The following is a 57,671-nucleotide window of genomic DNA, read 5'->3' as shown; positions in this document are numbered from 1 at the left end:
TATTATCAATAACCTCCTTTAACTTAACAGAATAAGTACCGAGGTAATTAGTAGCCTTTAAATACTTGAAGTAATGCACAGCCTGGATCATGTAAGCATTAAAATTGTTTCCATTCTCGGAGATCTTGTATGATGTTTCCTGCAATTTTTTATAAATGCGGCTGTAAAGTAGATTGGTCAGTCCGGCGCTTACTGCCAATAATAGAGCAAACTGAAAATTAGCGAGTAATGAAAATGAAACATAGGTAATAAGCATTACCATAGCCTGGCAGTATAACAAATAGCTTCTGACTGCCTGGGACATCTTTTGAACTTCAGCAATGAAGTTGTTTTGAATGATCCCTGCTTCTAATTTTGTAAATCCTCTATAACTAATATTTTGTAGCTTGTTAACAAGTTTGTGACGTAACTTTTTCATGAAAAAGTAAACTACACCAGCAGTATAATTTACTTCCACATATCTCATAAAACCTTTAAATGAAAACAGGATAACCATAGTCGCTAATATAGATCCCAGCGTCAATGGAAATCCTATTCCTTTAATTGCATCAATTACATAATGTAAATTCCCCATCGAATCATTGGCCGCTTTCCCTTCATTGGCAACCGACTGTAAAAAGGGCATAAACATGGCGAGTCCTAAACCATCCAGAGCACTAACAATGATACTTAAGCAAATTGAAAAGAGCAGTTTATTACCAACTATACTATAGTAATATCTAAAATATTGTAAAAGATTATTTCCGTATTTTGAAATCATATCACCACCTTAAATCAACAAATAATTGATGGTTTTTCATTAGACTTGAAAAAGTCGTAGATATAGATTGAAATTTTATTTTTGAATTATAAGAAATACAAAACTTAATTACAAGCCATAATCCACAGTGTCCTCCTTTGGTGTAGAATTATAGCGCAATAAATCAGCTTGTACAATTAATTCCACATTTGTATTACTCACTTCAGCTACCAATGAGTAACCCAACGAAGGCAATACCAACTTTACCCTTTTTGAACTAATGCTGATGTCACCCTCCTCTTCACACAAATCACCATTTGTGATCTTTACCATTCCATTTATATTGACAATATTCTTTTCAAGTTGCACATTTATATGCTCATTTAAAAAACGCCTCATCATTTCAATTTCAATATCTCTAATCACAGCAGGCTTATCTAGCCAGAATACAAGGCTGACAATCCCATCAATCTTTTTCAATTCCGTAAGAAGTAAGGCATTTACCCGAACAAAAACAAATGATGTAAACAGGGGCTTATAAGTTACCTTTCTTCTATTGCCGGCCTCATTCAAATCTCTATTATAAGGACAATAATTCTCAATCCCCTTTCTTTGCAGATGATCAACAACCTTATTTTCCCAATTAGGCCGTGTATAAATTAAATACCAATTCATTTTACCCATACATTTATTATTTTATACATTTCCATATTGGCACTCATCCTATTTTACAATGCAATTTCTACCATCACTGATGATCAGTAGAATGCAAGTTTTTCTTTCTTACAATACCAAAAAAGTCCTTTAACTGATTGAAACCTTTCTGTTTTTAACACCATTTCGGTTCTTATATACATATTCATATCCAAATCCGTAACCGAATCCATAGCTACCTTTGATGAAACCTCTTTTCTTAATCCCATTAAATACAATAAATGGATTACTTAATGCTGTTACTTTATTACTCTCATCCAATATTTGCACCATGGTCTTAGGCGTATATCCATGACGTATAACAAAAAGGGTCTTATCACAATAACAAGAAAGCACATATGCATCTGTCACAGGATCAACCGGAGAGGTATCTACTAAAATATAATCAAATAACTCTTCGATATATGTAAACAATTCATTGAGTTTTCCATTCAAAAGAATCTCAGTTGGATTGTTACAATCACCCCCGGCAGGTATCACATATAAGTTATTATTGTCACTATATCTGATAATGTCCTCAACACCTACATTTCCCTCAAGAAATTCGACGAGTCCTTCTCTATCTTCCATATTGAAGATAGATGTAGTCTTTGGACCTCTCAAATCCGCATCGATTAGCAACACCTTTTTACCAGATGAGGAAAGACTTAATGCTAAGTTAGCAGCTACAAAACTCTTGCCCTCACCTGCAATACTGGAGGTAATAAGTACTTTTTGCTTGGAGACCACCCTTCCATGCAAACCAATGGCAGCTCGTAAATGCTGAAACTGCTCAGTTAAAAATATTTTATCAGGTCTGTTTACGACTAATTCACTTTTATTATTCTTTACATTCGTAATTTCAGCAGCAATAGGAATCCTGGTGTATTTCTCAATATCCGAACGGAATAATATTTTCCCTGTGAATAATTCTTTGAAACAAACCAAAGCAATACCTATAATAAATGAAAGTGCGAAAGCACTTAGGTATGCGGTGCTATTTTGAGGACTTACTGGTGAGTAATTGGAAAGAGCAGGATCAATTAATTTGCTATCAGCAAGTGTGGAAGATGAAGCCAAAGCTGTCTCTTCACGTTTTTCTAATAGGAAAGAGTAAACATTATTTTTAATGGATTGCTGACGGCTGATTTCTAATAATTCTCTTTCCTTTTGCGGGATAGTTTTTAGATAAGAATTATAAGCACCACTGGTTTCTGATACATTTTTTTTGCTTGCGAATAAGCTCGTTCTTTGATTGCGGACATTTTCTAAAATAGTAGGCCTGATGCGCTCTATTTCACTGGCCACAGCAACAACCTGTGGACTGTTTTCAGCCATTGTTTTCTTCAGCTTATCATATTCCAATTCTGCATCGTACAATTTTTGCAATAACTGTGACAATAATTGGTCATTCAAACCCAACGCAGATGGCACGATACCAACATCATTATTCTTGGATACCACATACCGCTCAACTTGGTCCAACACTGCAATCTGCATATTGATATTACTAACTTGCCGGTCATTATCACTTACATTTAGAAGAAAGTTTTTGCTTTGCTCGCTTAAGTTTACAATCCCCTCCTTTGTTTTATAATGCTGTATGGAACGTTCAATAGAATCCAGGTCATTAATAACATAGCGCAAACGCTCATCGATGAAAGTAAGTGTATTTGCTGCCATCAGGTTCTTTTCCTTAACAGAGTTGATCGAATAAACCTCTATTAATTCGTTTAATATATCAATTGCCCTGGAAGCCGATTCGTCCCTGAATGACAATCCCAATACAGTAGCGATCTTATTAGTTGGTTGGACACCAACCCTGGATGCCAAAAAGGAAGCCACATTGTCAGGTCTGAACAATGAAAAATAAAGCTGCTTGTGTTCATTGTTATCTGGATCCGCATAAGGATTAAGAACAAATTTAAGATCACCATATGGTGTATTGACCCAACTGCCAACAGGATAGCTCTTCCTATCTAAAGTAACGGTTGATTTCTTTTGATCATAATAAATAGGGATATCCGGCTGAAACATTTTTATATTCTCAGGTTCTTTTACTTCTATCTTTATAGGGGATGTCTCGTATGCATTAATTTTATTAAAACGCCCCTCTTCGGACACAGGAGCATACAGGTGTAAATTTTTGACCACTTCTTTCATGAGTGTCCTGGAACGAATAATCTCCATTTCATTCTCAACAATCTTTGAAGAAGTATAAATATTCAATGACTCTAGCATCCTGTTGTCATCAACACCTTTTTTCTCATCCTTGATTAATATGGTAGCATAAGCTTCATATAGCGGAGTTGAAAATCGTAAATAAAACCATGCACCGATACTACATAATAACAATAATAAAATAAAAAGAGGCCAGTAAGGTGCGAATCTGAAAAGGAGAAAGCTCAGTACACTGTCTTCCTTTTCTTCGGTCTTTATTTTTTTAACACTCATGAAAAATAAATTTTATCTTGTTATACTGGAATTACCTTGATACTCGATAAAAAAGCACTGATAATAATGTTAGAGCACTAAATATGGTGGGGAGCCATAACCTTGTATTGCTCACACTGGAAATCTTTGTCTTATTTGGCTTTACATAAACAACATCATTAGGCTTTAAATAGAAATAAGGGGAACTAAAAACGTCATTCTTGGTCAGATCAATTATTTTAAATGTTCTGGCACCATTTTCTTCTCGCAACACCATTACATCGCTTCTACTTGAATACAAGGTTAAATCACCTGCAAACCCGATTGCCTCCAGTAAATTTATTTTTTCTGTAGGTACATTGATAACAGTAGGCTTTCCCACTTCACCAAGTACAGTAACCTTAAAATTAAGATTGCGTATACTTACTATTGGATTCAAAAGCAATTTCTGTTCGATAAGCTTACGGGTAATATTAACTTGTAATTCTTCTTTGGTAAAACCTTCTGCTTTAATACTTCCAATGACAGGAAATTGTATATTACCTTCACTATTGACCAGATATCCTCCTAAAACTGCACCTGAACCAGTCCCGGAAACATTATTCGATACATTATAAACCAGTGAGGCTTCCTGGCTTAAGCTGCTCACCGTAATACTTAAAAGATCATTTTTTTGTATTAAAGGACTTGTATTTTGATATTGAATTAAGGTTGTTGAATCTTTCTTAATATCGAAATATATTGATTCACGTGTATTAGCACATGAAAAGAACAACGGCAATAATAAAATAAGCATCAATGATGAGTATCCGAACTTCATTATTTATGATTGAATATGAAAGTTTCAATACAGATTTAAATAAGATAATTCGAAAGAATATCGGATAAGGAGGAATATGGAATAGCAAACTTTTCAGTGGCCTTAAATGGATAATAGATTTACATTGGTTTTAAACGTAAAAAGACCACAACGTTAGCAAAGTGACACAGCACCTACTTGTTTGTTCTTTAGTGATTTTAACACTACATCAAACGATCAAGAACACTGTCACTAAAACTTAAATGAAAGTAACTAAATTTCACAATAATACAAAAATTAATTAACGTAAATGCCTAATAAACCCTTATATTAAAGCTTGCACTTTTAAAGATCGTTGTGAAAACTAAGGCACTGAAAATGAATGTTTAAAACAATTTCAGTGCCTTCGTATTGTAAAAAATATACATTAATAACTTACACTAAAAGCCATTTTAAGCTTACATATTTTACCTCAACATTTTTCATAACTTAAGGTTCCAAAACTTGCCAAAACCGGCAAACTCAAAATGCTAGCGTATGAGTAATTTAACCACTTCTGTTTTCCTTTCTCTCGAATTTATTTTCAAAAAATACACTCCAGGCTTGAAGTTGAATTTTGAAACATCTACCTCCATTGTCGATCCACTTACAATGAAGCTCGGCTTTGATAACTCAAATACCCTGCCAGTCATGTCAACAATCTGAAGTGAAATATTTTTGTAAACCGATTGAAACTGAATAAAGAACTTTTTATTGAGCGGATTAGGGTACACTATGGGTTTAACTAAACCATTATCCATACCCAAATTATCTGTTCTGGCATTTGTAATCAACGATGGAGTACTGCTGAATTGATATACTTCAACAGCACACACCATTGGCCTGTTCACTGTAGCCGAAAAGTCGATGTTCAATTTGCCATCACTCACCGTTACCGGAATGTTCTTAATGAGCGCCGAAGCTGACCCCACTTGCTGTGCCACATCAAAATTGATCAACTTGGGTTGATTCTCCACATTCACACTCATCACCCGTGAACCTGGTCCGCCAACCAGCCCCGCACCCGGATTACCCCAGTAGATCTCTGCAAAGTGCAACCGCACTACATAACTGCCATTAGCAATGGGAATCTCGTAGCGGAAAGGTTTCTTATCTGCATTGGAAGATTGCTCAATTAAATAGAGGGCATCCTCATCTGTAGCACTGATTTGGGTCAATTGAGAATTGGTAAATGGCTCCAGGTTGTCAAAGGCATAAGGCACATCAGACACCCAGGTATTACCGTTCACCGTTACATTGCTGGAAGATCCACTCTTGATGCGGAATGGCACACTAACAGTCGTACCTGTTGCTTTTCCAATTCCATATAGTGGCACCCTGAGTGGCGAATTAGAATTGTTATAATAGATCAGCAAGTCTGCGATCTTCAGCCCTTCCGAAATTGGGTTGAACCCAATGGTCAGACTGGTGGTTGCCTGCGGACTCAGAGTCGTGCTGACTGGCATAGCAGCAGTGAACTCTGATTTATTATCACCAACAATTGCAACAGAAGAAATGGTAATATCCGGATCACTGGAACCATTAGCATATGTCTGTCCCAAACTCTTCAGGTTAAGCGTAAAGGAGTTGGTACTTTGCAAAAGATGTTCTCCAAAATCAACAGCAGAAGGAGTCGCGCTGAGTGCTGAGTAGTAAGCAGTTCCGATTTCCGGTCTGATGTTGGTCACATAATAGGTATTGTCATTATAATCAAAGTTGGTAAACTGTGTACCCAGGTAATCATTGGAAACAATATAGGTATTAGGAATAATTTGCCCATTGGCATCATATGCCTTCCATACCCGTATACCGATCTTATGCCCTGTATTTTTTAAAGTATCAGTCCAGTCCTGGCTCCCAATTCTAAAGCCAAAAGCACCAGTTGGAGTGAAAGAGCCTTCGGCAGGGTTAGTGGGTAAACTTCTCCGTGGGAGCATAGATTGCGCATCACGGCCAATATGGGTAAAGACTGCATTCAAAGTGTTTGATCCTTTGAGGTGCCACCTGAAGGTTTCCGTGAAGGTACAGCATCCGTGATAAGCTGACATCTGCCGTATAGTTATAGGTTTGGAAGCATCAGCCCGCACAAAATAAGAAGAAAGAATCTCATCCCCTTTAGGCTTACTAGGGTCGCCATCATCAGGATCCGTACTGCTAAAACCGGTTTTTGTTTTGAATCCGAATACATTGATGATAGCCTGAGCACTAGGCTCAAAGACATCTTCTCCTTGTCTCTGCCAAAATCCGTTAAGAGCTAAGGTCTTAAATGGTGCATTGTCATCATTGGAAACGATGGTGATATTATCCTGCAAAAATTTATTCCTTGCTGTAGTAACTGAATCATCGGCGATAAATAACACTTGAAGATCCGCAAATGTGCCTGGATTGACAACAACTGGTATAGCCGATGGAGTATAGTCAACACCTTTTAGCTTAAACAACTTCCAGTCCTTTTGATTAGACAAAATCAATTTGCTGACAACTAATGGATTGATGCCCTTATTATGAATCCTGATCCTGACAGTATCGTGGTTTGCATTATAGGTAAACGGCGCTACTGTGTCTCTTGTCCATGGAGTCTGTATTCTTGATGCAACATAGAGCTCATTTGATGGGAACTTATCCAAATTCTCCACAAATAAAAGCGTGTTACCAGCAGGTACTTCACTAGTGGTTGTAATGATCAGCTGTGGTTGATTGAACGCATTTTCCTTGCTATTAAAAGAAATGGTTTTATTTTGATTAGCCGAATCTTTCAATACAAAGCTGGCTATCTTATCCGCGGCAAATTGAGCTTTCACTGTATTAGTAACATCCAGTTCATAATATTTTGCCACATCATTGATGTCTAATGAACCAATAGAAGTAGTGGCAGCACCAGGTGCGTTATTATAGTTAATGACACCTTCCGTCCATGAATCATCCGCAACGCCATGAACCGTTACTTTTACATTGGCTGTACTTTCTGTATTGCGGCCATAAATACGAAGCTTGGCAGATACGACATCATTAACACTGTTCAATGGGAATTTCAGGTAAGACTGCCGGGTAAAACTGCTGGCGGTAGCCCCTTTAACAACCAGAGCTGTATCAGATCCATAATTGGTATTCGCATAAGTGCCATTCCGCACATATGCATCAGCTATTGGCTCTATGTTAACCGTGGCGGCTTGCGCAGCTGTTTTTACGTTTTTAACGACAAATACGATATCCTGGAAATCGATGCCCGTAGTCGTCTCCTCAAATGCAACCAGATAAGTAAATGGCACCTCTACACCACTTGTATTTTTATATGGATAAACACGAACGTGGTGTGGTATACTTCCGGTGAACGTATTCAGGCTGTCCTCGCTATAAAGATGCCTGTTGCTAAAGAATGGCCAGCGGGAATAGAATCCAAAGGAAGCTGTTCCCGGATCATATGAAAGTGTACCAGTAAAGTTTACGTTGACAGTCTGGCCATTGGACACAGGATTATTGGAAACAGTTAATAATTCATGTTTAGAGGTACTATCTCCTGAATTGTACCAGCCCATTCCAACAACCGGGTTATTGGTTGTAGGACCAAACACGGCCAATGGTTCAATGGTAACGACTCCCGTATCTGCTTTAACAAATTTCTGGATGCTTACTTCATCCCCTAAAAGAGGGGCTTTTTGCAAACTTGTACTGCTGTTAATTACAGTTGTTGCCGCATTGTCATCACCCACTGAAATAGGTATCTCCAACAAATTTAATAATGCTTGTAAAGATGGCTCATTCGTTCCACCTGTTCCTGAAGTACCTATGCCCCTTAGAGCTACAGAAACAGTTGGGTTATTGGCATCATTGCTGGCGATATCAACTGATGCAGTCTTTAAACCCACAGTTGATGGATTGAAGGCTACTGAAATACTAATTGAATCACCTGGATTAATACCTGCAGGGAAAGTAGGTAAGTTACCCAATACAAACTGATCCGCATTTGTTCCGGTTAAGGAAATACCTGAAACGGTAAGAACACTGGTATCAGATGTATTTTTTATTTTAACCACTCGATTGATACCAACAGCTCCACCTATTACATCATTATCGTATATCTTCATGGGTTTGACGGTAATGAGATTTCCAACTGTAGTTGTAGATCCCTGAGGCCTGAGGAGGGTTATGATGCCTTCTCCCCCATATTCAGAAACATAGATATTACCATTTCTTACATCTTCCGTTAGATCCAATGGATCTATAAATCCAGTAAAGCCTTGTATGGATGCTCCGTCATTGTAACTTATAATATCATTATTAGCACCTCCAGGAGTAAGTGTAACAATATCATCGTTTTGGCTGTACCGTACCACCAATAACTTTCCCTTCAAAGCCCCATTGAATGTATTGCTCTTGTATTCTATTGCGCCATCAGGTGATTTATTGGCTTGAAAATCAAAAGCATAGCCACGCCAATTGGCATCAGGTGCAATACCGATAGGATAGGCATCTGTCTGACCAGGATCTATTGAGGTTGTGGGATTACCTCCATTCAATACATACTCGCCCCTGGAAGGATTGGGATGACCATAATACCCACCTGGTTTAACCCTGAAAAGAAAATCTTTCATGGTTTGCTGCACGTTCGTTAACGCTGGTATTGAAGGACCATTATAAGGTGTACCATCCGGCCTTATTGTACCAGCAACAGAGGCAGGCGAATTACCACCAGCCGCAGAACCATTGGTGGGTACATACAGCTCTCCATTGCTATGCCATACCAGGTCATAAGCATTTCTAACCCCTGAAGCATAAATAGTCAATGGTGCATTGGGAGCATAAGGATTATAAGTACCTCCTTCCGCAGTTTTTACATTTAATGGTAATGTTCCCAATTTTGTTAAGTCCAACCGCAATACAGCCCCTGTAAGCAAATGCTCATCTCTAGACTCCCAGGTCAGATCAGCAAGCCCCATGGCACTATTAGAGCCCTGGTTTATATACATGGCGCCATCCGGGCCAAATGCAATACTATTGGTCAGGTGATCTTTAGCCGATCTTGGTAAATTGATCAAAAGATCCTGAACATTTTGAAGATTATTGCCACTTAACCTTGTCAGCTTCCCGTCCCAATCAGGAGCATCTACAAACATAAAGGAGCCATGGGTCACATATGCAATCAGGTTATTGGCTGTTGACGAAGGGTCAAAAGTAAAGCCAATGGCTAATCTCGGCGTCCTGCTACCATAAGCATCTTGTAAAGAAAATAGCAATTCAGGATCTTGTAAAGTGCCGTCAGGGTTGATAACAAAGCGTTTAATGACCCCGTCAATACTTAAAGCATAAAGCTTACCATCCGGCCCGATCGTCAGACTGGAATGCCTACCCACTGTGTTGGATAACTTGATATGATCGAATTTCACATTAAGGAGTGCTTGCGTTGAAACAGCAGTCGTGGTGAAGGTACTGGAGTATGGAATAAAGGAAGCTCCTGACAAATCCTTCACACTATCTGTAATGGTAAAGACATAACTTGTGTTAAGCTTCAATGGATTATCCGGCACTAAAGTGATAGCATCTCCCCCTGCCGTTCCATTTGCATGCGCAGGCACATGGGTATTTGTCCCCTGTTCGGACAAATAAACGGAAGAAGAGGTCAAGGTATTATTATTAACACCACCATTAGGCAAGTTCAAAATACTAGTTGATATTGAAGTATTTTCACTCACATTTTGAGAGCCATGTTCAGGGCTTACCAGTACCACAGAAGGTCTTGCGCTGGTACTGGGCTGAATGATGATATAGTTTATCTTTGTGTTTGTCCCCCCTATTTGATCAACAGTCAATAGTCCATCCGCTACAGTTACAGAGATAGTTGCCGATTTGAAGCGGGTGCTAGTGGTAGGAACAAAATTAACAATCGCCGGTACCCCTTCTACATTAATATAATGTTTACTGTCTATATAACTACCATCTCCTACAGAAACTGTAACATCATAATTGCCATTGGCCGCCTGAATTTCCCATTTTCCTTCAATTGTGCTCGTTGGCTGCATATGCATAAATGTAGCCAGTAAGATATCAGAAGGCGTCGTTCTTTTACGGCCATATTGGGTCAAATTAAGCGGAGTGTTATCCGATCGCTTTACCCACCCATACGTATTGCCTGAACCTTGGTTAGCCCCTGTTCGCAGCCCAAATGGTTCTCCAAAATCCCTTATCCAGCCAGCCGGCGGTGTGGTGGCCGCATCCTGGAAATTAATTTTTAAATTAACGGGCGTACCGTTTGACCCAGCTTTTACTGTTAAGAATATATCTAGTGTAGCATTCTGATATCCTGGAGCAGAAGCTACTACCTTCGCTGAATATTTTCCAATGGATAAATTGGTGGCATCAAAATCAAAAGTGATTTCAGACCCGGTTGTATAATTGATACCATTTAAAACATTTCCGTTTACACTTAGCCATGCAGGCACACTTCCGTTTGCGTCTATGGCATTCAATTGTGCATTTACAGGAACATTATTGGAGGTAGAAATAAATTCAAGGAGACTTTGTGTGCCACCTTGTTCTACATCAGCATTTTGAGTAGATTGATTAAATAAGATAGCGTTTTCAGTCTGGCCACCTGTATTTTCGGTTATAATGACAAGTTGTGGCCGATTGAGCACCTGCTCTTTACTGTTGAATGTCAGCGTTTTATTTTGCTTTAAGGTGTCTTTTAACACAAAGCTCGCGATCTTATCTCCGGCAAACTGTGACTTTACAAAATTGGTTACATCCAGCTCATAATATTGTAATTGGCTATTGACACCTACAGTACTCAAGGCTGCCCCGGATGAAGCTGGCATATTGTTCCAGTTAATACTGGTTTCATTCCAGGAATCATTAGCAACACCAAAGCACGACATGTATATAAGAGCGGTATTCTCTGTATTATTACCATATACGCGCAGCTTTGCCGATACAATCGAATCAGTAACACCAGTGAGCGCAAATTTCAAAAAAGAGTATCGCTTAAAACCAGTTGCAGTTGTTGTATTGGTCTTCAGCACCAATGTAGGATCTGTCCCATAATTGATGGCAGCATAACTACCATCACGAACATACGCATCTCCTGCAGGTGTGACAGTCGTTGTGTCAAATGAAGATTGAGCTAAAACAGTGGTAGTCAATAAACTACAACAAAACACCAAAAAAAATAGCTTGGAATAGGATGCAACCTGAAAACGATTGAAAAGCGTAAAGATGTCTCTAATCACAGCTCCGGAGTTTAAGTTGAACAAATGGTTAAGGTGTATAAAATCTATACTTGGTTAAAAACACAGGAAATGAATACAAACTGTTTAGCATTCCTTAGGATATCTATTCATGCGCTCATTCACCGTTAACATCAATTGCCAGATTGATGATTCCATTACAAAACGAACAAGACCAACCACACAAACAATCGGGAATTTTCAGACAAGACCATATTGCAAAATGAAGCTAAACCTTGCCTGTTCTTAAAAAAGCTTTACATAATGATTGTAATACTTCTTAAGCCTGTTACAATGATAATTAACTAGGATATAAACAATTCAATCTTTGCAGAGGATATTAATAACGACACAGGGTAAAAAACGGATGGAGCGGATCGTTTAAGCAGGTACGGAGTTTACGGATTTAAACCAAAATTAAGGGATTTAAAAACTTAACAAAAAAATTTTATCTTCAAAGCATACATATTCTTTTAATAACTTTAAATAATTCAAATAGATAAAAAAGTAGAATATCACCTGCTTGTATAAAAAAATACATTTTAATAACTAGTTGCTACATACTGAAAGGACTAAACAAAATTGAAACGTTTCACATATTGAAGAGCTTATTGCTCCATAAAACTGACGAGTTTACATTTCCATTTTTCACTGTAAAATATTACTTTAGGGTAATTAGAATATTTTCAGAGCGGTACATCAACACATCACCATGTCAATAACAAATAAATGGGATTGGGAAATAGGAAAAAATGTAACTACTTGGAACTGGAATTTAAAGGAAATTTGGGCTTACCGCCACCTTTTGATCAATTTAGTAAAAAGAGATTTCACATTAAATTATCAGCAAACAATTTTAGGTCCTCTATGGTCCCTCTTACAGCCAGTATTTACCTTAATTACCTATGTAATAGTTTTCAGAAACTTAGTAGGCCTGTCAGTAGGCACATTGCCTCCAATATTGTTTTATTTTTCAGGAATTGTACTTTGGAACTTCTTCAGTGAAAGTTTCACAGGCACATCGAATACCTTTAAAGAGCACTTCTACTTATTCAGTAAAGTTTACTTCCCCAGAATTATTATGCCTGTATCTGTTGTATGCACACATTTTTTGCGTTGCTTACTTCAATTAGCATTGTTAATTCTGCTCGTTTTATATTATTGGCTTTTTCGGAACATTAATATCCATTTCGGCCTCAACTTACTGGGCGTGCCTTTATCTATACTTCTGGTTGGATCTTTAGGCCTTGGGGTTGGCTTGATCATTTCATTGATTACGGTGAAATACAGAGACATTGCAAACATGGTCAGTTTAGGTATCCGATTGCTGATGTTTATGACGCCTGTTATTTACCCATTGGCATCAGTGCGGCCAAGTCTGAAGTGGATTGTGGAAGCAAATCCATTGACCGTTTATTTTGAATTGTTCCGATTCAGCTTATTTGGTGAAGGCACAGTTTCATATTTAAATCTTTTAGTCAGCACGTTAATCACACTTGGAATTTTATTGACAGCCCTGCTGGTATTCAATAAAAAAAGCAATTCCTTATTAGATATCGTTTAACTTTTATGTCAGAAGTCATATTACAGGTTCAGGATTTATCCAAAATGTATCAATTGGGAGTGATCGGAAGTGGATCACTAAAGAGGGATTTGCAAAATTGGTGGTCAACCAAAATCCTTAAAAAAGAAAATCCATTTTTCCAGATACCTTCTGATGATGTTTTGAACACATCAAAAGACTTTATTTGGGCATTAAATGAAGTAAGTTTTGAAGTAAAACAAGGCGAAGCCTGGGGAATTATAGGTAGCAATGGTTCAGGAAAATCTACATTATTAAAAATAATTTCAAGGATCATTAATCCGACTAAAGGCTATGTAAGAGGGAAAGGGAAAGTGAGTAGTCTTTTGGAAGTAGGAACAGGTTTCAATCCGGAGTTTACGGGCAGGCAAAATATTTACATAAGCGGCTACATCCTCGGAATGAGCAAACAGGAAATCAAGAAAAAATTTGACGAGATCGTTGACTTTTCCGGTGTAGAAAAATTTCTAGATACCCCGGTAAAAAGGTATTCATCCGGTATGTATATGCGATTGGCATTTGCCGTAGCAGCACATCTTGAACCAGACATTCTGATCGTCGATGAGGTACTGGCAGTGGGAGATGTCGACTTTCAAAAAAAATGCATGGGGAAAATGCAGGAAGTTTCAAATAATAACGGCAGAACCATCCTTTTTGTGAGCCATAATTTACAGGCCGTAGGAAATTTGTGTAATAAAGCCTTATGGCTGAATAAAGGTAAAGCTTCTGCCATCGGTGAAACTTCAGGCGTGATCAATACATATCTCACCAGCTTAAAAAATGACCCGAAACAGCAATGGACAGCCCCAGATCTTGCACCAGGCAACTCCCAGATCCGTATAAAAAAGGCCTCAGCCAAGCCACAGGGTGAAACATCTGGCACCTTGATTACAGTAAACTCCCCGATTCAGCTTGACTTTGAATTTTGGTGTTTCCTGGATAATTGCTCTTTGAATGTTAATGTGATGCTGTTTACCGAAAAAAGGGAATGTGTTTTTAACCTGGGTACTCCCAGCATAACAGCTGAAAAAGGAATATTGGCTTTAACGTGTATCATTCCCAAAAACCTATTAAACAATTCCGGATACTCACTTTCACTAGTTGTGCTTAAAAACAACAATTTCAATGTCTGCGAGTTTACAGATTGCATTTCATTTGAAGTAGAAGATGTTCGTGAAGGAATGTACTATTATGGAGAATGGCCAGGTATTATCAGACCCCAGATTACGAGTTACTTATACGTAAAAGATACAGTCGAAAATGAAGCCTTAAATAAAGCGAAAGTTCCGTAAAGAGGAACCTTCGCTTTATTTACTATTGAAATTTATTCTAATTGCAGTTTAATAACCTCCGTATTCCTGTTTTCAGAAATGATTTTCAGATAATAAATACCCTGTTTTAACTGGAACCTTGAGAGATTGATTTCAACCGTTGTTCCTCCTTTTTGGATATGATATGCTCCAATTTCATTGACTCTTCCTAACTGGTCTGATATCTCAAGGTTTGCATTTCCCTCATAACCAGTTGGAAACTCGATCTTGAACTTATCCCTGGCCGGATTTGGATAAACTTTTGGTTTTGCCAGATCATTATTCATTTCAATGACATCGCTGATGGCTTGTGTAACTGATGCGCCACTGCTGAATTGATACACTTCCACAGCACACACCATTGGCCTGTTCACTGTAGCCGAAAAGTTGATATTCAACTTGCCATCACTCACCGTTACCGGAATGTTCTTGATAATCGCTGAGGCTGAGCCCACTTCCTGGGCTACATCAAAGTTGATCAGCTTTAGCTGGCCCTCTATGTTCACACTCATCACCCTCGAACCAGCGCCTCCAATAAATCCGGATCCCGGATTGCCCCAGAAAATTTCTGCGAAATGCAACCGAACTGCATAGGTGCCATTGGCTATAGGTATTTCATAACGGAATGGACGTTTATCTGCATCCGAAGACTGCTCTCTTAAATACAACACATCTTCATCCGTTGCACTGATTTGAGTAAGTCTGCTGTTGGTAAAGGGCTCAAGATTGTCAAAAGCATAAGGCACATCAGACACCCAGGTCTTGCCATTCACCGTTACGCTACTGGAAGAACCACTCTTGATCCGGAATGGAACTGTAACCGTAGTACCAGAGGCCTTACCGATGCCATAAAGCGGCACCCGTAGAGGTGTGGGTGAGTTGTTGTGATAAATCAGCAGATCAGCAATCTTCAACCCTTCCGAAACAGGCTTGAATCCTACTGTCAGCGTTGTAGTAGCCTGTGGCCCAAGGGTTGTAGCGGCTGGCAGGGATGCGGAAAACTCCCCGCTATTATCCCCTACTACAGATACTGAAGAAATGACAATGTTCGGATCTTTGGAGCCATTGGCATAGGTTTGTCCCAGGCTCTTCAGGTTCAGGGTAAAGGAATTGGTACTTTGCAGCAACTTTTCACCAAAATCAACAGCTGAAGGAGTGGCGCTAAGGGCTGAGAAGTTAGCAGTTCCTACTTCCGGTCTGATGTTGGTAACAAAATAAGTGTTGTCATTATAGTCGTAATTGGTAAATTGAGTACCCAGGTAATCATTGGAAACAATGTAAGCATTCGGAATTAGCCGTCCATTGGCATCTTTTGCTTTCCAAACCCGGATACCAATTTTCCGTGATGGATTATATATAGTATCAGTATGATCCCTCTTCCCTACCTTAAACCCAAATGCAGTCGTTGGATTGTAATTGGTATTTTCTGACGGCAAATTAGGAGTCGCCCTACGAGGCAACGAAGTTTGTGCATCGATACCAATCTGCGTAACAAGAGCAGGTGCCGGATCCACAGTTGGGTTGGTGCCTTTATTGAAGACTCTTAAATATTCTGTATAAATATTATCGCAACACCCATGATAGGCAGACATCTGCCTGACCGTGATAGGTATTGATGGATCTGCCCGGACAAAATAGGCCGAAATAATTTCATCTCCTTTCGGTTTCTTCGGATCACCTAAGTCAAGATCTTTGTAAGTAAAACCCGGATCTGATTTAAAATTAAATGCATTGATTACTTCAACTGCACGGGGTTCATGTGAGCCTTCACCCTGCTTCTGATAGATACCGTGAAGGAAGACAGTTTTGGAAGGAGTTTTCTTATCATTCGAAATAATTGTAAGATTATTCACTACGATCGCAACCCTGGTTGCCAGGTCTTTAGCAATAAATAACAAATAAAGATCAGCAGATGCTCCCGAATTAATGGTTAACGGTAATGCAGATGGAGTATAGGTAGCACCATTTAGTTTTGAAAACATCCAGTTCGATGTATTGGATAATATTAAATTGCTGATCACCAGCGGGTCGATGCCCTTGTTATGAATCCTGAGACGAATAGTGTCATGGTTAGCATTATATATGTACGGAGGCATTGAGTCTCTTGTCCAGGGGATTTGAATCCGGGAAGCAACAGGATGATCATTTGACGGAAATTTATCCAGGTTTTCTACAAAAAGCAACGAATTGCTCGCAGGTGCCGAACCAGAAGTAGTAATAACCAATTGTGGCCGATTCGATGCGTTTTCCCTGCTGTTTAAAGTCAGGGTCTTCACCTGGTTAGTAGGATCTTTCAACAAGAAGCTGGCAACTTTGTCTCCAGAAAATTGAGTTTGTACAAAACCGGTTACATCCAGGTCATAGTATTGCGCCACATTATTAACCCCTGCACTACTTAAAGCAGACCCACTGGCAGCAGGTGCATTGTTAAAGGTGATCCCGCCTTCCGTCCAGGAGTCGCTCACGCCATAAACAGACATATTCACAGTAGTTGCACTTTCTGTATTGCTACCGTATACACGGAGCTTGGCAGATACTACATTAGAGACACCTGCAAGCTGGAACTTAAGATATGATACCCGAGCAAAGCCACTGGATGTTGTTCCTTTGACAATTAAATTTATATCACTACCAAAATTAGTACCGGCATAGGTACCATTACGCACAAACGCATCCTCAATTGGCGACAATGTTATGGGAGATTGAGCAAACACTGATGCGCAGGAAAATGCACATAGAAATCCAAGTAGAAAGATAGGATCAAAAAAAGATTTCATGTGCTTGGCACTGTAAGTATGGTTTCTCTCTTTCACGTCAATAACTATTATGGGTTATTTAAAAGGTATTCTTACTATTTTATAAATAGTATAGCAACTGCAGGCATATCATAATATATATGAACGTGCGAATCGTTTAACCAGTTGCCTGATATAATAAAAACTCAAAGTGTTTTATTTTATCTTAATTGCTTCCCAACACACTTTGAAAAGTAAGGGTACGGTCAGAAATGGCACATACTTTTATCGCTACCTGTGCAGAATCATCTTTTTACTGTCTATTTGTTTATCATCAATCCACAAGCTATATACGTAAGTCCCGGCAGGTAATTCTTCCCAGGCAATGGTTATCTGGCCCTTTCCTTTGGTAAGTGACACTTTCTTCACTACTGTCCCCCGCATGTCTGTAATCACTAATTTCATTGAACGTGCATCCTGGGGCACACCGTAACCAATAACTGTATTATCACTAAATGGATTGGGCGCATTCTGTTCCAGGTATGCACTGGAAACAGACTGCTCAATTCCAACATTGTTGCCTGAAACCAAACTTGATGAAGAGCTAGTATTTGGTTTCAGCAATGTGATCTTCCCATTACCGCCATATTCAGAAACATAGATATTTCCATTTCGTACATCTTCTATCAAATCCAGCGGGTCTACAAAACCAGTAAAACCTTGTATTGAGCCCCCTTCATTGAAGCTAACAATATCTTTATTAGTACCTCCGGGGGTAAGCGCAATAATATCATCATTTTGACTATAGCGAACCACCAGTAATTTTCCTTGCAGGGCACCATTGAAAGTATTACTCTTATATTCAATAGCGCCATTGGGCGATTTATTGTTCTGAAAATCAAAAGCAAACCCCCTCCAGTTTACATCAGGCCTGGTACCGATAACATAAGCGTCAACCTGGGCCGGATCTGTTCCGGCTGTAGGATTAGCTCCATTCATTGCGTACTCGCCCCTTGAAGGATTCGGATGACCATAGTACCCACCCTTCTTAACCCTAAAGAGATAGTCTTTCTGGGTTTGCGGAACATCGGTTAATGCAGGCACATTTGGCCCATTGTAGGTAGTTCCATCAGGCCTTAATGTTCCATTGACTGAGGCTGGCGTATTACCACCTGCAGCAGAACCATTGGTGGGTAAATATAATTCGCCATTACTATGCCAAACCATATCATAAGCATTACGGATTCCTGAAGCATAAATAGTCAAAGGGGCGTTAGTCGCATAGGGATTGTAAGTACCTCCCCCGTCTGTTGTTTTTACATTTAAGGGTAAAGTACTCAATTTGGTCAGATCCAGCCTTAACAATGCTGCAGAGAGTAAATGTTCATCTCTCATATTCCAGGTCATATCCGCAGCCCCCATTCCGGATAGAGAACCTTGAGTGAAATACAAAGCACCATCCGGACCAAATGTAATACTGTTGGTCACGTGATCCTTGGATGAACGGGGTAAATTAATGAGTAGATCCTGAACAGTCTGAAGATTGCTACCGCTTAATTTTGTCAATTTTCCATCCCAGTCCGGCGCATTTTGAAATACATAGGTACAATGTGTCACATAAGCGATCAGGTTGGTGGCAGTTGAGGAAGGATCAAATGCAAACCCGACGGCTAACCGCTGTTTCCTGGTACCATAGGCATCCTGTAAAGAATAAATTAGTTGAGGCGTACCCAAAGTACCATTAGCATTGATTGTAAACCGTTTAATGATCCCATCAATAGTTAATGCATATAATTTGCCATCCGGTCCAATGGTCAAACTAGAATGCTTTCCGGTTGTATTGGTCAGTTGCACTTTGGTAAACGTCACATTGGGCAGTGGTGGCGTAGGTACCGAAGTGGTAGTAAACGCGCTGGAAAAAGGAATAAAACCTGCACCAGACAAATCCTTTACGCCATTGGTAACATTGAATACATATGTAGTACTCAATTTTAAAGGTGCAGATGGCACCAGGGTAATAGCATCTCCACCTCCCGTACCATTAACGTTTGCTGGTACAACAGGGCCTCCGGGTCCTTCAGTTAGAAAAACCGTAGCAGGAGTAATCGTTGCGTTATTAATGCCTCCATTTGGTAAATTCAGAACATCTGTGGATAAAGAAGAATACTCTCCAACATTTCCGGAACGGTTAGGCGGATTCACCGTTTCTACAAAAGGTAAGTTAGAAGAAGTAGAGGGCACTATGGATATGTAATTGATTTTAGTATTATTACCTCCAAATGCATCAACTGTTAAACGTCCATCCCTCACTTCAACAGTAACCGTTGCAGTTTTGAAGGGTGCAGTTGCTGTAGAAATATAATCAATAATCGCCAGGACCCCTTCTATATTGATAGATTGTTTGTTGGGACCGAAATAAACAGCATCACCTATTGAAACAGTTACATCATAAAGCCCATTTGGAATCTGGGCTTCCCACCGCCCTTCTATGGGGGTTCCGGCAAAATTCACTACATCATCAGCCTGCATATGCATGAGCGTAGCTTGCAATAAATTATTGGAAGGCTTACTTCTCCTACGCCCATTTAAAGTCAGATCTAATGGCGTATTATCCTCCTTATGAATCCATCCGTATGTATTGCCACTGCCTTGAAAAGCTGAAGTACGGACACCAAAAGGTTGCCCAAAGTCTTTTAGCCAACCTGCAGGTGGAACGGTAGCTGAATCCTGGAAGTTTACATTCAGACCGCTTATTGAGGGCTGTATAATAATATAATTGATTTTGGTGTTGGTACCACCAATAGCATCAACAGTCAATTTGCCATCGGACACAGTTACTGTAACAGAGGAAGACTTGAACCGGTTACTGGTAGTAGGTATAAAATTAACAATGGCAGCCGTGCCTTCTATATTAATGTAATGTTTGCTGTCTACATAACTACCATCACCTACAGATACAGTAACATTGTATGTGCCATTCACCACTAAAGCCTCCCATTTGCCTTCCGTGGCACCGGATGGCTGCATATGCATGAGCGTTGCTAACAATACATCCGAAGGACTAGATCTTTTTCGTCCATATGCCGTCATATCAAGCAGCGTATTATCCACACGCTTGACCCATCCATAAGTATTACCCGTACCTTGGTTTGCTGAAGTGCGCGCACCATATGGTTGTCCAAAGTCCACCAACCAACCTCCTGGAGGTACAGTTGAGACATCCTGAAAATTGATCATTAAATTAGTCAATGCATATGCGCCCTTGTTGCCAGTAGCAGAATAAGGTCCGGCTGAAAAATTAGTAGCATGGAAAACATTAGAAATGCTTGAAACCTTTGCCAAATTGATGCTCCTATGCTCCGTTACCGATAATCTGTTCGTGGCACCAAACTCAACTGTATTGGTTAGGAAAGATGAAATGTCAAGAGTTTGAAGGAACGGAAAAGACAATAAAAAAAACATTGCAGCAATAGCCGTTGATAAATTTAAAAAGCTGGTTCGCATGTTAAGAAATTTGGATGTTGAACACCTAACGAAAACAGCCTTTCATAGTTGGATCTGGTGGTAATTTTTAGGATTGATAGAATTGAACATAAAGCAGATAAGTAAGGTAGGCGATAATGACAATAGGCAAATCCTGCAAGTCTTTTATAAAAATAGAAACATTTAATCTATAAAAAAAAATATATATTATTGCAAAGCTTATTATCCCATTGAATAAGCATTGCTTAGCAATTCAAATTAGTCATCTATTCAAATTAGAAAATCAAATCTTAGCATTCCTTATAGAAGGCTCACCTGCATGAATATGCTATTGTTCAGTTTAATTATCGCTGAGATATTTCAACCAGAGTATAAGTAGCTTTCTCATGAAGCCTATTCATGTTGTTTATTGTTATATCCATTTGATAAATAGTAATTCTTTGACATAGGCATTATAGTTTTATTTTATTGTTAAGCTTTCAAAAATCAGGCCACTCATGCATAGAGCCATAATTGAGCTCTTATAATTTTCCGATTTTATACACAGCCCGATGATGAAGCTTATTTATTTAACTTTATCCATCCTCGTTAATAAATGGACAGCTAATAATTAGCACTCCTTCATTAAACGTTAATCTATGAACCAGCACTTCTTCTATATACTCCCTGGTAGTATAATGAAATCTTTTTACAAGCATCTGCTCCTGTTTATTAATCCCATCTATGTAAATCAATCAAACCATAATAAGCGTATATTCTTTTTTATTGTTAAACAATTATTTAAAGGCAACTATTCTGTTTACTTTTTCTTGTTTGTAATGAACTTCACAATCAGATTGTACGCACAAGAGATAGGAATGCCATCTACTTTGCCAAATGTCAGATATCACCTCACCTCAAGGCCATGGATTCCATTGAACATTTCTGAAAATACCTATCTGGATAAAGTTGAAGGACTCGTCAGAAGAACTGTAAACTTCCAGGATTCAAACGGCGCTATCATTGACCCCTACGAAAATAATGAAATGCAATATGCTACGCCATATTTTGCTAATGCGATTGCTACTTTAATTTCTGCTGGCCGTGCTTCAGATTTATTAGATGAAGGAGTATCCGCTATGAACAAGGCCACTACTGATGTAGCAGAGGGCGCTTCGTCGATACCAGACAATCATGGAGAATTTTTCCTGGCGCCCCTCGCAGTAGCAATTCCTCTTTATGCTCCCTATGTTTCAACTTCACAAATACAAATCTGGAGGACCAGGATGTCAATTCCTGTCAATAAAATTATCCGTGGGAGAACTCATAACTGGAGAACATATGCGATGAAGGGCGAATGGTATAGGGCAAAATATGGGTTTATACAAAAAGATAAAGCGGTGAACTGGATTGAAGACAGCTGGATCAATACACAAAAAAGTAGACTGATTAATAATTTATGGAATTTTTACCACGATTCCACCTCCAATCCTGATACATGGCCGTATGAATCAGCAGCAAGAAGTAATCTGCTGGCAATGGTTGCTGATGGATATGACGGTGCATCTCAAGGTGATATCTTAAACATATTAATGAAAGGAACTCAATCAAGCCTTTTATATCAAGATCCATCAGGGCAAGGTGTCGCGGGAGGACGTAGTGGGAATCACACCTGGAATGATCTTGTGTTAGCCAACAGTTTTGAAACCATGGCCGAAATAGCTTTCAATCAAGGAGATACGCTGCTGGCGGGTCAGTATCGCCACGCTGCAGCACTTGGATTCCAGAGTGTTCAAAGGTGGCAAAGATCTGATGGGACTTATTCTGTGACGAAAAATCATTTCGATCCTCAAATCAGAAACAGGTATGCTGGATACAGCTTTTTTACTAACTACAATGGCTATATGATGTATCACATAGCGGAGAATTATTTGAGACACAGAACTGCCATTGCAGAAAAACCTGCTCCAAATGAAATAGGAGGCTATACGATTGTAAGCGACACTTCTTTGTCTACTGCTATTGCAAATGCAGGAGGAATGCACATCGAAGTTTGCATGAGGGGATCTACAGACTTGAATAATGATCTTTATTGGACCACATTAGGCGTAGTCCGTTTTGCAAGGCCGGGCTGGGATTCACGCCTTGGTCCATCTGATGGCATCAGGGAAACTAAATCGGGCTTAGGGATATCTTTTGCTCCAACTTTTTTAGAGAATAATAACTGGGTAAGATTAGCAAGTTTACCTGAACGTTATGAAGCTTTTTTTTCCACACAGTTTACGCATCCTTTATTAGTACGCTGCCGGATAAACTATAAACCTAAAAGAGGTCAAACGGGACCAACTTTTACAAACGACTTCATTATTATACCTGATGGCATACTATCAATACTTACATCTTCTACAACTAATTACGGCATAACCTGGCCAATATTAACATTCGATGGCACATCTTACCTTAACTATCATCTTACATCTCATATTGCAAGCACATCATTTTCTAATGAATCTGATCAGCAAAACTTTATTGCCTTACATTCATCTCCTACAATTACAGCCACGGATACAACCCGGAGGAGTTCATATGGCGACCTTCTTCCTGTCAGAATGATTTCAGGAACTGATAGTAACATTACTTTTATATACCCCCGCAACATACAAGACCCCGATGCTGACTCTGTACAAAAAAGCTTTATTCGGAAGGGCAATGACTTCACTTCAATTCTAGGATCTGTCAAAGGAAACATTTATATAGGCAGAACTTCTGCAGGCGGTGAAGCATCAACTATAGATCTAAATAATGATTCAACAGCCGAAGCAACCTTTGACACTACTACAGGATTTTTGATGCAGCTACAGATGGGCGAAATCACCAAAATTGAAACAGACAGAGCAGTTACAGCAATTGTTTATGGGCAAACCATCAATCTGCAGCCTTATACTCCCGTGGACATTCATAATCCTCAAAAAGTTATCATAACGAATGTATTAGCGAGTGCTGATGACGGTAATGTCGCATTCAACACTATTGATAGGAAATACAATACGCGCTGGTCAGCCCAGGAAGATAGCCAATGGATCAGGTATTCTTTTGATACTATAGAAGTGATAAAAACAGTTAAGGTGGCATGGTACCGGGGAAATGAAAGAAAAGCCTACTTTATAATTCAGAGCTCTCTGGATAGCACTAATTGGACGACATTATATACCGGGCATAGTAGTGGCCAGACAACTCATTTTGAACCTTATCATTTAACACCTGCCCAGGCCCGCTATCTTAGGATCGTATGCAATGGAAACAGCATGAATTCGTGGAATGCAATTACAGAAGTGGAATTCATAAAGGAAGATGAATATTTTATTGATCCAACTCAAGTTACAAAAGCCAGGTAGCGATAATTACAAAGAACAATCACTTTTACTGGACAAGAAAGTACATCTTTAACGCCCCATGGTTCTTTACTTCAATCTCACCCCTGTATTCACAAGAAAACTCATCATTAATTTGCTGGTAGGTGGTTTCCGAAAGATTCACACGTCCCGGATTCGACATAGATTCCATCCGTGAGGCAATGTTTACGGTATCGCCCCAAATATCATACTGCCATTTCTTGGTGCCCACTATACCCGCCACAACGGGTCCTGTGTGTATCCCGATTCTAACTTTAAAATGTATAATGTCATCCGGTGCGTTCAGCTCGTTGTCCACCAGTTCGATCATTTCCTTTGCTGCATAGATTACATGCTTTACATTCTTTTGATCAGAGGTATGAAGCCCGGAGGCACACATGTACGAATCACCAATAGTTTTTATTTTCTCAAGACCATATCTGGTTGCGATCTCATCAAATCCTTTAAAGTAATAATCCAGGCTCTTCACTAATTGTTCTGGTTCAACTTGTGCCGCTAACTTTGAAAACTCGATAAAATCAGAAAATAACACAGAAACCTGGTCAATCTTTACTGCCTCTACTTTCCCGTTTTGCTCTAACTCCTTTGCAGTCTCAGCAGGTAAAATATTCAACAACAAAAGCTCTGATTTTTCTTTCTCTCTTGAAATCGCTTTATAATACCAGAATAATGTGGCCAGTATTACTGTCGTCAAACCAAGAATAATGAAAAGGGAAATCACAATGATCTGCTGGTTTTGTTTCTTCTTGTTCAACAAATCCACTTCTACCTGCTTTTGGGCTAGTTCATAATCTGTACGCAGGTCAGCCATTTTCTGCACAGATTTGATGTCATTCACGCTGTCCCTGTATACAATATGATCCTTGTAATATTTAAAGGATTCGGCTGGATTACCGGTTTGTTCATAGAGTTCAGACAGCTTCAGATCAGCATCGCTGATCTGTTCTTTCAGCCGGTACTGCCGGGCTAGTTCCAGGCTCCTGTGAGCATAGTTCAGCGCGATGTGATCCTCCCCTTTATCACGATAGATATCAGCCATAGAGAGGAGATATTCACAGATAGGATAATAATCTCCTGCATTTTCCAAAATCCCGATGGCCTCATTGATGTATTTTTCAGCTAAAGGGTTGACGCCAAGATTAGCGTACACCATTCCGATGTTCCCTAGGCTGTAGGCATACCCTATAGGGTAATTGAGCTTTTCAAAAATTCTTTTTGATTCCTTAAAATACAAAAGAGCAGAATCATAATGCTTAGTATTAAGCAATTCATCACCAGCATTCGAAATAGCAGATGCTAATGCAACAGAGTCCTTCGATCGGCGCAGGGTTGAAATGGCCTTATTATAATAAAGACTTGCATTGCGTTGATTATTGGAAATTGAATAAATATCAGCTATGGCTCCATAAGCGGTTCCTTCCCCGGAGAGAAAGTTTGCCTTGCTGGCTGCTTCCGCACTCTTGAAATAAGCATCCAATGCTTCATCAAGATCGCCTAGCAATCTTTTTTTATTTCCCTTTTGTAAATACCCCCTGTATAGGTATATGTAATTACCTTGTCTCTTGGCCAGGCTGATTAGTTCTTCTGCATATCGTAAAGCAAGATTAAGGTCTTTCACCTCATTGAAAGACAAATTTCTGAGCAACTCCAGTTTATCTGTATCATCTTGTACTCCTTCACGATATATCTTGGCCAGGCTATCCGCCACCTTTTGGTCCTGGGCAGAAACGAAATGGGTTATAAAACAAAGGAGGACCAGGAATATGCAATATGCTCTTCCTTGAAACCTCATAATTCAGTTTTAATTGTTGACCGAAATCTTTGGGTCATGATCACCTTTATCACCATTAGTGGTTATAAAGTATAAAGTGTAATCTTCCTCTTCCTTTTGCTTATCCAATCTATCTTTTATCTTTCCCTTCCAATTTTCAGAACCCTGGATCTTGGCAGGCTTATCCTTAAATACATCATCCCCTGTTTTCTTACTGTATTGAATTTCTTTTACTCCCGACTCTGGCTCGATAATCCAGGTTACAGTATCATTCTTATGGGCATCATCTACATCCCCATCTTTTGTCATCTCCAATTGCTTTTTTCCTCCAACTACTTTAATTCCTGTAATGTAAATGATGTGATCTTCCGGAATTTGACCTTTTTCCATTTTTTTTAATGTTTATGTATTTAATAAATATTCACTTCCGAATTCTAATGATATCATTGGGTATCAAAATTCCAAACAGGAAAACAGGATATTATGGTGTGGGCGTTTCCGGAAGGGGCAGGTCAGAACGCACTTGAAGATTTATTAATCTGTAATTTAAACAATTAAACTCAAAAAGCCACATCCCCTGGCCTGATAAATTTGAATAGTTTTCAACTAATCACTTTTTTCTTTAAGAACTTAACTTTTTTCTGATAATTAATGTTCTTTACCAGCCTGATTGCGGCTTCTCTGCCTGTTACAGGTTTCTATATCTGGTGGGGAGGTAAAAATAAAAAGACGAAACCAGCAAAAGTTTTAGTCGCATCGAAAACGATGTCTACAACTTAATAAGTCCCCGAAGCCCTACTCCCCGCAATAATGCTGATACCATCACCAGACGGTTAGTTAATCGATAGGCCGCTCCCAATCCTTGGTACAAGAAAAATATAGATAGTTCTATCGACTGAGAAATATATATGGCATAAATATCGTTACAAACTCAGTAACGTAAACAGCAGGAATGCAGACATAGACAATATTCATCATGAATAAATTGACCATAATATTACTCATCATAGTGTCACTTCAGGCCAATGCTACTGACTATTACTTTTCAAACCGTGGTAGTGATGCCACCGGCAATGGATCCCAAGCCGCCCCCTACGCCAGCATTGAAAAGCTGAACACACTCAACTTGAACCCTGGCGACAGGGTATTTTTTAAGCGAGGCGACACATTCTACGGCTCTATTACTTGCGGCGGGTCTGGTACCAGTGGCAACAATATTGTCTTTAGTGCTTATGGTAATGGAGCAAAGCCCATAATAACCGGTTTTACAACTTTATCTAAAACAACAAGCGGCAACTGGACTCAGATTTCAACTGTACCAAATATTTGGGAAACCACCAACCCGGTCAACAATGGCCTTTCTACAGAGCTAAGAATTGTGACTGTAGATGGCAGGGATATGGAAATGGGTAGGTATCCCAATCATACAAGCAGTTGGGGAGGCTACTTGAAATATGAGAACCACGATGGTGATAGTGCCATCATAGACAATGAATTGCCAACAACGACCAACTGGACTGGGGCTCGCATCGTCATTAAGTACGCTTCTTACATGATTGATACAGCCATTATTACACAGCACATTGCCTCCGGCGGTGGCTCAAGGCTTTCCTTTGACCCGGAAAAGATCAAAAAAAAATCCGGCCTCCCAAATAATTGGGGCTATATCATTTGCAATGACCCAAGAACATTAGATGTACATGGGGAGTGGTATTACGATAAATCAACCAAAAAGCTGCGGATCTGCCTTAAAGCAGGAACAACGCCGGCAAACTACACGATTAAAGTATCTTCCATTGCAAAAACCTTTACTGCCACTGACAGAAGTTATATTGTAGTAGATGATATTCGCTTTGAAGGCGCTAACGAATATGGCATATCGTTTCAGGGGTCGAAAAATGGCAGTAGTAATACAGTAGTGCAAAATTGTGATGTGCAATATTGCGGTTTGAACGGTTTACATTGTGGAGTCAATACTGATGCTGATTACAACTGGCTGGTACTACGAAACTTTATAGCCGACTGTCATGACGTTTCCGTTTATGCAAGAAATACAAGAGGTGTTACAGTGTATGGCAACACAATCAAACGGAACGGCTTATTGACTACCATGGGCGGGGTTGGTACCCAGGCCCTTATTGGTGTTTGGTGTGCCAGGAGTAATTATACATTGAGACGGAATTACATTGACTCTATTGGCTATGTAGGTACACGATGGACCGCATCCGATGTGATGATTGACTCCAACTATATAACCAACTTTACTTTGGTTATTGATGATGGTGGCGGTACTTATAGCGGTAATGGAGGCTCCGCCTCTAACCGTAAAGTCTTGCACAACGTAATTGTGAACGGGCTGGGAAATGCGGAGGGTACCAACCGTAAAGACTTCCGCTCTTATGGCATATATCTGGACAATTCAAGTAATAATGTGGAAGTCGCCTATAATATCGTAGGTAACTGTAAAGATGGAGCCTTTTACCTGCACAACAGCAAAAACATCAATGTACATGACAACTTGTTTTATGGATCTTCAATCGGGCAACGGCAGGTGGTTTGGATATGCAACGATTTGGATGGAGATCAAAATATGATCAGCCAGTTGCAGTTTAAGCACAATACGGTCATTGCCAGGGCAAGAAACGAATGGGTAATGAAAATCTTTGTGCGACCTGCAGATTCCGCTTACCTCGGGCTGATAGATGAAGCAAGTGGAGCCACTGCAGGAACCAACCTTAATAACGGCATCGACTCGAACATCTATGCAAGACCATTCAATCAGGATTCCGCAGCGATATATGCCATTTGGGGCACCTATGTTGCAGGCAGTGAGCAAAAAAGATATTATACAAATGCGCAGTGGGAAAAAGCGTTTGGTCATGATGTCCATACCGCCAACGCCCTAAGGCTCGCTGCTCCTGGAGTTAATGATGATAAGGCTTTTCAGTTTCACTATAACTTTTCGACGCAGGATTCTATCATAACACTTGATCGCTCTCTTATTGACTTTAAAGGTTCAGTTTATGCTCCAGGAAAGCAGTACAAGATGACTCCTTACAGCGGTGCAGTTTTTCTGGACTCAAAAGCCGCGCCACCACCAAAGAATAATAAGAGGTATCAACACAGCGACTAATCATTTAAAGCGTAATAATATGTTACAGCTGCCAATGTAAACATGGCAGCTGTAACATATATATTTACTTAATTTTCAAGTTCCATTTGTGTGCTGACAGCGATCCTATTCCAGGCATTAATAGTTACAATAGCCATGATAATTTGTGATAAATAGTTTTTATCAAAAATCTTTTCTGCTTTTTCGTAGATCCTTCCCGACAATCCAGTCTGATGAATCAAAGTAATTTCTTCTGTAAGTGCCAGGATAACACGTTCTTCCTCAGTAAACAAATCCGTTTCCCTCCAGGCGTTGAGCAAAAATATTCTTTGAGCAGTTTCACCATTTTTTAGTGCATCTCTTGTATGTATATTGATACAGAATGCACAACCATTGATCTGGGATGCTCTGATTTTAATAAGCTCCTTGTGCGTTTTGGTAAGTTGGGTGTCTTGAAGATACTTCTCTAAACCGAACATTGCTCTATACGCTGCAGGCTCAACTTCTTGAATGTTTAATCTTTGTTCCATGTGTATAGCTTTTTAATTGACTGCAAGCTATACAAGACAAAATCCCCAAAAATTAAACTGGTTTAAGAACGTGTTTTATTCCTGATTTCACTGAGATATTCTGGTGTAAAACCCAGGTATGATGCTAATAGGTATTGGGGCACTCTTTGGAGGAACTCCGGAAAATTATCCCTGAAGTGTAGGTACATTTCCTCTTTTGAAAAATCATAATGGTATTTCATCCGGATTTGTGAAGAAGCAAATGCCCGCTGGTAAACAAACCTGAAGTATCGCTCCATTTGAGGGAATTGCTGGAGCAGTTTTTCATATGATAGATAATCAATAGCTAAGACAACAGACTTTTCTACTGCCTGTATGTTAAAAGTTGCAGGGCCTTGATTTTCAAATGCAAAGAGATCAGTCATCCACCAGTTTTCGATCGCAAACTGGGTAGTCTGTTCTATCCCATTCTCTTTGATAAAGAACATCCTCAAACAACCTTCAAGTACAAAATATTGACACCTGCAAATATTTCCTTCCGTAACCAAATTCTCCTTTTTCTTTACATGAATGAGCTGAAAGAAATTGAGAATCTCTGGAAAATCCACTTCATTGATTTTGACAAACTTTGCAAGGTGCTTTTTGAATTGTTCTGCCATGTCTTTTATAATTAAAACCGCAAAAGTCCCGCTTTGTATAGAGTATTCACAGGTTTATTGTCCCAGAACAATTCAAAATCTTCCAAACCTGCTTTTTCATAGTCAGCTTTGATCATCTGAACAGTAAATGTTGCAGGATTATAAACACTAAGTTGAATCAACATATTTTCTAACCATACTCCTTTTTCAGGTTCTACATGAATAGCAAGTGTATTTTTTTTAGTTTGAAAGGTAAGAGACATCACCTCCCACTGGCTACCTTTTTTTGACTTTACAAAAGTTTCAGTCTTCGGCTGCTTACCCAGCCATATCACCTTACTGTTTACATTAAACGAAGAGTATTCCGGATCTTCAATCGCTTTCCTGATATAGTCAGCGGCAACACTCGTTTTAGGCACCTTGAAGTCAAACCATTTCTGCAAGGAATAATCAAAACAGTTGGCATGCATATAATTCAACAAGGCTTTATTCAACCCATAACCAAACTTTTCATGTTCAGCCCCTGATGGATCAATATGCTCTATGTCATTGTTAGCGAAAGTACCAATAACTTCTACCCGCTTTTGAACCGAAAATTTCTCAGGTTCCAATCCTATAGGGCTATGTGCTGTCATGGTAAACAGGTGCCAATATGCAGATTGAAGAACACCCGTTTCAAAAAGCTGTCGAACCATCTCGAGTGAGTCAATGGTTTCCTGCTCGGTTTGTGTAGGAAAGCCATACATCAGGTAGGCATGTACCATAATGCCGGCCTCAGTAAAATGTTTACATACCCGCGCCACTTGTGCCACGGTAATACCTTTATTGATCAACTTGAGCAGACGGTCTGACGCCACTTCAAGCCCGCCACTCACAGCAATACAACCCGAAGCCTTTAACAACAGGCAGAGATCCCGGGTAAAGCTTTTTTCAAATCGCACATTGGCCCACCAGGTAACAACCAGTTTGCGGCGGATGATCTCAATGGCCAGTGCTCTCATCAGGGCCGGCGGTGCTGCTTCATCCACAAAATGAAAACCATTCTGTCCGGTTTGCGCAATGATTTCTTCCATGCGGTCAACCAACAGGGATGCTGTTATAGGCTCGTAATTTTTGATATAGTCCAGCGAAATATCGCAGAAAGTACATTTACCCCAATAACAACCATGAGCCATTGTCAATTTGTTCCACCTCCCGTCGCTCCATAGGCTATGCATGGGGTTGATGACTTCAATAGCAGATATATACTGATCCAGGTAAAAATCGCTGTAATCCGGCGTACCTACCTGCCCCTGCTTGTAGTCAGTACAAGCTGTATTATTGATATAAGTAACTACTCCATCAACAAGTGTGAATGTCCGTTTTAGCTCCTGAAAAGATTTTTTCCCATCTATATATGCAATAAGTTGCTCCAAAGGCGCTTCCCCATCATCGAGTGTGACATAATCGTAAAATTCAAACACGCGGGGATCGCTGAGCGAACGTAATTCCGTATTGGCAAATCCTCCTCCCATCACAACTTTAACACCAGGGTAATGCTTCCGTATCCACTGCCCACAACGGAATGAAGTATATAAATTGCCGGGGAAAGGCACCGAAAATGCAACCAGTTTCGGCTGAATTGCCTCCATCTTTTGTTGCAGAAGGTCAATCAGTAGATAATCGACATAAGTATAATCCTGTTGCAGGGCAGCATATAATTCATCAAACGAGTTGGCAGACCGGCCCAGGCGTTCTGCATAACGGCTGAAACCGAAATGCTCATCCACAGTTTCCTTGATCAGATCACTCAGATCTTCAAGGTACATAGTAGCGAGATGTTTGGCCATATCCTGCGTACCCATACTCCCAAATGCCCATTGCAGATCCTCAAGCTGGGCAAAACGCTCTGCTTCAGGTAAAAATTCCCTTTTGCAGATCAGGTGGGCAAGTGTTGGGCGCTTACCCTGCAGAAAAAGTACCACATCATCAATAGTATTGATATAATCATCCTTCAACGCAATGATCCTTTCCACATTAGTAGAAAGTGACTGCAATCCGTTTTCCAACACTTGCGCTCCCCCTTTCCTGTTATTCAACTGTTCTTTTCCTTCTACCTTTAGAAAACTTTCTCCTGGTTGGCGACCCACAGCCTCTCGTTTACTTTCAATATGAGCAAAGAGCCGCTCCAGGCCACTTTTACAGAAAAGTGCCAGTGTAACTTCAATCCCAAGGTCAGCCTGGTATGCTGGAATATGTTTCGTGTTTAGAAACCCCTTAAGGTAAGCGGTAGCAGGATAAGGTGTATTAAGTTGCGTGAAAGGCGGAGTAATCAAAAAAACAGGTGCTTCCAAAACGGCTGATTTAATCTGCAAAAATATCTCTAATTAGTGATTGGATCACAACGCCTGTTTCCTGAAGTTTTCATAAATCTCTGCAGGATAACATTGAAAACAGCAAGTAATCCAAATAATGCCATTAAAGAGGTAGACCACGCCCAGCCGCCAATATGATAACATTGTATTGCCAGGAACGCACCCAAAGCTCCTCCAATAAAATAACTGGTCATATAAACTGTATTAATTCTGCTGTTGGCTAAATGATCTAACGAGTATATAATAGCAATATTAGTTACCTGGGTTGCCTGCACACCGATATCCAGTAAAATGACGGTAATCCATACTGCGGCAATTGCCCCTGGAGATAGTTTAAGTAGTAAAATACTCAAAAACGTAAGGCTGGTTGAGAACAACAACGACCTGGTTGTAGAACCTTTATCGGCCAACTTTCCGAAGATGGGTGCAATCAGGGCACCGGCTGCAGCAAGAAGCCCAAACATCCCAATACTTGAGGCTGAATAGTGAAACGGTGTACCACTTAGGTAAAAAGTAAGCGTTACCCAGAAAGCACTGAGCGTACCAAAAGCCAACATTCCCGTTATCGCAGACTGGCGCAGTTGTGGAAATCTGGCAAATTGCGCAATTGTCGATTTCAAAAGCCCGGTATAAGTCCCATTAAAACGTTCAGGTACCGATCTGAAATCTGCCTGCATTAAAATAGCAGTTCCCAATACCATAAGCGCTGAAATAATATATACATATTGCCAGCCTAGCCAGCTTGTTATAAAGCCGCTAAAAACCCTTGCGCACAGTATGCCCACTAAAATACCGGTAAATATTTGCCCAACTACTTTTCCCCTATTCTCCGTTACAAGGCTCGCTGCCATAGGCAAGACGACTTGTGCCACAACGGAGAAAGCACCAATCGCAAAACTCCCCAAAAACAGCATCCAAATATGAAATGAAAAAGCCATCAGTAATAGTGATACGATCAGCCCCATCTGCAAATAAAGAATCAACTTTTTCCTTTCGATCATATCACCTATTGGTGTAAGAAAAAATAAGCCGACCCCGTAGCCTATTTGCGATAAAACAGAAACGATGCCTGCTTTTTCAGTATCAATATGAAAACTTTGGGCAATAGCATTGAGAATAGGCTGGCTATAATAAACATTAGCCACGCATATCCCTGCTGTAGTCGCCATGATGAGAATCTGTGTTTTAGAAAGAGAAGCCATAACCAAATTGTTTTTATTCTTTTAATCCTGTATTGCCTTAATTGACAATACAAAGTTGACCATGGCAAGCACTTTCTATCAATGAACTGGTTTAGTAAATTATCCCGAACTAAATCAGGCAAAAAAGTTGAAATAGTTCAACTTTTTTGTATTGTCCTCTTTTTCCGAAGCTTTGAAAGGTATTCGGTAGTCATGCCCAGGAAAGAAGCCAATGCATATTGAGGGACGCGCATTGCAACATCTGAATATTGCTCTAAAAACAATTGATAGCGTTGTTCAGCGGTTTTCGTAAGGTTGGTAATCACCCTGCGAGCCATATAAGCTGCGGTGCGTTCAGCCAAAATCCTGAAAAAGGTTTCAAACTTATGATTTGCGCTTTTTAATTTCTGTTCGGTTTCAAAATCTATTTGCAACACAATACTATCTTCCAGGGCCATTACAAACATAGTGGCTGGCTGCTGAAAAATATAACTGTTATAATCAGTGATCCACCAGTCATCGATAGCAAACTGTATAGTATGCTCCTGGCCCTCATCGCCTATTACAAAAGCCCTGAAACTACCATGCACCACATAATATCTATGCTTAGCCGTGAATTCAGGTTGTACTATAAACTGCCTTTTCTTGATGATCGCTTTCTTAAAGCAACTGCAAAATTCAATGAGTTCATCCTCTGTAAAGGGCACTCTTTTGAGAACATGTTGTTTTAACTGACCGTATTCTACCATGAAAAGAAAAATATTATAGCTGTTTCAAATAAACCCTTCAAATCCAAATTCCGAAATCCGAATTCCCAAATCCCCATTACCATCTATCATCAATCATCTTCTCCTCCCCGATTCGTCATTCCAATTGTCCCTTATAGTAATCTTATAGGAAACTTACAGTAAAGTTATAGTAAACTTATAGTAGAGTTATAGTAAACATTAGCCGTACATCCTAACTACATCCTCCTCGACCACTCCTATACTACTCCGGATCAACCCCGTATCTAAAGTATACCTACGCCCTACTATCCCCTTATCCAACCCACCCATACCTATAGTATAGCTGAAGCATACCTGAAGCACGAAACAGATTTTGTCCCTTCCAAACTCCAAACCTCAAACTCCAAACTCATCCCCTCATCTATCTTCTCCCCCACTCGTCATTCCCAAGGTTCTCCTCAACCCCTCTTCAAACGTAACTGGCTGATACGCCAACTCCCTCTTGGCCTTACTCAAATCAAAAATTGTCCGCCCCGGCCGCTTGGCTGGTTGTTGAAAATTATCTGCCGTTACTCGTTTCACCAAACTTTCATCCTTCTCCAAATACCTGGCAACTGCACATGCCATGCGAAAAGGAGTTAACACCTCTTCCCCGGAAAGATGAAATATTCCAGTACACCTCTTCTCAATAATACTTATTATTCCATCTACCAGGTCTTCAACATAAGTTGGCGTTCGCACCTGGTCATCTACAATACTGATTACCCTTCCCTCTTGAAGTGCTTCGGCAACCATACTCACAATATTATGTCGCCCCTTCAGGCACTTGCCGTATACCAATATCGGACGTACAATACTCCAATCATATGGATATTTTTTAACCTCTTCCTCAGCCAAAAACTTCGTCTGCCCATAATAATTTACCGGGTCAGCTGCACTTTCCTCTCTATAAATATTTTGTACACCATCAAAGATGAAATCAGTGGAAAGAAAAATGAAAAAGCTCCGGAGTTGAGCAGCCTTCTTTAACAAATGTATCGTTCCTGTTACATTCACCTTATAGGCCTCCTCCCTGTTCAGCTCACAATCATCAGGCTTAGACCAGGCACCGCAATGAACAACTACATCCGGTCGATGCTTCTGAAATACTTCTTCCACTGAAACTTCATCTGTAAAATCCATTGACTCAAAAACAAATTGCGCAGTATCAAATGGAAGCCGGCTCGCCCCTTTGCCCGTAGCAATAATTATATTTTTTTTCAATAACAGCTTTTGGACAAGATTTTGACCAATAAAGCCATTGGCACCAGTAATCAATATTTTTTGCATACTTAAAAATAATAAAGACCAACATGAAACCAACTGTCACTCATAAAATCTTACGTATTCTACTCAATTATTAATTATATTAACAAAAATCATATCTAACCCATGATTTTAACCTTAGTTGCTTAATAGACACAATACCTTAATTTTGGCCCCTACTTGACCAGGGGTCGGTAAAATTTAATTCTTATAAGAAATTAAAATACAAATGCAAAAGAAAGTTAACCGCATTGCTGTGTTAACCTCTGGTGGTGACTCCCCGGGAATGAACGCAGCTGTACGGGCAGTTGTTCGCACAGGGTTATTCTATGGATTGGAAGTATTTGGAATTATGAGAGGGTATCAGGGATTGATTGAGGATGATATCTTTAAAATGGAATCCCGCTCTGTAGCTAATATCATACAACGAGGCGGAACAATTCTGAAAACTGCACGTTGTAAAGAATTTTATACACCGGAAGGTAGAAAAAAAGCTTACGAAGTTTTAAAAAGAAGAGGTATTGACGGCCTCGTTATAATAGGCGGAGATGGCTCATTTAAAGGAGCCATGGCCCTGAGTAAAGAATACGACATCCCCTGCATAGGCCTTGCAGGTACCATCGATAAAGATATTGCAGGAACTGATTTCACTATCGGCTTTGACACTGCTGTTAATACTGCCATTGAAGCCATCGATAAAATACGCGATACCGCCGATGCTCATGACCGGCTCTTTATTGTAGAGGTAATGGGCAGAGATGCTGGTTACATAGCCCTGCACAGCGGTATTGCTACGGGAGCAGAAAATATCCTTATTCCCGAGCGGAAGACTAATATAAATGCTATCATCGATTCTTTAGTAGAAAAAGAAAGAAGAAGAAAGCTTGTAAACATTATTGTTGTAGCTGAAGGTGATGAAATTGGTGGTGCCAACGAAGTAGCAAGACTGGTAAAAGAACGGATGCCGAATATCGATGCTCGCGTTTGTATCTTAGGCCACATCCAAAGAGGAGGTTCTCCTACTGGCATAGATCGACTAATTGCTAGCCGCATGGGTTATCATGCCGTAGAATGCCTGATCGAAGGCAGGCACAATGTTTTTGTAGGCATTCAGAATAATAGAATGAATTACATTCCGCTGGATAGTGTAGGCAAAAAGAAAGGAACCATTAGCGAAGAATGGATGAAAATTGTTAAAATTTTGGCCAGTTAATTTCAGCACGAAAACACCGCCTTCAATCATATAAGCTGGGACATTTTTTGTAGAAACAAAAAGTTCATTAAAATCTATTTTAAAACCAAAGCACTCTGCAATAAAGCAGATGCGCCAAAATCTTCCTGTTAAAGGTTAGTATTAATATGTCACAAAATTTAGAAAAGTATCTGCATAAAGAAATGGATATGCAGGCAGGTATTGAGCACTCCTTTCATCGCACGAAAATTGTTGCCACAGTAGGACCAGCCTGTGATACATATGAAAAATTATTAGAACTTGTAAAAGCAGGCGTAAACGTTTTCCGCCTCAACTTTTCCCATGGTTCTCACGAGAATAAAGCAGAGGTGATCCAACACATCCGCAAAATCAATAAAAAGGAGCCGTACAACATTTCTATCTTGGCCGACTTGCAAGGTCCTAAACTTCGCGTTGGCGAAATAGAAAATGATGGCCTTGAAATAGTGCCCGGCGATGTGCTCACTTTTACTTCCAAAGAAAAAGTTGTTGGTACTAAACAAAAAATCTATGTTTCCTATCCCAACCTCCACCAGGACGTGGAAATTGGAAACAAAATCCTGATTGATGATGGGAAGCTGGAGGTTGTTGTTTCTGAAATAACAGCTGAAGGAGATGTGAAGGTGATCGTTACATACGGAGGTATACTGAGACCTAAAAAGGGCGTTAACCTTCCCGATACAAAAATTTCTTTACCGGCACTTACTGAAAAAGACCTTGCTGACCTGGAATTTATTATAGGCCAGGAGGTAGACTGGATCGCACTTTCGTTTGTGCGGAAAGTTGATGATATCATCGACCTGAAAAGAAGGCTGGCAGAAAGAGGATGCAAATCCAAAGTGATCGCCAAGATCGAAATGCCTTCTGCCCTTGAAGATATCAGGAATATTATCCTGGAATCTGATGCCGTAATGGTGGCCCGTGGCGACCTCGGTGTTGAGCTGCCTGTAGAAAAAGTTCCAATGGCTCAGCGTGATATTATCCGTAAATGTATCCACCGTGCTAAGCCCGTTATCGTAGCTACACAGATGATGGAGAGCATGATCGACCGTATCAAGCCTAACCGTAGCGAAATCACAGATGTTGCAAATGCTGTGCTTGAAGGCGCAGATGCGGTAATGTTAAGTGGCGAAACAGCTACTGGCCAACACCCTGCCCTGGTTGTTCAAACAATGAAAAAAATCATCATGGAAGTAGAAAGAACAGAATACCGCTACAACCGTGAAGAAGATCTGAGACCTCAACCAAAATCTCCCTCATTCCTGAGCGACGCTATCTGTTACAATGCATGTAAAATAGCCCACGATGTAAATGCAGACGCCATCATCGGTATGACGCAAAGTGGTTATACTGCGTTTATCCTAAGCAGTTACCGTCCTAAATCTCCTTTGTTTGTCTTCACTAAAGAAAAAACTCTTGTCAACCAGTTAAGCTTAAGCTGGGGCGTACGTGCTTTCTACTATGGTGAAGAAGTAAGCCTTGACGATATCGTTTATGACCAGATCGATATCCTGAAAGAAAGAGGATTCTTGAAAGAAGGTAATATTGTTGTGAATACAGGAAGCACCCCTGTGCAACTGCATCTGCCTACAAACGTGATCAAGATCACAAAAGTGGTTTAATTCATCTCACATAATGACAAAAAGCCGGAAGCTAACAACTTCCGGCTTTTCATTTCCCTAACCTGTTCAAAAACCAAACGTTCTTCCTAAACTCCCCCTCTGGAAGCTAGAGAATATCATTTTACATTTACCCTTACTCCTGCGAAAAACCTTAATCCCTGGTTAGGCGCATATACATAGGAAGGATCAAATGTCAGCGCATAAGGATTCTCTTGAGAAGCCCTAACACTTCCATCTGTATGATACTCAACTTTCTTGTCAAACGGATCTTGCGCCCGTGCAATAATAAAAGGATTATTTTTTGCCGGTGTCCAGTTCAACAGGTTCTTGATTCCACCAAAAGCTTCTACCTGCCTGGATATCCACTTCGTAACTTGTATGTTTTGAATACTCCAAACTTCAGAATTTGGTCTGCGTGGATCTAAAGCATTAATAAGTGGCAGGCGCATCGGCCCATATACATTACCAGTATAATCCAAAGTAATACCTGGAGATGGAAAATTATACGTAAGCGCCCATGTGCCACTCCATCGCTCTGTCAACATCGGCCTTTCCTTAACCTTCTTGCCCGATCCATTTCTTTCTATCTTAGCAACATCCAGGTAAGTAAAGCCAAGATTTCCTTTCAATCTCTGTTGGATATTCATATCCAGATTCAAGGTAAAACCTTTAGAAAGTGCATGCCCATGCAGGTTATCATAGATGATCTTTTGCGGATCTGTATTATAATCTGCAATGATCTGGTTGTAAAAGTATGAATACCAAGCCGACACATCCAGGTTAAACCGGTTTGAATGGTTGCCTAACTGCCTTGAATAATTCAGGTTAACATTGTAGCTCTTCTCTGGCTTTAGAGCTTCCTTGATTTCAACTGACCTTGCGCCAGTTAGCGCGGCATGCTCTTCTGTAAATAAATTCACCACCCTGAATCCGGTTCCTGTATTCATCCTCAATACTTGCTTTTCATCCAGGCTCCACTTAAATGCAAACCTTGGTGTTAAAATCGCTTTATGAACTGGGTGATGATCATACCGCATACCTAGCAACAAAACCTTATTGCCATCTAATTTCCACTCATCTTGCACAAAAACACCGGGCAGAAAGTACTTCTCAGGGCGGTTGTCCCTGGTTAAAGTATCAATGGTTGCAGTAGAATTATCATCATAGTAATTGTAACGTCCCGCAGCGCCCACCAGGAAATTGTGCATCGGCAACAACTCTTTATCCCAAACCAGTTGACCAAAAACGATCTTCTGTTTTCCCATATAGGGCGTAGTGCCGTAATATGAATTCTGATCATGTGCCGTGGCTGAGAAAGAAAACATCAGCTTTTCCATCACAGGCAGTTGGTAGTTTCCAATCAGTTCCCATCGGCCTGTATAAATACTTTCTCCATATTCTTGATTACTACCCCTAAAATCTTTATTCCACTGCATTTCACCACCCCACCGGTCCTCATAAAAATATCGGGCAGCAATAGTAGCCATGCGGTTAAACTTGCGCTGTAGACTCCACTTATTGAAAACAGAAATCCTGTGTTGTAGGGTTACATCTGTAAAATTATCGCCATTACGATCCTCAGGATTTTGATAGTTAAAATAGTTGACACCCAGCAAAGAAGATATTTTATCCATCTTCCAGCGAAAGCCCAGGTCAACACTATGTTCTCGCCAACTGGTGCTCATAACATTGGCACTGAAAAGGGGTGCCTTCTCAGGTGATTTTGTGATGATATTGATCAGCCCTCCTACAGCCTCCGAACCATACAAACCTGAGGCAGGCCCTTTCACGATTTCTACCTGCTCAATCATTTGGCTTGGAATGCCAAACAACCCATACACAGATGAGAGGCTGCTTACAATGGGCATACCATCTATCGTAACCATTGTATATGGCCCTTCAAGCCCATTGATATGAATATCACCAGTGTTGCATACACTGCAATTGATTTGCGGCCTTACTCCGTTCACATTTTGCAATGCTTCAAACACGCTTGGTGCCGGGTTCTTTTTAAAGAACTGAGGATTGTAAACTTCAACTGCAATTGGACTTTCCAGTTTTTGCACAGCCCTCATTGTGCCCGTGATCACGACTTCTCCCAATACAGCGTTGGAAGGTTTCAAATCAATCAATAGAGTTGAAGTATCATGTTCCGAAAATTGAGCCACTTTATGGTAAGGCTCGTAGCCCACTACTGTAATATGAAGGGTTTGCTTTCCTTCCGGAAGCTTGAACTGAAAAAAACCGCTGGAATCGGAAATGATTTTTTGAGTGTTGGCAGAAACAGTCGCATTCGGCAATGCCTTGCCTTCACTGCTAACCCTTCCTTTTACAAGTATAGACTGTGCCTGCACACCAAGGGAAAACAGGCATAATAGACCCACCCATACAATGTTGGTATTTCGTTTCATAAATCGAAATTAAGTCATTATATGAATTTCCAAATACATTTTATTTGGCATGCCAAATAAAATCCTACAACCTAACCCTATAAATTTGCTTATGTCACATTTTGCACACCTCTCTGAAGAAAATTATTTGAAGGCGCTTTTTAAACTCAGCAGCAAACAGGTTAAAAAAGTGAATAACATAGCTTTGGCCAAGGAATTAGATCTCAACCCGGCAACAGTTCTGGAAATGGTTCGGAAACTTTCAGACCGCAAAATGGTGCAATTGATGCCAGACAAAACGATCCACCTTACTGAGAAAGGCAGGAAGAAAGCACTGCTTACTATTCGCAAGCACAGGCTCTGGGAAGTATTTTTAGTAGATAAACTAAACTATCAGTGGAGCGAAGTACACGAGTTGGCCGAGCAATTAGAACATATAGAATCCGAGGACCTGGTAAACAGGCTGGATGCTTTCCTTGGCTTTCCTGCATCAGATCCCCATGGCGATCCGATTCCAGACAAAAACGGCAAATTGACGCAAGTTCAATTAATCCCCCTTAAGGAAGTGGAATTAGGAAAAACCTACATCGTTCAAAGCTTTGCAGAAACTGCCGATTCCTTTCTTGACTATTTAAGTAAAGTTGACATCAGGCCGGCTATCAAAATCAAGATCCTTGATAGGAATGAATATGACCAGTCTTTAATTGTAGTGATCAATAAAAAACAGCTACATCTAAGCGAAAAGGTCGCCAAAAACATTCTGGTAAAACCCTGACCATCCACCATTGCCCATTCATCATTAACCATTCATTATCCATTGTTAAAATCAATCAACCCTATACGCATTTAACACAACATTTATTCTTTTATTTTTCTCTGGCACAAGATTCGATTTCATTTCATCACATTAATCGTTAACTATGAAGAAAATTGTTACCCTTTTGATTACTGCTGCGGCATTCACCACTTCATTTGCACAATCTAATGATATGGAAGAAGCCAAGAGAATCGTTCTTGGCGAGCGAAAAGATTCACGCACATCCTCACCTTCCAACGACCCTAAGGATGTGATTCTGGGTTCTGATGGCAGAAGAGTGGTTTACAATCCCAGAGATACCAGGTATCCTAGTGGCACTACATCCCGGTCCAGGACTGAACAAATAAATAGGGAGTATGATGCAAAGATTCGTTCTATCCGCAACAATCCAAACCTGTCCTCAGCAGAAAAAGAACGCATCATACGGGATCTGAATAATGAAAGAGCAAGAAGATTACGCGAAATAAACGGAGATAATAGAAGATATGAAGATCGAAGAAGGTATGAAGACAGAAGATATGATAGGAAAGATTGCGACGATGATGATAAGAATTACAAGGCCAAAAAGTCAAAAGGCAACAACGGAAATCATTATGGCTGGCAGAAAGGTAAGGGTAACCCTCACAAAAACATGTAACCTGGATTGACTTCAATAATAAATCGATTGATCCTTAAAAAAGGATGCATAAAAAAGCCCCGAAAACCGGGGCTTTTATTATTGCATTTTAAAATCTTCAAGAAACTTGGTTGTGAAATTCCCCGACCGGAAGCGCTCATCCTTCATTAACTGCAAATGGAAAGGAATGGTTGTTTTAACACCTTCGATTACATATTCACTCAAAGCCCTGTACATGGTATCAATAGCCTCTTCCCTGGTCTGAGCTACTGTGATTAGCTTTCCAATCATGGAATCGTAATATGGAGGAATCACGTAACCAGTATAAGCATGACTGTCCACTCGCACACCATGACCACCCGGCTGGTGTAATACAGTGATCTTTCCCGGGGAAGGACGGAAATCATTATAAGGATCTTCTGCGTTTATGCGGCATTCGATAGCATGCATCGCAGGTTCGTAATCTTTTCCTGATATCTTTTCTCCCATGGCTATTTTGATCTGCTCTTTGATCAAATCAAAGTTGATCACTTCTTCTGTTACACAATGTTCAACCTGGATACGGGTATTCATTTCCATGAAGTAGAAGTTCCTGTGTTTATCCACCAGGAATTCAATAGTCCCTACGCTTTCGTAGTTAATAGCAGCAGCAGCTTTTTTAGCAGCCTCACCCATTTTATGGCGCAATTCTGGTGTCATAAAAGGAGAAGGTGATTCTTCCACCAATTTCTGATGGCGACGCTGAATAGAGCAGTCTCTTTCACCTAAATGACAAACTGTACCATATTGATCACCAGCTATCTGTATTTCTATGTGGCGAGGTTCTTCAACGAACTTCTCCATATAAATATTATCATTCTTGAAAGCCGCCCCAGCTTCTGCTCTGGCTGTACTATAGGCACGTTCCATTTCGCTTTCTTCCCATACAATCCGCATCCCCTTTCCGCCACCGCCGGCTGTCGCTTTCAAAATCACAGGGTAGCCCATTTCCTTGCCAATGCTTTTAGCTTCCTCCAGGCTTTGCAACAAGCCTTCACTACCAGGAATAACCGGTACTCCCGCAGCGATCATGGTTTCCTTTGCCGTCATCTTATCACCCATTTTGGTGATCATTTCGGCTGTAGGTCCAATAAACTTAATTCCATGATCCTGGCATATCTGTGCAAACTTTGCATTTTCCGCCAGGAATCCATAACCAGGATGGATCGCATCAGCATTGGTAATTTCCACCGCAGCCATTAGATGAGGGATATTCAAATAAGAATCACTGCTTTGCGGTTTTCCTATGCACACAGCTTCGTCAGCAAACTTCACATGTAAACTGTCCCTATCGGCAGTCGAATAAACTGCAACCGTCTTGATACCCATCTCCCTGCAAGTCCGGATAACTCGCAAGGCAATTTCTCCACGATTGGCTATAAGTATTTTCTTGAACACGATTTTTAATTTGATAATGTCAAAATGAGCAACTGTAAAAATGAATTATGCATATTCCAAAGCTATTTTCATTATGTGAATAAAGTCAGCTTTACTTTCTGCATTTTGCGCTCCCATTATGTTTGCACTAATAGAAGTTCCAGGTTTGATAATTGATTAGCAAGTGCAAACTTTTCAATACTTTCCAGTTTTTCACAATACGAATCGTTGGATGAATCAAGTAAAATGTGAAAAAAAACACCTACTACTTCACATTTTCTAATTTGCCAATGAATTACATTGGCTCTACAAGAAAGAGCGGCTGATCATACTCCACTGGTGAAGCATCATCTACCAGTATTTTTACAATCTTACCCCTTACTTCACTTTCAATTTCATTAAACAGCTTCATAGCTTCAATAATGCACACAACTTTACCAGGAGTCACTTCATCACCAATAGCTACAAAGTCAGGCTTGTCGGGTGAAGGTCTGCGATAGAAAGTACCAATCATAGGACTTTTGATAGTCAGCAGATTGCTGACCTCTGGTGCACTCGATGCTTGTTTTTCTGGGGCAGGAGCAGCTGGCAACGCTTGTTGCGGCGCCTGGGATGGCAAAGAAACAGCAGGAAATGATTGCGGCATTGCTGTTGCCATTACCTGGGTAAAATGCTCTTCTTTGGATTTAATAGTAATTTTAAAATCTTTCTGTTCTACCGTTACTTCTCCAATATTTGAGTTGTTGACCAATTTGATCAACTCCTGAATTTGCTTGAAATCCATTTGTTTCAATTTTGTTTGATTTTGGTTTAAACAGGTGGGCTAAGTTAGAACTTCTACACTAAAATGATTAAATGATTTGCAGTGCATAAGTGTTTGCCCCTTAGCAAATACTTTTTGAATGCAATATAGAAAAAGAGCTCACAAAAGCTCTTTTTCTATCACCAAATCATTAATAAGAAGTTTATTTTACTCTTTCAACATAATCACCGGTCTTCGTGTTCACACGGATCATCTCTCCTTCATTCACAAATAAAGGAACCATCACCGTTGCACCAGTTTCCACAGTTGCTGGTTTTAAAGTACGCGTTGCCGTGTCACCTCTCATACCTGGCTCACTGTAAGTTACTAGAACAACAATTTTGTCCGGAAGTTCCACGCTCATTGGTTGCTCAGTCTCTGTATTAAACAATACTGAGACATTTTGGCCTTCCTTTAAAAACTGGGGAGCATCTACCATAGTCTCCGGTACAGCCACCTGTTCAAATGTCTCATTATCCATGAAGTTATAGCCGGTATCGTCCTTATACAGGTATTGATACTCTTTTCTTTCTACGCGAACAGGGAAAATATTATCCCCACTGTTCCAGGTTTGCTCAATAGTGCGGTTGTTATCCACACCTTTCAGTTTAGCCCAAACCTTTGCAGCAGCACGCGCTGTTTTGTTTTCTCCAAACTCAATCACTTTGTAAAGGCTACCGTCGAGCTTGATGATTAAACCGCGGCTGATATCTGAAGTAGATGCCATAAAAAAATCTCTAATTACTATTTAGAATTAAAAAATCAGTCGGCAAAACTATGACAAAAAGAGTGAAAGTGACAAACCGGACTTTTTTTAGTTTGCAGATTTTAATATTTCTCCAACCTAATCCACAATAGTTGAAGCAATCGTATGTTATTATTCCCATTTAACCATTTTCCTCAATAAAAACCTTTCTTTGTTGCATGAAAAAAATCATCCTTTTTTGTCTGATACTCCTAAGTTCTGCCTCCTACGCCCAGGTTGACAGCACCCTGCCTCCATTTAAACGCTTTCCCAATCTGCCACCCATACAATTACTCTTGGCAGATAGCACTACTAAATACACAAAAAAAGATATTCCTAAAAACAAACCAGTTCTACTCATGCTCTTCAGCCCCGACTGCAGCCATTGCCAACATACAGCCGAAGAAATGGTTCAAAGAAAGGATGAACTGAAAAACATAACTATTATTATGGCCACCCTGCATTCCATAAAAGAAATGAATGCCTTTGTGGACAAATATGGCCTTAATCAAATACCCAACGTCACTATTGGTAAGGACTTATATTATATTATGCCTTCCTTTTATGCTGTGAAAAATTTCCCCTACCTGGCATTTTATAACAAAAAAGGCCAATTGATCATGGGCTATGAAGGCTCTATGCCCCTCTCTAAAATCATCAACACATTTAAATAAAGCTCTGTTATAGGTCAATTTGCCTTGGTCCTTTCATAAACGACTTCCCTCTCCAAGGTCATATAAAACTTTTGCCTTTTACTTAATTGGAAAATGGCAAAGGCATATCCTATGTTACATAGTATATTGATCACATTTAGGAGGTTTAATATATTCCATCTGAAATCAACACTCGTTTTAGGGTAAATGGTAAGCACCTCGGTAATGATTGTATATACAAAAAAGAACAGGAACGTAATACTTATAATAAATATAGGATGATCAACTATTTGAAGAGAATCTTCCTTAAATATATAGTATAGCATATTCAAACTCATCAAAATAACCAGGAAGGAATAAAAAATAATATAATAAGAATATAATCTTCCTTCAGGAGCAAAAAACAAACCATCGCTTATCCAGGCAACCAAATACAGAGAAACAAAAAGGAATAACAACCATTTCTTTGAATGAAACAGCCCCCATCGTTTAAATTGCCAGGTAATAATAAGCGCCTCAAATAAAAAATATACATTATATACTTGACTCCCATCTATAAACTTCGTTCCAAGTGATATCCAGATAATTATTTCATTAATCATATTTATAAATAACAAACAGACTAATGGATAAAAATTACGTTCAATCTTCTTGAAATTAACGATGACAAAAAATAATGGAATCAAAACCGAGAAAGAAGAAATAAACATGAATTGAAAGCTGTCCATAGGATATTAATAACTATAACCAAAGAAATATTAAATAAAATAAAATACATATTAACCAATAATAGCAAATTAGTGATTCTCAAATAATGCAGAATACATATAACAAATATTAAACATTTGGTTGAAATTATTTTATGCTCTAAATTCTATTGCTGATAACCTATTGATCCTACCCTTTATGAAACAGTAATAAAGATCAGAAACTTTGGTTTTACTGATGTGCCTCATAAGCATATTATAACCATCGTAAAAAATCATACTTCTATTTTTTACTGTTCATCCCTACAGTACTTTAAACTCCCAGTTTTCTGGCAAGATTTTTTTAAGATTATAAAAGCTTATCAACCCTTCGCAGGCAGGATTATAAATTATTTGAAATGGCGCTCACCGGAAAATTTAAGGAGAGAACAGTTATGCTCGCTTCTGTTAAACAGAGGTCCAATCATGGAAGTTATTTTTCAAGCTGCACTCTTCTATCCATTTTTTTCCTGATTTCAGCAGTAGCAAATGCACAGACTGCTATCCCGGAGGTAAAGACAAAAACAGTCATCGCTGGAAAGCAGTACGACATAGACAAAACCTCCCAGGCGCTTTGGGGCCGGCACTATAGGGCAGAATGGGCAACCCCTGTCACAGTACCGGTTATCAACCTTGATACAGTAGCCGGTGGGTTGAATCCTGTAAAACTGGGCGGAGGTAGCCAATCCACAACTTTACACCTGGAAAATGATAAAGGCAAGAATTATGTGCTCCGCTCAGTAGTCAAAGACTTCAGCGGTGTGCTTCCCGAGATTTGCAAAGGCAGTTTCCTGGAAACGATTGCTATCGACCAGGCATCCATTGCGCATCCTTACGCTGCCCTTACTGTCCCTAAAATGATTGAAGCAGCTGGTATTTATCATACCAACCCACAAATTGTCTTTGTCCCTTACAGTAAAAGGCTTGGTTTATTCAATGCAAATATTGGCAATACCCTATGCCTTTTCGAAGAACACCCAAGCGGCAATCAGGAAGATGCCCCCAACTTCGGAAATTCTAAAAATGTAATAGGCACAGACGACCTCTTTAAAATTATTGGCCAGGATTATCACCACAAAGTTGACCAACTCGCTTTTGTAAAAGCCAGGCTATTCGATATGTTCGTTGGCGACTGGGGCCGGCATGAAGACCAATGGCGGTGGGCTTCGTTTCAGGTAGGGGAAGATACAATATACAAACCAATTCCCCGTGATCGCGATCAACTATACACAAAATTCGATGGCAGTATACTATCCATTGCATTGAAAGCTGCCGGCCTCGGCCATTTGGAATCCTTTGATTACAAAATCGCAAATATTAGGGAATACAATTTTTCCGCACGCCACCTTGATAAAAAATTGACAAATGAAGTTACCCGCAAGCAATGGACCGACATCGCCAAAGACCTCCAGCATGCCTTAACCGACACTGTTATTGAACAAGCCGTTAGACAATTGCCCCCGGAAGTATTCCCAATTTCCGGGCAGGAGATCATCGACAAGTTGAAGTCAAGAAGAAACCACCTTGTTAAATATGCAGATGAATATTACAGATTTTTAGCGTCCAACATAGATATCACCGGCACAGCTAAAAAAGACCTGTTTGAAGTAGAAAAGCTCGATAATAAAGAAACATCCGTAAAGATTTTTGGGGTTAATGAAGTTGGTGTTGATAAAGAGCCCTATTATCATAGGATATTCCTCCCTAAGGAAACTCAGGAAATCAGAATTTATGGACTGGATGATAATGACGTTTATAAATTAAAAGAATACAAACAAAATAAAACCAAAATAAGATTGATTCCTGGTCCTGGAAGAGATTCAATAAATGACGAATCCGAAGGCAGAGAAAAAATGAAACCAAAAATTTACGACACAGAAGGCTCCGGCTTCCAGACTTCGGGCAAAGTACACATTTCTTACAACTCAAATGTAAATGACTATCACTACGACGCCTTCAAACTGGATAAAAGTGGTTTCACAATGAAACCTGGCAACCGTTTGGGTATTGGCTATGCCATCCGTAAGGAGAAATGGGGTAAAAAGCCATTTGGAGTAGAGCACAGCCTGATTGGATACTATACAATTACCCGTGGTGGGCTCGCCGTAGAATACCGTACAACATTACCCCAACTGGTTGGGAAGTGGAATTTCGATGTTGGTGCACGGGCAGAGTTTCCTTTCGTAGTATACTTTTTTGGTGTGGGCAATAACACGGAACGTTCAAATAATCCGAATCGTTATTATCGCATGAGTATACATGAATTCAATACGGGGTTTGCATTTAACCGCTTGATCAAATCATCTCACTTCGTACAATTCCGGCCCTACTACCAGGTTATTAAGATTCTGGATGATAAAGATAAATTTATTGGCATGGCGTCCAACATCACGCCAATTCAAATGCAACAAAAATATTTCACGGGTGCTGAGGTTGCCTACAACTACATTAAATTAAATAATCCAAAGGCACCCACCCGGGGAATTAATTTCATGGCAGGAGTAAGCTATTCGCAAAATACAAAGATCAGTAGCAGAAATTTTACTCGTTATACTTCCTCCCTTGCACTCTATTTACCAATTTTAAATAACCTGTCATTTGCGGTTCGTGCAGGAGGCGCTACACTAAACGGGAAAGCAGAGTTTTACCAATTGAACCGCCTTGGAGGTAATGAGAATCTAAGAGGGCACCTTAGAGAGCGATTTTATGGGAAAACAACTTTTTACAACGATAATGAACTACGCTGGCTAATAAAAGTTCGAAGCTATGCCTTCAATGGCACAATTGGTCTTCTTGGCTTTGTTGATCACGGAAGAGTTTGGCAGCCCGGCGAAAAATCAAATAAATGGCACGTTGGCTACGGACCAGGAATTGTCATCGCTCCATTCGATAGACTTTGGCTCAACGGCACTTATGGGATATCTTCTGATGATACAGTTTTTCATTTGCAGGTAGGTTTCTTTTTTTAACACCCCTCCTCCCCTACCTTTGCTCCGCAAATTAGTTTCTCTTACATACAAAACTCAACACAATGAAAGTAACTGTTGTTGGCGCTGGCGCAGTAGGCGCTACCGTTGCAGATAACATTGCCCGGAAAGAACTTTGCAAAGAATTGGTATTGCTTGATATCAAAGAAGGAGTTTCTGAAGGAAAGGCACTCGACATGACCCAAACTGCAGCCATCCTTGGTTTCGACACAAAAATTATTGGCAGCACAAACGACTACAGTAAAACTGCTGGCTCTGATGTAGTAGTGATCACTTCAGGCCTCCCTCGTAAACCAGGCATGACCCGCGAAGAACTGATCGGGGTGAACGCTAATATCGTTAGAGGTGTTGCAGAAAACATCTTGAAGCACTCTCCAGATGCTATCTTGATCATCATCAGCAACCCAATGGACACAATGACTTATCTGGCCCTGCAAGCAACCGGTTTACCAAAGAACCGCATAATCGGTATGGGTGGTGCATTGGATAGCGCCCGTTTCAAATGCTACCTGAGCCAGGCACTGAACTGCTCTCCAGCTGATTTGAATGCAATTGTTATTGGTGGCCACGGTGACACAACAATGATTCCGCTGATTCGCTATGCAACATGGAACAGCGTGCCTGTAACCAACTTCTTAAGCGAAGAACAACAAAAACAAATTATTGCTGACACAATGGTTGGTGGCGCCACTTTAACCAAATTAATTGGAACCTCTGCCTGGTACGCTCCGGGTGCAGCTGGTGCAGCAATGGTAGAAGCCATTGTAAGAGACGAAAAGAAATTAATTGCTTGTAGTGTTGCGCTTGAAGGTGAGTACGGGCAAAATGACATTTGCATGGGTGTACCTGTAATCCTTGGCAAAAATGGCTGGGAAAAAGTAATCGACTATAAGTTGAACGCAGACGAACAAGCGCTGTTTAGCAAGAGTGCAGATGCAGTTCGCAACATGAACGATGTATTAAAAACATTGGCATAACTCCTCACAACTCAGTGAATTTAAAAGGGCTGACTCAAAAATATGAGCCAGCCTTTTTTAATATGATCTCCCACAAATGCTCAACATCCCTACAAATATTAAAGCCCAATCCATCCTTAATTCTTCAATCCCCCTATCCCCACCAACCCACTCAATACTTATTTCAGCAATTTCCACTTCCCAAACCAATACCGCCCCCTCCCCTTGCCACCCAACCCCACCATCCTTCCCCCCTGCTCTTACCGCTTTTTACAGGAATTGACCGCTTTTGTCCGGTTTTGACCACCAAAACCACATGCATCCTTCGTAGCTTCAGTATACCTTAAGTATACCTAAAGTATACCTAGAGTATACCTATAGTATACCCGGAGTATAGTTCAAGCACACCTGAAGCACACCTGAAGCATACTTAAAGCATACCTGAAGCACGAAACAGATTTTGACCCCTTCCTAATTCCCTCTTCACTTCCCCCTCCAACCCCAACCCCTACCTCCGAATCCGAAATCCCTCTATCATGCATCATCTTCTCTCCCCCATTCGTCATTCAAATCGTCCTTCCTGTCCATTCCACTGCGAAAAATCCTATTAATCCGCGGTTAATACACCACTAACTTTTGCACCCCAACTTTACCCTCATCACTTAGAATCCGGATAAAATAAATACCTTTTGAAAGAATAAGAGGAATCCTTTCCTCCTGGTTTTGAAGTTTGTATTCTTTTACTTTCCGGCCCTGAACATCAATAATATCGATTTGATACCTACCTGGCTCACTTGTTAATAAACTAACCGGTATGCCTTGTTGTACTGGATTCGGATAAACCACTACAGGCAAAGAAGAAAAATGAAAGACTGGAACGATCTCACTATATACAGCAGCGCCATTCAACAGCCTGAGTTGCAAACGATAATACTGGATACCTTGAACCAATGTACTGTCCCTGAACAAAAAAGAAAGGTCGAGAGGGCTACTTATAGATGATACATCAACAAAATTATTTCCAATCCTTTTTTGTAGAGTGATTTGAATTACATTATAAAGACTTCCCAACTCAGCTTTCAGCACAACAAAAGCATCCGTCTTTTCCAGTACATAAAAACCTCTTAAATAACAGCCTACACCTAGTGCTGCATAATTGATTGTATAGCTTTTTATTCCTGGTAATCCATCGACAACCGGAGCAACAGCATAAAACAATGATTGATCCTGCGATTTTTGTACCACTATAAAGGTATCCTGGGCCGCCGTAACAGGCTGCAAATATTGGTCGCCCAACCGGTAAATCTGGTAATTGCTGATTGCAGGCAAAGCATTCCAATACAATAAAAAAGAATCTTCACAATTAAAACCTACCTGCACCCTTGTTTGCTTGCTGATGACAAATGTATCAGATATAACCTCTGGTAAAGAATTGACAGACATACGCAGGATTGCCTTTTTCATAACATCCGGAGCCTGCCATCTATAATACGCTTTCTCCAGGGATACACGATCCGAAATGGTCTGCCAATTGCTGCCATCATACGAATATTCCAGCTTTGCGGCACCTGCCAGATCAGTTTGCCAGCGTAATATATTATTATCGCCAGCAATGATCTGACTACCATTAGAAGGAAAGGTCCACGTAAAACTATTTGCTGTATCCATTTGAATGGCTGCAAAGATCTTCTGCCTGTCTGTTGTGATCCTTGTTCCTTTTACCTGTAGTAAGTAAATGCCTGGTTGTGGATGATCAATTGTAATTTGTTCTACATTATTTAAAGTATCCAGCATCCTATGTGCCGGCCTTTGTAAAGAATCAACATGAGGAAATGAGCTAAGTACCCACGGCAACCAGCTTTCATTGGTTGCTGGCGATAGCAGCTTTGCATCAACATCGTTGACTAATGCCTTAACAGCATTAGGAGCAGCAGGAACATCAGTCCATGCTACAGTTACCTTTAATTGTAAAACACCCGCTGGGATAGATATAGGGAAAGTTTTTGACGCTCCACTGGAAACGGAATCAGATAAAATTCGGTTCTCCAAAACAGTTGAAACAGCTTTCCAGGCATTCAAGCTCCCATATCCGGAAGAATAATCAACATGTAAATTTCCAATATCATCAGCACTATTGATGATCACCGCTTTAACCAGTGCAGCATCCGGAGTAATCCCACTATGACTGTTCCTGTAAGCCTGTTGCACCAAAGCGATCGCTCCAGAAACCATGGCTGCTGCACCAGAACTGCCATCAGCTCCAAATGCCACTAGTTCAGGCTTAACCCTGCCATCAAAGGCGGGCCCTTTAGAACTCCGGGACTCTACAACATTAAATGAATCAACAGCACCTACAGTCAGTATGTTTTTAGCATGCTTGAAATTCCCGGTGAGGTTTCCATAACCTTTAAGACCAACGTATAAACCATTCGAGCCAGAAGTATCCCCTGAGTTGCCGCTGGAAAAAACATGCAACAAACCCGGATTATTTGTAGCACTTACATCATAAGCAAAAGCTTCGTTCCCGTAAAAACTTTCAACAGCTGTCCCATAGGAGTGATTCTGGATGGTAATATTATACTTTTGGAACACAGAATCAGGATCTGGTAAAAGTGAAGAAAAGCTGGAAGATGTAATAGTACTGGCAGGAGCTGCCCCCATTGCAAAAGGCGAAGAATTTGCAGCCCCGGCTGCTATAGTGGCCATAATAGAAGCATGCGTCGTCATACTGTTGGCGGCCCTGCCAGAATTGAAATAACGATTCTGGTAATCAATATCAGTAGAATCAAACTGCTGTTCCTTAATTGAAATGACTACCCCTTCTCCATTTACCTCGGGAAGTAAACTATGAGCATAATTCAACTTGTTCAGGGAAATATCAAGACTACCGGTAGTAAGTTCTTCTTTAGGCTGGTGGGAAATACTGGCAAATTTGGGATTAAACAGTTTCAGTACTTCTTCCAGTTGATCCTGCTTCACCTTTATTTTTATAATGTTTGCCGGAAGATAATGCTCCAATAACCTGAATTTTAGCCCAGTCCTTGGCAAGCTGCTGTCTTTATTGATAGCCACTACAATTTCTACGCTATCCTTCTCCTTTTTTGAAATTAATCGCTGCAGATCAACAGAAAGTTGCCGGTACCTGAATCTGCTGGTATCTTTTTGGGCAAAGCTTACCAGGAAGAAAAAAAAGGATATCATCAAAATAGAGGATCGCAGCATTAATCAAAGAAATTTATAATTTATTACCATCTTTTAAATAACAAATTAGCGAAACTCATCAAATCCGACACAACTCTTTATTTATTAAAAAAATTAAAGAATGATTGCATTAATTGTTAAAATAACCTATTTTGAAGCTTATCAATAATTCATCCCTTAAAAATTCGAAAACCACATGAAGAAGCTCACATTAAGTATTATTACTGTAGGTCTTTTAGTGACAAGTTTCGTATCCTGTAAAAAAGATGCCAAGCAAGCAACAAACAGCGTATCACAGGAAACATTGACGAAGATCCAGAATTTGGGATTTGGATCCCAGGAAGTACAAAAAATTGCCGGCGGCTACTTAGTTGAAGGTGATATCATATTAACTGAAAGCGAATTGAACAGTACTTCTACCTCACCTAATATGATTATTGCCCAGGAAGAGCAATACCGCACATTTAACCTGGTTAGCATTTCAAAACATCCTGTTATTAAAATAGCACTAAACAACAGCTCATCTCAGCATGAAGCAGCTTTTTCTGCAGCTTTAGATGAAGCTATCAGGCGCTACAATGCAGAAAATCTTCAGATTACCTTTCAAAGAGTGACCACAGGAGCAGATATTACTGTAGTTGCCTTTTATGAAAATAGCAGTACACTTGGATCAGCAGGCTTTCCAACCAGTACCGGTGCCCCATACAACCAAATCCAAATGAATACATACCACTATAGCACTGTAGTTGATCCAACCAATACCAACTACATTGCTACCATTATGTCACATGAAATGGGACATTGCATCGGACTCCGTCATACAGATTATATGAGAAGATCTTATAGTTGCGGTTACGGTGGAAACGAAGGACAAGCAAAAAATGGCGTTGGTGCCGTTCAAATTCCAGGTACTCCTTCAGGTCCGGATGCAAATTCCTGGATGCTTGCATGTATTGGAAGTGGTGTTAACCGTCCCTTCAATGCCAATGACAAAATCGCTTTAGGATTTTTATATTAATTTATTTTTGATAATCGAAAGAAACTGTTAAATTAGCATAAATAAGACACCCTTTTTATTATAAATATATGTTGATGATATAATAAGCCGCTGATAAACAGCGGCTTATTTATTTACTGATTTTAAAGCAATATCGATGAAGCTTACCTGAGAAGTCAAAAGGAGTCGTGACTTTTGTGATGTCTTTGATATTTGATGCTTTTATCTTTTCGTGCTCTATCTGAAATTTCCGGAAGTTTGTACTAAAGAACAACACGCCATCGGGACTTAATAAACGAACACATTCATTGATCAATTCTGCGTGATCGCGCTGAATATCCAGGAAATCGTCCATTCTCTTGCTATTGCTGAATGTTGGCGGATCCATCACAATGATATCAAAAGCGCCATCCTGCATTCTTCCCAATTCCTGTTTTACATCAGCATGTACTATTGAATGGCTTTTAAATTCAGGAAAGTTGAGTCTCATATTACGATCGGCCCAAACCAAATACGTTTTTGACAAATCAACCGATACCACCTCTTTAGCTCCTCCTGCTGCTGCGTAAACTGAAAAAGATCCGGTATAACAAAAAAGATTAAGCACCTTTTTATCTTTTGACAGCTCCCGAACCATCTGTCGCGTGACTCTATGGTCAAGAAATAAACCGGTATCTAAATAATCTACCAGGTTAACAATAAATTGTAAACCATTTTCTGTTACTACAAATTCACTTTTCGATTCTTCCAGCTTTTGATACTGACCCAACCGGCCAGCCTTGCGCTGTCTCATTCGAACATATATATCTTCTATCTTAACAGAAAGCACTTCAGACATTACAGCCTTACATTGCTCAAGCCACGCTTCATGGGCATCTTCCGACATTTCATGCCTGCGCTTATATTCAGCAACGTACAGCTTGGACTCATAAATTTCGACCAGCAAGGGAAATTCAGGCAAGTCATGGTCATAAACGCGGTAACAAGCAATGCCCTGCCTGGCTGCCTGCTTACTTAAATGTTTATAAACCTTTAGAAGTCTGTTGTAAAACATTAAAAATTTCTCATTCAATTGCTGCATTGCTAACTTTTTTAGAACTTCGATCTCTTTTCCTGAAATTTCAAAAGTAATCAAAGACGATGTATGCTATTGTAGATATTGAAACAACTGGTGGTTACGCTGCAGCAAATGGGATCATAGAAATTGCAATTCGCATTTTTGATGGTGAAAAGGTTACAGAAGAGTTTGAAACACTCATCAATCCTAATCAAACTATTCCTAAATACATACAGGCGTTCACAGGTATTTCCAACGAAATGGTGCAGGATGCCCCCCAATTTGAAGAAGTGGCGCAACAGGTTTTCACGTTGCTCCAGGGGAACATCTTTGTGGCCCATAATGTAAACTTTGATTACTCTTTCGTAAAAAGTCACCTGGAGCACTATGGTTATGGCTTCCATGAGAAAAAGCTTTGTACAGTAAGGCTTTCCAGGCAAATCTTTCCTGGCTTGCCATCCTATAGTTTGGGAAACCTTTGCCAGTCGCTGGAAATAGAGATCAATAACCGGCACCGCGCCGGTGGGGATGCCGGCGCCACAACGGTCTTATTTCAAAAACTCCTGGCAAACGATAAGGCCAATGCAATTGGAGCTAGCCTTTTAAGGAATTCAAAAGAACAGATTCTGCCTCCTAATGTTCCCAAACAACATTTTACCCAATTACCTTCAACGCCCGGCGTATATTATTTTCATGATCAAAAAGGGAAGGTGGTCTATGTAGGCAAAGCAAAAAACATCAAAAAAAGAGTCAACAGTCATTTCAGCAACAACTCTGACAGCCGGCAAAGACAAAACTTTTTACGCAATGTCTATTCTATTAGTTATAAGGAATGTGCAACTGAATTAATGGCCTCCATACTGGAGGCCGCTGAAATAAAAAGGCTTTGGCCCCTCTTTAACCAGGCACAAAAAGTCCAGGATGAAATCTATGGCATCTACGTTTACGAAGATCAGAATGGTTATCAGCGACTTGTGATTGACAAAAAAAGGAGGCACAGCCAACCTATTTGTAGTTTCCATTATAAAGTGGATGTACACAACTTCCTGAAAAAACTCATCACCAAGTTCGAATTATGTCCACGTTTGTGTTATGTACAAACCGACAATGAAAAATGCATTGGCATTGTAGAGAACTATTGTCACGGTGCCTGTGAACATCAGGAGCCAGCCTCCACTTACAATATACGGGTAGGTGAAGCACTGGCCTCTTTGAAAGAAAGACCTTCTTACATCGTATTTGATAAAGGCCTCCAGGAAAATCAATTATCCTGTGTCGTTGTAGAACAGGGTACATTGTTTGGCATGGGTTACATTGACCACACCATGAAAGATCATAGCATTGAACTATTAAAGGAACAGTTACAGCCTTTAAAAGATAATGCCTCCATCAGGCAGATTCTTCATCGTTAT

Annotated in this window: 35 protein-coding genes (2 of these 35 cut by a window edge); 13 read left to right on the top strand and 22 right to left on the bottom strand. The window is 40.0% G+C overall.

Going from position 1 to position 57,671, the window contains the following annotated elements; translation table 11 throughout:
- The 5 genes from OCK74_RS04020 to OCK74_RS04000 form a co-directional block, all read right to left on the bottom strand.
- Positions 1-760, bottom strand: the start of a protein-coding gene (locus tag OCK74_RS04020) for an ABC transporter ATP-binding protein (RefSeq protein WP_279295708.1). The gene continues 1,031 nt to the left of window position 1, outside the view; 760 of the gene's 1,791 nt are visible here — the first part of the coding sequence; it begins with the start codon at positions 758-760; its stop codon lies off the left edge, out of view.
- A 108-nt stretch (positions 761-868) separates the two neighbouring features.
- Positions 869-1,414: a transcription termination/antitermination protein NusG gene (gene nusG, locus OCK74_RS04015; protein ID WP_279295707.1), complete on the bottom strand. Its 546-nt coding sequence runs from the start codon at positions 1,412-1,414 to the stop codon at positions 869-871.
- Between the two features lie 129 nt (positions 1,415-1,543).
- Positions 1,544-3,886, bottom strand: a complete 2,343-nt coding sequence (locus OCK74_RS04010) for a GumC family protein (RefSeq protein WP_279295706.1) — start codon at positions 3,884-3,886, stop codon at positions 1,544-1,546.
- A 31-nt stretch (positions 3,887-3,917) separates the two neighbouring features.
- Complete coding sequence (locus OCK74_RS04005) at positions 3,918-4,685, bottom strand: polysaccharide biosynthesis/export family protein (RefSeq protein ID WP_279295705.1); 768 nt, start codon at positions 4,683-4,685, stop codon at positions 3,918-3,920.
- A gap of 509 nt (positions 4,686-5,194) precedes the next feature.
- Positions 5,195-11,926: a CBM96 family carbohydrate-binding protein gene (locus tag OCK74_RS04000; RefSeq protein ID WP_279295704.1), complete on the bottom strand. Its 6,732-nt coding sequence runs from the start codon at positions 11,924-11,926 to the stop codon at positions 5,195-5,197.
- 709 nt (positions 11,927-12,635) lie between these two features.
- Between OCK74_RS04000 and OCK74_RS03995 the strand changes: the two genes are divergently transcribed.
- Together OCK74_RS03995 and OCK74_RS03990 are read left to right on the top strand one after the other, a co-directional pair.
- Positions 12,636-13,487 carry an ABC transporter permease gene (locus tag OCK74_RS03995; RefSeq protein ID WP_279295703.1) on the top strand — a complete coding sequence of 284 codons (852 nt, stop codon included), beginning with the start codon at positions 12,636-12,638 and terminating at the stop codon, positions 13,485-13,487.
- Between the two features lie 5 nt (positions 13,488-13,492).
- On the top strand, positions 13,493-14,797 hold the full coding sequence (locus OCK74_RS03990) for an ABC transporter ATP-binding protein (protein WP_279295702.1): 1,305 nt from the start codon (positions 13,493-13,495) through the stop codon (positions 14,795-14,797).
- Positions 14,798-14,829: 32 nt separating this feature from the next.
- Here OCK74_RS03990 and OCK74_RS03985 read toward each other — a convergent pair whose 3' ends face one another.
- Both OCK74_RS03985 and OCK74_RS03980 read right to left on the bottom strand, forming a co-directional pair.
- Complete coding sequence (locus OCK74_RS03985; protein WP_279295701.1) at positions 14,830-17,592, bottom strand: CBM96 family carbohydrate-binding protein; 2,763 nt, start codon at positions 17,590-17,592, stop codon at positions 14,830-14,832.
- Between the two features lie 249 nt (positions 17,593-17,841).
- Positions 17,842-21,054 carry an Ig-like domain-containing protein gene (locus OCK74_RS03980; RefSeq protein WP_279295700.1) on the bottom strand — a complete coding sequence of 1,071 codons (3,213 nt, stop codon included), beginning with the start codon at positions 21,052-21,054 and terminating at the stop codon, positions 17,842-17,844.
- 617 nt (positions 21,055-21,671) lie between these two features.
- Between OCK74_RS03980 and OCK74_RS03975 the strand changes: the two genes are divergently transcribed.
- On the top strand, positions 21,672-24,407 hold the full coding sequence (locus OCK74_RS03975; protein ID WP_279295699.1) for a discoidin domain-containing protein: 2,736 nt from the start codon (positions 21,672-21,674) through the stop codon (positions 24,405-24,407).
- Positions 24,408-24,432: 25 nt separating this feature from the next.
- Here the strand turns inward: OCK74_RS03975 and OCK74_RS03970 are convergent, their stop codons facing one another.
- Both OCK74_RS03970 and OCK74_RS03965 read right to left on the bottom strand, forming a co-directional pair.
- Positions 24,433-26,217 carry an adenylate/guanylate cyclase domain-containing protein gene (locus OCK74_RS03970; protein WP_279295698.1) on the bottom strand — a complete coding sequence of 595 codons (1,785 nt, stop codon included), beginning with the start codon at positions 26,215-26,217 and terminating at the stop codon, positions 24,433-24,435.
- 9 nt (positions 26,218-26,226) lie between these two features.
- Positions 26,227-26,586, bottom strand: coding sequence for a hypothetical protein (locus tag OCK74_RS03965; RefSeq protein WP_279295697.1), 360 nt, complete (start codon positions 26,584-26,586; stop codon positions 26,227-26,229).
- A 586-nt stretch (positions 26,587-27,172) separates the two neighbouring features.
- Between OCK74_RS03965 and OCK74_RS03960 the strand changes: the two genes are divergently transcribed.
- Positions 27,173-29,329 (top strand): right-handed parallel beta-helix repeat-containing protein, encoded by a 2,157-nt coding sequence (locus OCK74_RS03960; RefSeq protein ID WP_279295696.1) that lies wholly within the window; start codon positions 27,173-27,175, stop codon positions 29,327-29,329.
- A 68-nt stretch (positions 29,330-29,397) separates the two neighbouring features.
- Here the strand turns inward: OCK74_RS03960 and OCK74_RS03955 are convergent, their stop codons facing one another.
- The 6 genes from OCK74_RS03955 to OCK74_RS03930 all read right to left on the bottom strand — a co-directional run bounded on the left by OCK74_RS03955 (position 29,398) and on the right by OCK74_RS03930 (position 36,047).
- On the bottom strand, positions 29,398-29,838 hold the full coding sequence (locus OCK74_RS03955) for a carboxymuconolactone decarboxylase family protein (RefSeq protein WP_279295695.1): 441 nt from the start codon (positions 29,836-29,838) through the stop codon (positions 29,398-29,400).
- A gap of 62 nt (positions 29,839-29,900) precedes the next feature.
- Positions 29,901-30,476: a Crp/Fnr family transcriptional regulator gene (locus OCK74_RS03950; RefSeq protein ID WP_279295694.1), complete on the bottom strand. Its 576-nt coding sequence runs from the start codon at positions 30,474-30,476 to the stop codon at positions 29,901-29,903.
- Between the two features lie 11 nt (positions 30,477-30,487).
- Positions 30,488-32,788: a B12-binding domain-containing radical SAM protein gene (locus OCK74_RS03945; protein ID WP_279295693.1), complete on the bottom strand. Its 2,301-nt coding sequence runs from the start codon at positions 32,786-32,788 to the stop codon at positions 30,488-30,490.
- Positions 32,789-32,817: 29 nt separating this feature from the next.
- Entirely contained in the window at positions 32,818-34,011 is a 1,194-nt protein-coding gene (locus OCK74_RS03940) for an MFS transporter (protein WP_279295692.1), read from the bottom strand.
- Between the two features lie 137 nt (positions 34,012-34,148).
- Positions 34,149-34,739 carry a Crp/Fnr family transcriptional regulator gene (locus OCK74_RS03935; RefSeq protein WP_279295691.1) on the bottom strand — a complete coding sequence of 197 codons (591 nt, stop codon included), beginning with the start codon at positions 34,737-34,739 and terminating at the stop codon, positions 34,149-34,151.
- Between the two features lie 396 nt (positions 34,740-35,135).
- The gene (locus OCK74_RS03930; RefSeq protein ID WP_279295690.1) at positions 35,136-36,047 is read right to left on the bottom strand and encodes an SDR family oxidoreductase; all 912 of its coding nucleotides are present in this window, start codon (positions 36,045-36,047) and stop codon (positions 35,136-35,138) included.
- Between the two features lie 205 nt (positions 36,048-36,252).
- Here OCK74_RS03930 and pfkA point away from each other — a divergent pair, with 205 nt between their 5' ends.
- Together pfkA and pyk are read left to right on the top strand one after the other, a co-directional pair.
- The gene (gene pfkA / locus OCK74_RS03925) at positions 36,253-37,236 is read left to right on the top strand and encodes a 6-phosphofructokinase (RefSeq protein ID WP_279295689.1); all 984 of its coding nucleotides are present in this window, start codon (positions 36,253-36,255) and stop codon (positions 37,234-37,236) included.
- Between the two features lie 146 nt (positions 37,237-37,382).
- Positions 37,383-38,876, top strand: coding sequence for a pyruvate kinase (gene pyk / locus OCK74_RS03920; RefSeq protein ID WP_279295688.1), 1,494 nt, complete (start codon positions 37,383-37,385; stop codon positions 38,874-38,876).
- A 116-nt stretch (positions 38,877-38,992) separates the two neighbouring features.
- On the opposite strand, the gene OCK74_RS03915 is transcribed toward pyk, so the two are convergent.
- Positions 38,993-41,287 (bottom strand): TonB-dependent receptor, encoded by a 2,295-nt coding sequence (locus tag OCK74_RS03915; RefSeq protein WP_279295687.1) that lies wholly within the window; start codon positions 41,285-41,287, stop codon positions 38,993-38,995.
- A gap of 91 nt (positions 41,288-41,378) precedes the next feature.
- On the opposite strand from OCK74_RS03915, the gene OCK74_RS03910 reads away from it, so the two are divergent.
- Together OCK74_RS03910 and OCK74_RS03905 are read left to right on the top strand one after the other, a co-directional pair.
- On the top strand, positions 41,379-42,041 hold the full coding sequence (locus OCK74_RS03910; RefSeq protein WP_279295686.1) for a metal-dependent transcriptional regulator: 663 nt from the start codon (positions 41,379-41,381) through the stop codon (positions 42,039-42,041).
- A gap of 145 nt (positions 42,042-42,186) precedes the next feature.
- Positions 42,187-42,720 (top strand): DUF1542 domain-containing protein, encoded by a 534-nt coding sequence (locus OCK74_RS03905; RefSeq protein WP_279295685.1) that lies wholly within the window; start codon positions 42,187-42,189, stop codon positions 42,718-42,720.
- Positions 42,721-42,798: 78 nt separating this feature from the next.
- Here OCK74_RS03905 and accC read toward each other — a convergent pair whose 3' ends face one another.
- From accC to efp, 4 genes are all read right to left on the bottom strand, one after another.
- Positions 42,799-44,136, bottom strand: coding sequence for an acetyl-CoA carboxylase biotin carboxylase subunit (gene accC / locus OCK74_RS03900; protein WP_279295684.1), 1,338 nt, complete (start codon positions 44,134-44,136; stop codon positions 42,799-42,801).
- Positions 44,137-44,181: 45 nt separating this feature from the next.
- Entirely contained in the window at positions 44,182-44,286 is a 105-nt protein-coding gene (locus OCK74_RS27915; RefSeq protein ID WP_423803133.1) for a four helix bundle protein, read from the bottom strand.
- Between the two features lie 124 nt (positions 44,287-44,410).
- Entirely contained in the window at positions 44,411-44,899 is a 489-nt protein-coding gene (accB, locus tag OCK74_RS03895; RefSeq protein ID WP_279295683.1) for an acetyl-CoA carboxylase biotin carboxyl carrier protein, read from the bottom strand.
- Between the two features lie 181 nt (positions 44,900-45,080).
- Positions 45,081-45,644, bottom strand: coding sequence for an elongation factor P (gene efp / locus OCK74_RS03890; RefSeq protein WP_279295682.1), 564 nt, complete (start codon positions 45,642-45,644; stop codon positions 45,081-45,083).
- 197 nt (positions 45,645-45,841) lie between these two features.
- Between efp and OCK74_RS03885 the strand changes: the two genes are divergently transcribed.
- The 3 genes from OCK74_RS03885 (at position 45,842) to mdh (ending at position 51,025) form a co-directional block, all read left to right on the top strand.
- The gene (locus tag OCK74_RS03885) at positions 45,842-46,336 is read left to right on the top strand and encodes a TlpA family protein disulfide reductase (protein WP_279295681.1); all 495 of its coding nucleotides are present in this window, start codon (positions 45,842-45,844) and stop codon (positions 46,334-46,336) included.
- 1,084 nt (positions 46,337-47,420) lie between these two features.
- Positions 47,421-50,030, top strand: coding sequence for a BamA/TamA family outer membrane protein (locus OCK74_RS03880; protein WP_279295680.1), 2,610 nt, complete (start codon positions 47,421-47,423; stop codon positions 50,028-50,030).
- A gap of 62 nt (positions 50,031-50,092) precedes the next feature.
- Positions 50,093-51,025 carry a malate dehydrogenase gene (mdh, locus tag OCK74_RS03875; protein ID WP_279295679.1) on the top strand — a complete coding sequence of 311 codons (933 nt, stop codon included), beginning with the start codon at positions 50,093-50,095 and terminating at the stop codon, positions 51,023-51,025.
- A 597-nt stretch (positions 51,026-51,622) separates the two neighbouring features.
- Here the strand turns inward: mdh and OCK74_RS03870 are convergent.
- Entirely contained in the window at positions 51,623-54,205 is a 2,583-nt protein-coding gene (locus OCK74_RS03870; RefSeq protein WP_279295678.1) for a S8/S53 family peptidase, read from the bottom strand.
- Positions 54,206-54,401: 196 nt separating this feature from the next.
- On the opposite strand from OCK74_RS03870, the gene OCK74_RS03865 reads away from it, so the two are divergent.
- Positions 54,402-55,223, top strand: a complete 822-nt coding sequence (locus tag OCK74_RS03865) for a M57 family metalloprotease (RefSeq protein WP_279295677.1) — start codon at positions 54,402-54,404, stop codon at positions 55,221-55,223.
- 109 nt (positions 55,224-55,332) lie between these two features.
- On the opposite strand, the gene OCK74_RS03860 is transcribed toward OCK74_RS03865, so the two are convergent.
- Positions 55,333-56,283, bottom strand: coding sequence for a class I SAM-dependent methyltransferase (locus tag OCK74_RS03860; protein WP_279295676.1), 951 nt, complete (start codon positions 56,281-56,283; stop codon positions 55,333-55,335).
- A 59-nt stretch (positions 56,284-56,342) separates the two neighbouring features.
- Here OCK74_RS03860 and OCK74_RS03855 point away from each other — a divergent pair, with 59 nt between their 5' ends.
- Positions 56,343-57,671, top strand: partial view of an exonuclease domain-containing protein gene (locus OCK74_RS03855; protein WP_279295675.1) — the 5' portion only. 48 nt of this gene lie beyond the right edge of the window; 1,329 of the gene's 1,377 nt are visible here — the first part of the coding sequence; the start codon lies at positions 56,343-56,345; its stop codon lies off the right edge, out of view.

Source organism: Paraflavisolibacter caeni (assembly GCF_025628885.1).
Classification (GTDB): Bacteria; Bacteroidota; Bacteroidia; order Chitinophagales; family Chitinophagaceae; genus Flavisolibacter; species Flavisolibacter caeni.
The sequence above is the reverse complement of the archived record's forward strand: the minus strand, read 5'-3'. Positions and strand labels throughout refer to the sequence as shown.

Bases quoted from the DNA above. Each gene is read 5' to 3' on its own strand.
- nusG (WP_279295707.1), bottom strand. From the start codon at position 1,414: ATGAATTGGTATTTAATTTATACACGGCCTAATTGGGAAAATAAGGTT.
- OCK74_RS04010 (WP_279295706.1), bottom strand. From the start codon at position 3,886: ATGAGTGTTAAAAAAATAAAGACCGAAGAAAAGGAAGACAGTGTACTG.
- OCK74_RS04005 (WP_279295705.1), bottom strand. From the start codon at position 4,685: ATGAAGTTCGGATACTCATCATTGATGCTTATTTTATTATTGCCGTTG.
- OCK74_RS03995 (WP_279295703.1), top strand. From the start codon at position 12,636: ATGTCAATAACAAATAAATGGGATTGGGAAATAGGAAAAAATGTAACT.
- OCK74_RS03990 (WP_279295702.1), top strand. From the start codon at position 13,493: ATGTCAGAAGTCATATTACAGGTTCAGGATTTATCCAAAATGTATCAA.
- OCK74_RS03985 (WP_279295701.1), bottom strand. From the start codon at position 17,592: ATGAAATCTTTTTTTGATCCTATCTTTCTACTTGGATTTCTATGTGCA.
- OCK74_RS03980 (WP_279295700.1), bottom strand. From the start codon at position 21,054: ATGCGAACCAGCTTTTTAAATTTATCAACGGCTATTGCTGCAATGTTT.
- OCK74_RS03975 (WP_279295699.1), top strand. From the start codon at position 21,672: ATGAACCAGCACTTCTTCTATATACTCCCTGGTAGTATAATGAAATCT.
- OCK74_RS03970 (WP_279295698.1), bottom strand. From the start codon at position 26,217: ATGAGGTTTCAAGGAAGAGCATATTGCATATTCCTGGTCCTCCTTTGT.
- OCK74_RS03965 (WP_279295697.1), bottom strand. From the start codon at position 26,586: ATGGAAAAAGGTCAAATTCCGGAAGATCACATCATTTACATTACAGGA.
- OCK74_RS03960 (WP_279295696.1), top strand. From the start codon at position 27,173: ATGAATAAATTGACCATAATATTACTCATCATAGTGTCACTTCAGGCC.
- OCK74_RS03955 (WP_279295695.1), bottom strand. From the start codon at position 29,838: ATGGAACAAAGATTAAACATTCAAGAAGTTGAGCCTGCAGCGTATAGA.
- OCK74_RS03950 (WP_279295694.1), bottom strand. From the start codon at position 30,476: ATGGCAGAACAATTCAAAAAGCACCTTGCAAAGTTTGTCAAAATCAAT.
- OCK74_RS03940 (WP_279295692.1), bottom strand. From the start codon at position 34,011: ATGGCTTCTCTTTCTAAAACACAGATTCTCATCATGGCGACTACAGCA.
- OCK74_RS03935 (WP_279295691.1), bottom strand. From the start codon at position 34,739: ATGGTAGAATACGGTCAGTTAAAACAACATGTTCTCAAAAGAGTGCCC.
- OCK74_RS03930 (WP_279295690.1), bottom strand. From the start codon at position 36,047: ATGCAAAAAATATTGATTACTGGTGCCAATGGCTTTATTGGTCAAAAT.
- pfkA (WP_279295689.1), top strand. From the start codon at position 36,253: ATGCAAAAGAAAGTTAACCGCATTGCTGTGTTAACCTCTGGTGGTGAC.
- pyk (WP_279295688.1), top strand. From the start codon at position 37,383: ATGTCACAAAATTTAGAAAAGTATCTGCATAAAGAAATGGATATGCAG.
- OCK74_RS03915 (WP_279295687.1), bottom strand. From the start codon at position 41,287: ATGAAACGAAATACCAACATTGTATGGGTGGGTCTATTATGCCTGTTT.
- OCK74_RS03910 (WP_279295686.1), top strand. From the start codon at position 41,379: ATGTCACATTTTGCACACCTCTCTGAAGAAAATTATTTGAAGGCGCTT.
- OCK74_RS03905 (WP_279295685.1), top strand. From the start codon at position 42,187: ATGAAGAAAATTGTTACCCTTTTGATTACTGCTGCGGCATTCACCACT.
- accB (WP_279295683.1), bottom strand. From the start codon at position 44,899: ATGGATTTCAAGCAAATTCAGGAGTTGATCAAATTGGTCAACAACTCA.
- efp (WP_279295682.1), bottom strand. From the start codon at position 45,644: ATGGCATCTACTTCAGATATCAGCCGCGGTTTAATCATCAAGCTCGAC.
- OCK74_RS03885 (WP_279295681.1), top strand. From the start codon at position 45,842: ATGAAAAAAATCATCCTTTTTTGTCTGATACTCCTAAGTTCTGCCTCC.
- OCK74_RS03880 (WP_279295680.1), top strand. From the start codon at position 47,421: ATGGCGCTCACCGGAAAATTTAAGGAGAGAACAGTTATGCTCGCTTCT.
- mdh (WP_279295679.1), top strand. From the start codon at position 50,093: ATGAAAGTAACTGTTGTTGGCGCTGGCGCAGTAGGCGCTACCGTTGCA.
- OCK74_RS03870 (WP_279295678.1), bottom strand. From the start codon at position 54,205: ATGATATCCTTTTTTTTCTTCCTGGTAAGCTTTGCCCAAAAAGATACC.
- OCK74_RS03865 (WP_279295677.1), top strand. From the start codon at position 54,402: ATGAAGAAGCTCACATTAAGTATTATTACTGTAGGTCTTTTAGTGACA.
- OCK74_RS03860 (WP_279295676.1), bottom strand. From the start codon at position 56,283: ATGCAGCAATTGAATGAGAAATTTTTAATGTTTTACAACAGACTTCTA.